The 56,793-nt window shown below is 68.5% G+C and carries 49 protein-coding genes and 1 tRNA gene (2 of these 50 running past the window's edge); 27 read left to right on the top strand and 23 right to left on the bottom strand.

What is annotated here, in order from left to right:
* The 3 genes in view from K344_RS0115165 to K344_RS0115155 are tightly spaced (at most 11 nt apart) and all read right to left on the bottom strand, a layout consistent with a single transcriptional unit that may run on beyond the window.
* A protein-coding gene (locus K344_RS0115165) for a transglutaminase TgpA family protein (RefSeq protein WP_028081377.1) crosses the window boundary here: on the bottom strand, positions 1–1,685 show its 5' portion. Its footprint begins 304 nt before the window's first position; only the first 1,685 of its 1,989 coding nucleotides appear in the window; it begins with the start codon at positions 1,683–1,685; the stop codon falls past the left edge of the window.
* A complete protein-coding gene (locus tag K344_RS0115160; RefSeq protein WP_051362281.1) occupies positions 1,682–2,689 on the bottom strand; it encodes a DUF58 domain-containing protein in 1,008 nt (335 codons plus the stop codon). The genes K344_RS0115165 and K344_RS0115160 overlap by 4 nt, the downstream gene beginning before the upstream one ends.
* Before the next feature lie 11 nt (positions 2,690–2,700).
* Positions 2,701–3,612, bottom strand: a complete 912-nt coding sequence (locus tag K344_RS0115155) for an AAA family ATPase (RefSeq protein ID WP_028081375.1) — start codon at positions 3,610–3,612, stop codon at positions 2,701–2,703.
* A gap of 182 nt (positions 3,613–3,794) precedes the next feature.
* Here K344_RS0115155 and K344_RS0115150 point away from each other — a divergent pair, with 182 nt between their 5' ends.
* Positions 3,795–5,306, top strand: a complete 1,512-nt coding sequence (locus K344_RS0115150) for a DUF3336 domain-containing protein (protein WP_043114675.1) — start codon at positions 3,795–3,797, stop codon at positions 5,304–5,306.
* Positions 5,307–5,387: 81 nt separating this feature from the next.
* On the opposite strand, the gene K344_RS0115145 is transcribed toward K344_RS0115150, so the two are convergent.
* The 5 genes from K344_RS0115145 to K344_RS0115125 form a co-directional block, all read right to left on the bottom strand.
* Positions 5,388–8,213, bottom strand: coding sequence for a valine--tRNA ligase (locus K344_RS0115145; RefSeq protein WP_028081373.1), 2,826 nt, complete (start codon positions 8,211–8,213; stop codon positions 5,388–5,390).
* 114 nt (positions 8,214–8,327) lie between these two features.
* On the bottom strand, positions 8,328–8,696 hold the full coding sequence (locus tag K344_RS0115140) for a hypothetical protein (RefSeq protein WP_028081372.1): 369 nt from the start codon (positions 8,694–8,696) through the stop codon (positions 8,328–8,330).
* A complete protein-coding gene (locus K344_RS0115135; protein WP_028081371.1) occupies positions 8,693–9,130 on the bottom strand; it encodes a DNA polymerase III subunit chi in 438 nt (145 codons plus the stop codon). Before K344_RS0115135 ends, K344_RS0115140 begins: the two co-directional genes overlap by 4 nt.
* A gap of 18 nt (positions 9,131–9,148) precedes the next feature.
* On the bottom strand, positions 9,149–10,777 hold the full coding sequence (locus tag K344_RS21990) for a phosphoethanolamine transferase (RefSeq protein WP_051362280.1): 1,629 nt from the start codon (positions 10,775–10,777) through the stop codon (positions 9,149–9,151).
* 96 nt (positions 10,778–10,873) lie between these two features.
* On the bottom strand, positions 10,874–12,391 hold the full coding sequence (locus K344_RS0115125; RefSeq protein WP_028081370.1) for a leucyl aminopeptidase: 1,518 nt from the start codon (positions 12,389–12,391) through the stop codon (positions 10,874–10,876).
* Positions 12,392–12,683: 292 nt separating this feature from the next.
* Here K344_RS0115125 and lptF point away from each other — a divergent pair, with 292 nt between their 5' ends.
* The 3 genes from lptF to K344_RS0115110 all read left to right on the top strand — a co-directional run bounded on the left by lptF (position 12,684) and on the right by K344_RS0115110 (position 15,499).
* Positions 12,684–13,778, top strand: coding sequence for an LPS export ABC transporter permease LptF (gene lptF / locus K344_RS0115120; RefSeq protein WP_028081369.1), 1,095 nt, complete (start codon positions 12,684–12,686; stop codon positions 13,776–13,778).
* Positions 13,775–14,842: an LPS export ABC transporter permease LptG gene (gene lptG, locus K344_RS0115115; protein WP_028081368.1), complete on the top strand. Its 1,068-nt coding sequence runs from the start codon at positions 13,775–13,777 to the stop codon at positions 14,840–14,842. Before lptF ends, lptG begins: the two co-directional genes overlap by 4 nt.
* Before the next feature lie 132 nt (positions 14,843–14,974).
* Entirely contained in the window at positions 14,975–15,499 is a 525-nt protein-coding gene (locus K344_RS0115110; RefSeq protein ID WP_051362317.1) for a CC0125/CC1285 family lipoprotein, read from the top strand.
* A 6-nt stretch (positions 15,500–15,505) separates the two neighbouring features.
* On the opposite strand, the gene K344_RS21985 is transcribed toward K344_RS0115110, so the two are convergent.
* Both K344_RS21985 and K344_RS21980 read right to left on the bottom strand, forming a co-directional pair.
* The gene (locus K344_RS21985; protein WP_051362279.1) at positions 15,506–16,024 is read right to left on the bottom strand and encodes an RDD family protein; all 519 of its coding nucleotides are present in this window, start codon (positions 16,022–16,024) and stop codon (positions 15,506–15,508) included.
* Positions 16,025–16,114: 90 nt separating this feature from the next.
* Positions 16,115–17,395: an MHYT domain-containing protein gene (locus K344_RS21980; RefSeq protein ID WP_051362278.1), complete on the bottom strand. Its 1,281-nt coding sequence runs from the start codon at positions 17,393–17,395 to the stop codon at positions 16,115–16,117.
* Positions 17,396–17,643: 248 nt separating this feature from the next.
* Here K344_RS21980 and K344_RS0115095 point away from each other — a divergent pair, with 248 nt between their 5' ends.
* A complete protein-coding gene (locus K344_RS0115095; protein ID WP_028081366.1) occupies positions 17,644–18,561 on the top strand; it encodes a recombination-associated protein RdgC in 918 nt (305 codons plus the stop codon).
* 84 nt (positions 18,562–18,645) lie between these two features.
* Here the strand turns inward: K344_RS0115095 and K344_RS0115090 are convergent.
* Positions 18,646–18,721 (bottom strand) — tRNA-Glu (locus K344_RS0115090).
* A gap of 156 nt (positions 18,722–18,877) precedes the next feature.
* Between K344_RS0115090 and pcnB the strand changes: the two genes are divergently transcribed.
* From pcnB to pgi, 7 genes are all read left to right on the top strand, one after another.
* Entirely contained in the window at positions 18,878–20,224 is a 1,347-nt protein-coding gene (pcnB, locus tag K344_RS0115085) for a polynucleotide adenylyltransferase PcnB (RefSeq protein ID WP_043114673.1), read from the top strand.
* Entirely contained in the window at positions 20,221–20,697 is a 477-nt protein-coding gene (gene folK / locus K344_RS0115080; protein WP_028081364.1) for a 2-amino-4-hydroxy-6-hydroxymethyldihydropteridine diphosphokinase, read from the top strand. The genes pcnB and folK overlap by 4 nt, the downstream gene beginning before the upstream one ends.
* A gap of 219 nt (positions 20,698–20,916) precedes the next feature.
* Positions 20,917–21,813, top strand: coding sequence for a 3-methyl-2-oxobutanoate hydroxymethyltransferase (gene panB / locus K344_RS21975; RefSeq protein WP_245586235.1), 897 nt, complete (start codon positions 20,917–20,919; stop codon positions 21,811–21,813).
* 16 nt (positions 21,814–21,829) lie between these two features.
* Complete coding sequence (gene panC, locus K344_RS0115070; RefSeq protein ID WP_028081363.1) at positions 21,830–22,678, top strand: pantoate--beta-alanine ligase; 849 nt, start codon at positions 21,830–21,832, stop codon at positions 22,676–22,678.
* Positions 22,679–22,856: 178 nt separating this feature from the next.
* A complete protein-coding gene (gene panD / locus K344_RS0115065; RefSeq protein WP_028081362.1) occupies positions 22,857–23,246 on the top strand; it encodes an aspartate 1-decarboxylase in 390 nt (129 codons plus the stop codon).
* 67 nt (positions 23,247–23,313) lie between these two features.
* Positions 23,314–23,931 carry a TIGR02466 family protein gene (locus K344_RS0115060; RefSeq protein WP_028081361.1) on the top strand — a complete coding sequence of 206 codons (618 nt, stop codon included), beginning with the start codon at positions 23,314–23,316 and terminating at the stop codon, positions 23,929–23,931.
* 139 nt (positions 23,932–24,070) lie between these two features.
* A complete protein-coding gene (pgi, locus tag K344_RS0115055) occupies positions 24,071–25,639 on the top strand; it encodes a glucose-6-phosphate isomerase (protein ID WP_245586233.1) in 1,569 nt (522 codons plus the stop codon).
* A gap of 10 nt (positions 25,640–25,649) precedes the next feature.
* Here the strand turns inward: pgi and queG are convergent, their stop codons facing one another.
* Positions 25,650–26,750 carry a tRNA epoxyqueuosine(34) reductase QueG gene (gene queG / locus K344_RS21970; protein WP_043114672.1) on the bottom strand — a complete coding sequence of 367 codons (1,101 nt, stop codon included), beginning with the start codon at positions 26,748–26,750 and terminating at the stop codon, positions 25,650–25,652.
* 82 nt (positions 26,751–26,832) lie between these two features.
* Between queG and K344_RS0115045 the strand changes: the two genes are divergently transcribed.
* The 3 genes from K344_RS0115045 to K344_RS21965 all read left to right on the top strand — a co-directional run bounded on the left by K344_RS0115045 (position 26,833) and on the right by K344_RS21965 (position 30,194).
* Entirely contained in the window at positions 26,833–28,320 is a 1,488-nt protein-coding gene (locus tag K344_RS0115045; RefSeq protein ID WP_051362277.1) for a bifunctional ADP-dependent NAD(P)H-hydrate dehydratase/NAD(P)H-hydrate epimerase, read from the top strand.
* A gap of 34 nt (positions 28,321–28,354) precedes the next feature.
* Entirely contained in the window at positions 28,355–28,834 is a 480-nt protein-coding gene (gene tsaE / locus K344_RS0115040; protein ID WP_245586232.1) for a tRNA (adenosine(37)-N6)-threonylcarbamoyltransferase complex ATPase subunit type 1 TsaE, read from the top strand.
* Between the two features lie 94 nt (positions 28,835–28,928).
* Positions 28,929–30,194 carry an N-acetylmuramoyl-L-alanine amidase gene (locus K344_RS21965; protein ID WP_051362276.1) on the top strand — a complete coding sequence of 422 codons (1,266 nt, stop codon included), beginning with the start codon at positions 28,929–28,931 and terminating at the stop codon, positions 30,192–30,194.
* Between the two features lie 59 nt (positions 30,195–30,253).
* Here K344_RS21965 and K344_RS0115030 read toward each other — a convergent pair whose 3' ends face one another.
* From K344_RS0115030 to cysB, 5 genes are all read right to left on the bottom strand, one after another.
* Positions 30,254–30,508, bottom strand: coding sequence for a hypothetical protein (locus K344_RS0115030; RefSeq protein ID WP_028081357.1), 255 nt, complete (start codon positions 30,506–30,508; stop codon positions 30,254–30,256).
* Between the two features lie 14 nt (positions 30,509–30,522).
* Positions 30,523–31,302 (bottom strand): hypothetical protein, encoded by a 780-nt coding sequence (locus K344_RS0115025; RefSeq protein ID WP_245586231.1) that lies wholly within the window; start codon positions 31,300–31,302, stop codon positions 30,523–30,525.
* 215 nt (positions 31,303–31,517) lie between these two features.
* Complete coding sequence (locus tag K344_RS21960) at positions 31,518–32,027, bottom strand: DUF934 domain-containing protein (RefSeq protein WP_051362275.1); 510 nt, start codon at positions 32,025–32,027, stop codon at positions 31,518–31,520.
* Positions 32,024–33,694 (bottom strand): nitrite/sulfite reductase, encoded by a 1,671-nt coding sequence (locus tag K344_RS0115015; RefSeq protein ID WP_028081355.1) that lies wholly within the window; start codon positions 33,692–33,694, stop codon positions 32,024–32,026. Before K344_RS0115015 ends, K344_RS21960 begins: the two co-directional genes overlap by 4 nt.
* A gap of 123 nt (positions 33,695–33,817) precedes the next feature.
* The gene (gene cysB / locus K344_RS0115010) at positions 33,818–34,801 is read right to left on the bottom strand and encodes an HTH-type transcriptional regulator CysB (RefSeq protein WP_028081354.1); all 984 of its coding nucleotides are present in this window, start codon (positions 34,799–34,801) and stop codon (positions 33,818–33,820) included.
* A 90-nt stretch (positions 34,802–34,891) separates the two neighbouring features.
* Between cysB and K344_RS0115005 the strand changes: the two genes are divergently transcribed.
* Complete coding sequence (locus K344_RS0115005; RefSeq protein WP_043114671.1) at positions 34,892–35,689, top strand: sulfite exporter TauE/SafE family protein; 798 nt, start codon at positions 34,892–34,894, stop codon at positions 35,687–35,689.
* Between the two features lie 35 nt (positions 35,690–35,724).
* Positions 35,725–37,140: a siroheme synthase CysG gene (gene cysG, locus K344_RS0115000; protein ID WP_028081352.1), complete on the top strand. Its 1,416-nt coding sequence runs from the start codon at positions 35,725–35,727 to the stop codon at positions 37,138–37,140.
* A 9-nt stretch (positions 37,141–37,149) separates the two neighbouring features.
* On the opposite strand, the gene dxs is transcribed toward cysG, so the two are convergent.
* The 3 genes from dxs to xseB form a co-directional block, all read right to left on the bottom strand.
* Positions 37,150–39,048 carry a 1-deoxy-D-xylulose-5-phosphate synthase gene (gene dxs / locus K344_RS0114995; RefSeq protein WP_028081351.1) on the bottom strand — a complete coding sequence of 633 codons (1,899 nt, stop codon included), beginning with the start codon at positions 39,046–39,048 and terminating at the stop codon, positions 37,150–37,152.
* Between the two features lie 100 nt (positions 39,049–39,148).
* Positions 39,149–40,042, bottom strand: coding sequence for a polyprenyl synthetase family protein (locus K344_RS0114990; RefSeq protein WP_028081350.1), 894 nt, complete (start codon positions 40,040–40,042; stop codon positions 39,149–39,151).
* Positions 40,039–40,305, bottom strand: a complete 267-nt coding sequence (xseB, locus tag K344_RS0114985; protein WP_028081349.1) for an exodeoxyribonuclease VII small subunit — start codon at positions 40,303–40,305, stop codon at positions 40,039–40,041. The genes K344_RS0114990 and xseB overlap by 4 nt, the downstream gene beginning before the upstream one ends.
* Positions 40,306–40,434: 129 nt before the next feature.
* Between xseB and K344_RS24170 the strand changes: the two genes are divergently transcribed.
* The 8 genes from K344_RS24170 to htpX all read left to right on the top strand — a co-directional run bounded on the left by K344_RS24170 (position 40,435) and on the right by htpX (position 50,991).
* Complete coding sequence (locus K344_RS24170; protein WP_028081348.1) at positions 40,435–40,863, top strand: DUF6249 domain-containing protein; 429 nt, start codon at positions 40,435–40,437, stop codon at positions 40,861–40,863.
* A gap of 8 nt (positions 40,864–40,871) precedes the next feature.
* Positions 40,872–41,435 (top strand): RNA polymerase sigma factor, encoded by a 564-nt coding sequence (locus tag K344_RS24165; protein WP_028081347.1) that lies wholly within the window; start codon positions 40,872–40,874, stop codon positions 41,433–41,435.
* A complete protein-coding gene (locus K344_RS0114970; protein ID WP_028081346.1) occupies positions 41,432–41,836 on the top strand; it encodes a hypothetical protein in 405 nt (134 codons plus the stop codon). Before K344_RS24165 ends, K344_RS0114970 begins: the two co-directional genes overlap by 4 nt.
* A gap of 129 nt (positions 41,837–41,965) precedes the next feature.
* Entirely contained in the window at positions 41,966–43,888 is a 1,923-nt protein-coding gene (gene parE, locus K344_RS0114965) for a DNA topoisomerase IV subunit B (RefSeq protein WP_043114668.1), read from the top strand.
* A 171-nt stretch (positions 43,889–44,059) separates the two neighbouring features.
* Positions 44,060–45,757, top strand: coding sequence for a YbaL family putative K(+) efflux transporter (gene ybaL, locus K344_RS0114960; RefSeq protein WP_028081344.1), 1,698 nt, complete (start codon positions 44,060–44,062; stop codon positions 45,755–45,757).
* Positions 45,754–47,658: a DNA helicase RecQ gene (gene recQ, locus K344_RS21955; protein WP_043114666.1), complete on the top strand. Its 1,905-nt coding sequence runs from the start codon at positions 45,754–45,756 to the stop codon at positions 47,656–47,658. Before ybaL ends, recQ begins: the two co-directional genes overlap by 4 nt.
* Before the next feature lie 63 nt (positions 47,659–47,721).
* The gene (parC, locus tag K344_RS0114950) at positions 47,722–49,965 is read left to right on the top strand and encodes a DNA topoisomerase IV subunit A (protein WP_028081343.1); all 2,244 of its coding nucleotides are present in this window, start codon (positions 47,722–47,724) and stop codon (positions 49,963–49,965) included.
* A 147-nt stretch (positions 49,966–50,112) separates the two neighbouring features.
* The gene (gene htpX, locus K344_RS0114945; protein WP_028081342.1) at positions 50,113–50,991 is read left to right on the top strand and encodes a protease HtpX; all 879 of its coding nucleotides are present in this window, start codon (positions 50,113–50,115) and stop codon (positions 50,989–50,991) included.
* A gap of 96 nt (positions 50,992–51,087) precedes the next feature.
* On the opposite strand, the gene K344_RS0114940 is transcribed toward htpX, so the two are convergent.
* Together K344_RS0114940 and epmB are read right to left on the bottom strand one after the other, a co-directional pair.
* Positions 51,088–53,196: an EAL domain-containing response regulator gene (locus K344_RS0114940; protein WP_028081341.1), complete on the bottom strand. Its 2,109-nt coding sequence runs from the start codon at positions 53,194–53,196 to the stop codon at positions 51,088–51,090.
* 215 nt (positions 53,197–53,411) lie between these two features.
* Positions 53,412–54,458 carry an EF-P beta-lysylation protein EpmB gene (gene epmB, locus K344_RS0114935; RefSeq protein WP_028081340.1) on the bottom strand — a complete coding sequence of 349 codons (1,047 nt, stop codon included), beginning with the start codon at positions 54,456–54,458 and terminating at the stop codon, positions 53,412–53,414.
* Positions 54,459–54,549: 91 nt separating this feature from the next.
* Between epmB and efp the strand changes: the two genes are divergently transcribed.
* Together efp and epmA are read left to right on the top strand one after the other, a co-directional pair.
* Positions 54,550–55,119 carry an elongation factor P gene (gene efp / locus K344_RS0114930; protein WP_028081339.1) on the top strand — a complete coding sequence of 190 codons (570 nt, stop codon included), beginning with the start codon at positions 54,550–54,552 and terminating at the stop codon, positions 55,117–55,119.
* 24 nt (positions 55,120–55,143) lie between these two features.
* A complete protein-coding gene (gene epmA / locus K344_RS0114925; protein ID WP_028081338.1) occupies positions 55,144–56,148 on the top strand; it encodes an EF-P lysine aminoacylase EpmA in 1,005 nt (334 codons plus the stop codon).
* Between the two features lie 189 nt (positions 56,149–56,337).
* On the opposite strand, the gene K344_RS0114920 is transcribed toward epmA, so the two are convergent.
* Positions 56,338–56,793, bottom strand: partial view of a sulfite exporter TauE/SafE family protein gene (locus K344_RS0114920; protein ID WP_051362274.1) — the 3' portion only. 327 nt of this gene lie beyond the right edge of the window; only the last 456 of its 783 coding nucleotides appear in the window; its start codon lies beyond the right edge, outside the window; it ends in the stop codon at positions 56,338–56,340.

The raw sequence follows: 56,793 nt of genomic DNA, 5'->3' as shown, positions 1-56,793 counted from the left end.
ACCAGCAGCACGGTCAGCGTCAAAATCATCTTGCGCACGTCGTCGATGCCGAAGCGCTCGAGGAAGCGCTGCTGCAGCTCCGGGCCGTAGCCCAGCACCAGGCCGTTCCACTGCGCGTTGACCCAGTCCCAGCGCGCGCGCAGCAGGTCGCGCCACGGCGCGCGGTCGGCGAGATAGCCGGGCAGGCCTTCGGCGGCGCCGATCGCCGCGCCGAGCCCGCGCTCGACGCGCTCCGGCGCGATCGCCGCGGTCGGATCGACGCGCTGCCAGCGGCCGTCGACCCAGACCTCGCTCCAGGCGTGCGCATCGGCCTGGCTGATGACGTAGTAGCCGCCCGGTTCGTTGAGGGTGCCGCCCTGGTAGCCGGTGACGACGCGCGCCGGGATGCCGGCGGCGCGCATCAGGAAGGTGAAGGCGCTGCTGTAGTGTTCGCAGAAGCCGCGCCGCGTCGTGAACAGGAACTCGTCGATGCTGTCGCGGCCCAGCGTCGGCGGCCGCAGCGTATAGACGAAGTTCTGCTCGCGGATCATGCGCAGCGCGGTCTGCACGATCGCCGCGTCGGACAGGCCCTGCGCCTTCCACTGCCGCGCGAGCGCGAGGCTGCGCGGATCGAAGCCGCGCGGCAGGCGCGTGAGCCGCTCGCGATCGCGCGCATCGAGCGGCGGCGCGAAGCTGAAGCGCGGATTCGACCGCAGCGTGTAGCGCAGGCGCTCGTCGACCGGCTTGGCGGCGAGCAGCTCGCCGTTGAGATTGAAGCTCGCGTCCTTCGGCAGCTCGGCGAGCTGCGGCATTTCGAGCGCGAACAGCCAGGGCTTGCGGTTCGCCTCCAGCGTCAGCTCGTAGCGCAGCGCGGTGCCGTCGTAGTGCAGGGCGTCGGCCGGCAGCGGCGGCGGCTGCGTCCAGTGCCGCGCCCAGGTGCGGCCATCGAAGCGCTCGAACACCGGGCCGCGCCAGTAGCGCGCCGCCGGCGCCGGCGCCGGGCCTTCGAAGCGCACGCGGAAAGCGACTTCGTCGGACGCGATCAGCGAGGCGATGTCGCCCGGCGACATCGAATCGCCGAGCCCGCTGTGCGCCGTCGCGCCGCTGTCCTCGGGCAGGCCCCACAGCGGCCCGGGAATGCGCGGGAACAGCACGAACATCGCCAGCATCAGCGGCAGCGCCTGCGCGATCATCACCGCGCCCTTGCGCAGCGTCTGGCGCGGCGACATCGTGCCGAGGTGCTGGCACTCGATGAGCAGCGCGGTGATCGCCACGCAGCTGAGGAGCAGGTAGGCCGCCGTCCACATTTCCTGCGAGTACAGGAAATGCGTGACCAGCATGAAGTACATCAGGAAGATCATCACCATCACGTCGCGCCGGCCGCGCAGCTCGACGAGCTTCAGCGAGCCCATCAGGCACAGCAGCGTGGTGCCGGCGGTCTGGCCGCTGATGCGGCCGAAGCTGGCGAACACGGCGCCGAGCACGACGAGCACCAGCGCCGCGCGCAGCAGCTTCGACGGCATGCGCCACTGGCGGCGCGTCGCGTAGGCGCGCCACAGCAGCAGCGCGGCGATGGCGACCGAGGCCCACACCGGCAGATGCGCGACGTGCGGGCCGAGCACCAGCGTGAAGACCGCGAGCAGGTGCAGCAGCGTGCGCACCGGCAGGTAGTCGGCGAGGTCGGCCGCTTGCGCCGTCGCGCTCATGATTTCGCCGCGCCGTCGAACAGGGCCAGCGCCTTCAGGCACTGGTAGCGGTGCGCCTCACCCTGGCCCGGCGCGATCACCTTGCCGGGCAGGCGCAGGCCGTAGCGGCGCTGCAGGGCGTCGGCGTCGAGCACCCAGCGCGTCAGCTGCGAGAGACGCGCCTCGCGTTCGAGCTGCGGCAGGCTGGTCCATTCGAGCCAGAGATCCTGATCGAGCGTCTCCTGGAACTGCTTGACCATCGGCTGCGGCGATTTCGGCAGGCTCTTCCAGTGGATCGCGCGCGCGGTGTCGCCGCGCTGGTAAGCGCGCAGTCCGGAGAATTCATCCTGGCCGATGCGGTGGCTCGGTTCGAGGCTGCCCTGGCCGGCGCTGCCCGGCGGCACGAGGCCCGGCGCGGCGGGCGCGGGGAAGACCAGCGTCGCCGTGTCGAGTTCGGCCCAGGTCCAGGCATGGAACAGGCCGAGCGGATATTCGGTGGACACGCTGAATACGCCGGCGCGCAGCCAGCCGCGCCGCGGCGCCGGCTGCGGCAGCTGCAGCAGCACGCTGTCCTGCGCGCGGATGTCGGCGGTCGTCGTCGCCGTGGCCTCGCTGCGCGGCCAGGACAGGCCGATCGACAGCCGCATCTGCGCGGAAGGATTGTCGATGCGCACCTCGACGTGCGCCGTCTCGCCGGCGAACACCGGCCGCGCGACGCCGGCGCGCAGCTGCAGGTTCATCAGGTTGGCGTGCGTGTGGTGCATGCACAGCAGGCCGAGCCCGGCGAGCAGGAAGGTCAGCAGGAAGGCCATGCTGTTGCTGTAGTTCATCGCCCCGAGCAGCATCACCAGCAGCATCAGCGCGAAGCCGTAGCCGAAGCGCGTCGGCACGATGTAGACGCGCGTGCGCGGAATCGCGATCGGTCCGGCCTGGCGCTTGACGCGCGCCAGCACCCAGGCGTCGATGCGCTGCTGCATGAAGCGCAGCGGATGCAGGGCGATCTTGGCGATCAGCCAGAGGCGCATGGCGCGTCCGCTCAGGGAATCGCGACCTGGGCGAGGATTTCCGCGGCGCTGGTCGCGGCGCCGTCGCGTTCGGCGGCGACGATCAGGCGGTGATTGACCACGGCGGCGAACACGGCCTGCACGTCCTCGGGAATCACGCCGCTACGGCCCTCGATGAACGCCCAGGCCTGCGCGGCGCGGCGCAGCGACAGTCCGGCGCGCGGCGAGAGGCCCTGACGCAGGCCCGGCAGTTCGCGCGTGCGCTGCACGAGCGCGAGGATGTAGTCGACCAGGGCCGGTGCCGTGCGCACCGCGCGCACCTGCTCCTGCAGCGCGACGAGCTGCGCCGGCGCCAGCGTCGGCGTCAGCTCGGCGAGCAGATCGCGGCGTTCGCGTTCGAGCAGCAGCTGGCGCTCGGCCTCGGCCGAGGGGTAGCCGAGCGAGATGCGCATGAGGAAGCGGTCCAGCTGCGATTCCGGCAGCGGGAAGGTGCCGAGCTGATAGGCGGGATTCTGCGTGGCGATGACGAAGAAGGGCTCCGGCAGCGGACGCGTCTCGCCCTCGGTGGTGACCTGCCGTTCCTCCATGGCCTCGAGCAGCGCCGACTGCGTCTTCGGGCTCGCGCGGTTCACCTCGTCGGCCAGCACCAGCTGCGCGAAGATCGGGCCCGGCACGAAGCGGAAACCGCCGGTCGCGGTTTCGAAGACCGAGACGCCGAGGATGTCGGCGGGCAGCAGATCGCTGGTGAACTGCACGCGCTGGAAGTGCAGGCCGAGCACGCGCGCCAGGGCCAGCGCCAGCGTGGTCTTGCCCATGCCCGGCACGTCTTCGATGAGCAGGTGGCCGCGCGCCAGCAGGCAGGCGAGCACGAGGCGCAGCGGCGCGTCCTTGCCGAGGATGATCTGGTTGAGGCTCTGCAGCACCGAGGCGACGGATGCACTCATGTCGGGATTCTCGTTGATGTTTTTCCGGCGGGCTGCAAGGAGTGTACCTGCACGACGGCGATCGCTCCGGACGAGCGGTGCAGCGGACCCGCATCGGCGACGGCGGCGCGGCGCGTGTGCGGCTTGCGAGCGCGCAGTCCTGCGCCCACCATACCGCTCATTCGATTGGCACCGGAGCCGCAATGGACTCGAGAAACCGCCAGCTGCTGCACGAGATGCGCGAGGCGACGACGTATGCGCAGTGGCGTCAGGCCGCCGAGGAGCTGGATCGCCGCGAGGGCTGGGACGAGTGGAAGCTCGACGAAGCCTCGGACGACTACGACTGGCGCCTGATCCGCTCGCGCCTGCGCCAGATCCGCCAGTACCGCGAGCAGAACGCGGTCGCCAAGCTCGTCCATCATCTGCGCCAGGGCCTGCACTGGAATCTCGGCAATCTCGGCAATCCGCGCCTTTATGCGCGCGCGAGGGTCGGCACCAAGCAGCTCGTCGCCGAGTACGCCAAGGAAGTCGCCACCGCCCTGCAATGGGTCTGCGACACCGAGCTGCCGGAACTGCCGCACGCGGCCAAGCTGAAATTCTTCAACGACATCGCGCTCAGCTACGGGCGCTCCGCGCTGATGCTGTCGGGCGGCGCGACGCTGGGCCTGTTCCACGTCGGCGTGGTCAAGGCGCTGTATCGCGAAAGCCTCGTGCCGCCGATCATGTCGGGCTCGTCGGCGGGCTCGGTGGTCTGCGCGACGGTCGGTACGCGCGCCGCGCACGAAGTCGAGGAACTGCTCGATCCGGACGCCGCCTACTACCACTTCTGGCGCATCCAGCCGCTGCGCGACGTCATCCGCCGCCGCGCGCTGATGGATCAGGAGCAGCTGCGCAAGGCGATCGCCGCCAACGTGCGCGATCTGACCTTCGAACAGGCGCAGCAGCTGTCCGGCCGCACCATCAACATCACCGTGTCGCCGGCCGGCACCAACCAGCAGCCACGCCTGCTGAACTATCTGACCTTCCCGTATCTCTATGTGCGCGAGGCGGTGCTGGCGTCCTGCGCGGTGCCGCTGCTGTTCCCGCCGGTCATGCTGATGACGCAGGACGAGCGCAACGAGCGCGTGCCGTACATGCCGCTGCTGCGCTGGAACGACGGCTCGCTGAAGTCCGACCTGCCGATCCTGCGCATGCGTCGCCTGCACAACGTCAACCACTTCATCGTCAGCCAGACCAATCCGCACGTGCTGCCCTTCGTCTCGCACCAGCGCGAGCCGGGCGAGCAGGGCCTGCGCAACTCGGCGCGCGACTACATCTATTCGACGCTGCGCGGGCAGAGCAAGAGTCTCGTCGACCTGGTGCGGCAGAACCTGCCGGTCGGCGGCGGCGTGCGCCGCACGTTGGACACCGCCTCGTCGATCCTCGAGCAGGACTATCGCGGCAACATCAACATCCTGCCGGAGGTCAGCCTCTGGCGGTACGTCAACGTCACCGCCAATCCGTCGATGGAATCGGTCAAGCGCTTCATGCTCGAAGGCGAACGCGCGACCTGGCCGCGCATCGAGATGATCCGCAACCAGACCCTGATCAGCCAGACGCTCGATCAGTGCGTGCGCACGCTGGAGCAGCTGCAGCCGCTGCCGGGCAGCGGCGACCGCCTCGTCAAGCGGCCGGAGCTGCGCGTCGTGCGCAGCACGGAGAACGGCAAAAGATGAACCACAGATTGCACAGATGACACGGAAAAGGTCTCCGCCCTTTTGATCGGTGTGCTCTGTGTAATCCGTGGTTGACGCCGCTTACAGCGCGCGGATGCGCGCTTCCTGTTCCTTCAGCGCGGCGATGTCGGCCTGCTGCTTGGCGTTCAGATCGCGCGCCTGCTGCTGCACCGCTTGCGGCGCCTTGCCGAAGCTCGGGTTGGCGATGCGCGCGCTGGTTTTTTCGAGGTCGCTCTCGAGCTTGACGATCTGCTTGGCGAGGCGCGCCAGTTCGGCGTCCTTGTCGATCAGGCCGGCCATCGGCACCAGCAGCTTGGTGGTGCCGAGCAGCGCGGTCGCCGACTGCGGGGCTTCTTCGTTCGCGGCGAGCATGCGCGGCGTCTCGACGCGGGCGAGGAACTCGATGGCCTTCTGCATCTTCGCCAGGCGCGCGCGGTCTTCGTTGCCGGCGTTCTGGACCAGCAGCGGCAGCGGCTTGCCGGGCGCGATATTCATCTCGCCGCGAATCTGCCGCACGCCGAGGATGAAAGCCTTCAGCCACTCGATGTCGGCTTCGGCGGCTTCGTCGATGCGCCCGGCATTGGCGACCGGGTAGGGCTGCAGCATGATGGTCTTGCCCTCGACGCCGGCCAAGGGTGCGACGCGCTGCCAGATTTCCTCGGTGATGAACGGCATCAGCGGATGCAGCAGGCGCAGCCAGGCTTCGAGCACGCGCAGCAGCGTGCGGCGCGTGCCGCGCTGCTGTGCCTCGCTGCCCTGCTGCAGCGCCGGTTTGCTCAGCTCCAGGTACCAGTCGCAGTACTCGTTCCAGATGAACTGGTAGAGCGCCGTGGCGAGCAGGTCGAAGCGATAGCTCGCGAAATGTCCGGCGGCCTCGGCTTCGAGCTTCTGCAGCTTGGAGATGATCCAGCGATCGGCGTCGGACAGCTCGACCGGCAGCGAGGCGTCGAGGCCGACGTCCTGGCCTTCCGCGTTCATCAGCACGTAGCGCGCCGCGTTCCAGATCTTGTTGCAGAAGTTGCGATAGCCGGCGGCGCGGCCGGCGTCGAAACGGATGTCGCGGCCCTGCGTCGCCAGCGCGGCGAAGGTGAAGCGCAGCGCGTCGACGCCGACCGCCTCGATGCCGTTCGGATAATCCTTGCGGGTCTTGGCTTCGATCTTCGGCGCGGTCTCCGGCTTCATCAGGCCGGTCGTGCGCTTCTTCACGAGCTCGTCGAGCGAGATGCCGTCGACCACGTCGAGCGGGTCGAGGACGTTGCCCTTCGACTTCGACATCTTGTTGCCTTCCGGATCGCGCACCAGGCCGGTGATGTAGACCTCGCGGAACGGCACCTCATGCTGGAAGTACTGGCCCATCATCACCATGCGCGCGACCCAGAAGAAGATGATGTCGAAGCCGGTGACCAGCACCGAACTCGGATACCATTTCTTCAGCGCCTCGGTCTGCTCGGGCCAGCCGAGCGTCGCCATCGGCCAGATGTCGGAGCTGAACCAGGTGTCGAAGACGTCTTCGTCCTGCTTCAGCGCGACGTTCGCCGCGAGGCCGTACTTGGCGCGCACCTCGGCTTCGTCGCGCGCAACGTACACCTTGCCGGCGTCGTCGAACCAGGCCGGAATGCGGTGTCCCCACCACAGCTGGCGGCTGATGCACCAGTCCTGGATGTTGTTGAGCCACTGGAAGTACGTGGTCTTCCAGTTGTCGGGCACGAAGCGGATGCGGCCGGATTCGACCGCCTCGATCGCCGGTTTGGTGATCGCGACGAGGCCGCCCGGGCCGGGCTGGCCATCGTGGCGCGTCTCGCGCGTCAGGTCGACGAACCACTGGTCGGTCAGATACGGCTCGACGACCGCACCGCTGCGATCGCCGCGCGGCACCTTGAGCTTGTGATCGTCGATCTTGTCGACGAGGCCGAGCGCCTCGAGATCGGCGACGATCTTCTTGCGCGCGACGTAGCGGTCGAGGCCGCGATAGACCTGCGGCGCTTCGTCGTTGATCGTCGCGGTCGGCGTCAGGATGTTGATCAGCGGCAGCTGGTGACGCTGGCCGAGCGCGTAGTCATTGAAGTCGTGCGCCGGCGTGATCTTCACGCAGCCGGTGCCGAACTCGCGATCGACGTAGTCGTCGGCGACGATCGGAATTTCGCGATCAACCAGCGGCAGCCGCACGGTCTTGCCGACCAGATGCTGATAGCGCTCGTCCTGCGGATGCACGGCGACCGCGGTGTCGCCGAGCATGGTTTCCGGGCGCGTGGTGGCGACGACGATGTAGTCCTTGCCGTCGGCGGTCTTCGCGCCGTGCGCCAGCGGGTAGCGGAAATGCCAGAGCTTGCCGTTCTCCTCCTCGCTGACGACTTCGAGATCGGAGATCGCCGTCAGCAGCACCGGGTCCCAGTTGACGAGGCGCTTGCCGCGGTAGATCAGGCCGGCCTCGTAGAGCTTCACGAAGTGCTCGATGACCGCCTTCGAGTACGCCGGGTCCATGGTGAACGCTTCGCGCGACCAGTCGACGCTCGAACCCATGCGGCGGATCTGGCCGCCGATGGTGCCGGCCGAATATTTCTTCCACTCCCAGACTTTCTCGACGAACTTGTCGCGGCCGAGCTCGAGGCGCGCCGGCTCGCCGGCCAGCTTGAGGTTGCGCTCGACGACCATCTGCGTGGCGATGCCGGCGTGATCGGTGCCCGGCTGCCACAGGGTGTCCTTGCCCGACATGCGCGCGTGCCGGGTCAGCGCGTCCATCACCGTGTGCTGGAAGGCATGGCCCATGTGCAGCGTGCCGGTGACGTTCGGCGGCGGGATCATGATGCTGTACGGCTCGCCGTGGCCGGACGGCGCGTAGCAGCCGTCGCGCTCCCAGGTCTCGCGCCAGCGGGCTTCGATGTCGCGCGGTTCGAAAGTCTTGTCCATGCAGATCTTCTTATGGGGTCGGCGGTACGGCGCGCAGGGCGGGCCGTGCGCAAAGGGCGCTCATTTTAGAGGGTCCGCGGGACGCCGCGCGCGTGGCGCGACGCGGCCAAGGCTTTACGGCTGGCAGTTCGGCCCGCGGATCACGTCGATCGAACCGACCTTGCCGTCCGCCGTCGGCACGATCAGCACCTGATCGCGGTTCTCGCAGGCAAAGCCGATGCGCGAGGGCTTGCGCAGGCACTGCATGTAGCGCGCGTTCTCGTGATCGACGCCGCGCTCGTCGGTGTAGGCGCCATGCTTGAGAACCGGCGAGCAGGCGAAATCCATGGCGCCGAGCTTGATCTCGGCGTCATCGGTACTGACGCCGACCGGGATTTCCTGGTGGACGCGCGTGACGAGCGCCGAATCCGGCGTCTGGCTGAAATAACTGCAGGCGCCGAGGGCGAGCGGCAGCAGGAGCATCGGCAGCAGGGTGCGGTTCATAGATTGTGGGTCGCCAGTTCGTAGCCGCGGTCGCGGTAGTAGCGGTAGCGCTCGCGCGATTTCGCGCGGCCCTGGGCATCGGGCGCGACGATCTCCAGCACGCGCTCGAAGCGGCTGAAGAAGTCGGGAACTTCGAGGCCGAGGTTGAGCATCACGCCGTGATGGCTGTCCGGCGGTTCGACGTGGCCGATGAGCACCGTCGGCAGCGGTTCCGCCAGCGATCCGCCGGCGTAGCGCTCGTGCGCGATGAAGCCGCCCTGGCGGACGGTCCACAGGGCGACGTCGAGGTCTTCGGCGACGGCGGCGTCGGGCACGTTGGCGTAGATGCGATGGCCGGCGGCGATCGCCTTGTCGCAGAGCTTGCAGGCGGTCAGCACCTGCGTGCCGGCGGGCGCCGCGCCCTCCGGCAGGATGTAGAAATCGATCCGCGTCATGGCGGCATTATGCCGCCTTCAATCGTGTCGGCGCTGCGACGGTGTGTAAGGCTTGTCGCCGATCAGGCGGGTCTGCGCAATGAAGCGCGGGCTGAACAGGTCGAGCTGCGGGCGGTCCAGGCGCGTCTGGATGCGCGCCAGATCGAGCAGCGCCCAGTCGAGCACGTCGGTCTGGAAAGGCCGCCGTTCGAGGGCGACCGCCGTGGCGGCGTCCGGGCGCGGCGACATCCACACGAAGAACGGCACCGTCATGCCGGCTTCGCTCAGCGAATGCCCCGCGAAATCGCGGGTATGGCCGACTTCCTGGGCATGGTCGGACGTGAACAGGAAGGCACCGGACTGGGCGCCGACGTCCGCCTTGAAGCTGTGCAGCAGGCGGGCGATGACGGTGTCCTGGTACAGCATGGCGTTGTCGTAGCTGTTGCGCTGCAGGCGCACCCACGGCGAACGGCCGTCCTTGCGCATCTGCTCGATCACCGCATCGTCGCTGCCGGAGAAGCGGTGGAAGTTCGGCGGCGAGCGCATTTCGTAGTGCGGGTGCGCGCCGAGCAGATGCACGAAGATCATCTTGCGCGGCGCCGGGTCGCGCAGTGCCTCGTCCCAGAACGGCAGCACGCCTTCGTCGAGCTTGCGGTCGCCGCGGCCGCCGCCGACATTGACCAGGTGCACGACGTCGGCTTCCGCGGCGAAGCGCGGATTGATGAAGCGATCCTGCTGGTTGGAGATCCAGAAGGTCTTGTAGCCGGCCGCCTTGGCGAGCAGCACGACGCTCGGCTCGGCCTCGTCGTCGAGACGGTTGTCGAGTTCGGCCGGCGTCAGCATCAGGCGGAACGAGGCGACGGTGCCGCTGGCGCCGGAAATCACGTCGCGGAACACCAGCGCATCCCTGGCTTCGCGCATCAGCTGCGGCGTGGTGGCGCGCGGATAACCGTAGAGCTGCCAGTTCCAGCGGTTGGTGCTTTCGCCGAGCACCACGGCGACGGTGTGCTGTTGCGGGCCGACGTAGACCGGCGCCCACTGCGGCAGCTTCTGTTCGGCGATGCGCCGCTTGTCATCGAGCTGCGCGAGCTTGTCCTGGAAGTGCTGGTAGTGCAGCAGCTGGGTCGGCCAGAACACCGCGGGATTGGAACGGCGGAACGTCGGGTTGGCGTGCAGGCCGAGGAACAGCACCAGCACGACGACCGCCCAGCGCGCCTTTTGCCGCAGCATCGGCACGGCATTCGGCCGCAGCCACAGCAGCAAGGCCAGGACCACGGCGGCGGCGAGCACGTACTGCATGAGCAGCGGCGCGTACTGCTGGACGAATTCGACGCTCTCGTCGCTCGTCGTATTGCTGATCGCGTCGATGACCAGCACCGCATCCGGCTCGGTCTGGTAGACCTCGATCAGGAAGGCCTTGATGCCGACGTCGAGCGCGAACAGCGTCGCCCAGATGCTGTAGCTGATGCGCAAGGCGCGGCCTTGCAGCAGGCGGCACAGCGGATAGGCGCCCAGAACGAAAACCAGCGCTGCCTTGAGCGAATCGCGCCAGCCGGCATCGAGGACGGCATAGGCGCCCAGCACCACGCCAGTACTGAAGGCGATGCCAAAACGGCGCAACCAGGCATGCCCACGCGGCAAGGCCGCCACGACCATCGACGCATTCATCTACCGAAGCCCCACACCGGATCGCGCGACAGGTCCCGGACCCCCGCCAGCGCCAAAGCCGCCCCCAATGGCCGGCTGTATCGTCGAGCAGGCTTTTCAATCCTGCTCTTTCTTGGCAGCCATATTAAGCAAATATTGCACGAGCAGGGTTACAGGCCGACCACTGGCTTTCTTGCCAGTCCAGGCGGTGCCGGCGATGTCGAGATGCGCCCACTTCATCTTGCGCGTGAAGCGGTGCAGGAAGGTCGCGCCGATGATCGCGCCGCCGCCATTGCCGCCGCGTGTGGCGATGTTGGCGATGTCGGCGAACTCGCTCTTGATGTTCTCGTCGTAGTCCGGCCACAGCGGCAGTTCCCAGGCGCGGTCGCCGCTCTGTTCGCCGGCGGCGAGCAGCGCACGCGCCAGCGCCGGCGTGTTGCTGAACAGACCCGAGGCGACGCTGCCGAGGGCGACCACGCAGGCGCCGGTCAGCGTCGCCATGTCGATGCAGACGCTCGGCTCGTATTCCTTTTCGGCGTAGCTGAGGGCGTCGCAGAGGATCAGGCGGCCTTCGGCATCGGTGTTGAGGATTTCGATGGTGATGCCGGCCATGCTGGTGACGATGTCGCCCGGCTTGTTGGCCTCGCCGTTGATGAGGTTCTCGGTCGCCGCGACGATGCCGACCACGTTGACCGGCAGCTTCAGCTCGGCGATCGCCGTCAGCGTGCCGAACACCGAGGCGCCGCCGCACATGTCGAACTTCATCTCGTCCATCGCCGCGGCCGGCTTGATCGAAATGCCGCCGGCGTCGAAGGTCAGGCCCTTGCCGACGAGAGCGACCGGCTTCTCGTTCTTCGGGCCCTTGAGATATTCCATGACGATCAGCTTCGGCGGCTGGCTCGAGCCCTTGGCGACCGACAGCAGGGCGCCCATGCCGAGCTTCTCCATCTCGGCCTTGTCGAGAATCTTGGTCTTGATGGCGCTGTGCTGCGCGGCGAGCTGCCGGGCACGTTCGGCGAGGTAGGTCGGCGTGCACAGATTGCCGGGCAGATTGCCGAGGTCCTTGGCCAGCGCCACGCCCTTGGCCATCGCCAGGGCTTCGGCGAGGCCGCGTTCGCCGGCCGGCAGATCGGAGCGGCGCGGCACGTCGAAGGTGTAGCGCTCCAGCTTCGGCGGCTGGATCTCTTCGCGGAACTTGGCGCCGCGGCACTCGTCGAAGCGGTAGAACACCTCTTCGGTCGCGAGCAGCGCCTGGCTCACGTTCCACTGGAAATCGCGGTTCTTGATCGGCAGATGCGTGAGATAGGAGACCGCATCGATGGCGCCGGTCTGGCGCAGTGCGCGCGCCGCGGCGGCATTGGCCTTGCGGAAGGCGGCCTCATCGAAGTTGCGTTCCTTGCCCAGACCAACGAGCATCACGCGATCGGCGAAGGTGCCGGCGACGTTGTGCAGTACCAGCGTCGAACCCAGCTTGCCGTCCATGTCGCCGCGGCGCATGACGGTGGCGATCGCCCCGTCGCTGACGCGGTCGATCGTCTCGGCCGCATCGGTCGGCGAGCGGCGATCGAAGACGCCGACGATCACGCAGGCCACCCGCTGCTTTTCGGGATTTCCACTTTTGACGAAATATTCCATGCGAGGCTCGGTATTGAATGGTTCTTCAGGTTTTCGCCGTCCGTTGGCTGCTGGCCCTGCATGACGCTGTGTCCGGGGCCGCGTGAAAACCTTGAAAAGTGTGCGGCAATCCGCATTCTAGCATCGGACTGAGCGATGCAAACGAGGGGAATCGACCGATCGCCGGTCCGGCGCTCATCTAATTTCGAGATATCCGCAGGGCGCGGACCGTTGCGCCGCCGCGGCTACGCATCGGCGGCAAAAAAAAGCACAATGCGCGCCGGACCGGCCGGCGCATGACACACGGACAACCATGAAGGGCGTACTCGGACGCTACCTGCTGCGCGAAGCCGGCATCGCCTGGTTCGGCGTGACGCTGGTGCTGCTGGCGATCATGCTGTCGACCCGCTTCGCGCGCTTTCTGGCCGACGCCGCCGCCGGCGAACTGCCGCAGAACCTGCTGCTGCAGGTCGCCGCGCTGTCGAGCCTGCAGTATCTGGTGCTGCTGATTCCGGTGTCGCTGCTGCTGGCGGTGATGATGGCGCTCGGCCGCCTGTACCAGGACAACGAGATCGCGGCGATGACCGGCTGCGGCGTCGGTCTCTGGGCCCTGTACCGGCCCTTCCTGTTGCTGGGTACGGCGCTGGCGGTGCTGACCGCCTTGCTCGCCTTCCAGGTCGGCCCCTGGGCCGGACGCACCGGCGAGTATCTCACCAAGAATGCCGCGCGCTTCATCAAGTACAACCCGTTCGAGCCCGGCCGCTTCAAGTCGCTGGGCGACGATCGCGCGGTGGTGTTCACCGAACGCATGAGCACCAACGGCGACACCCTGGAGAACGTCGTGGCGCAGATCGCCGAACCCAAGGCGAGCAGCTTCGTCACGGCGCGGCGCGGCACGCAGGCGGTCAATGCCGACAGCGGCATGCGCAGGATCACGCTGGCGGACGGTTACCGCTACATCGGCGAGCCCGGCACGACGCAGTTCGACGTCGTGCGCTTCGATACGCTGACGACCAACATCCGCCCGCCGGAATTCCTCTACACCGCCTCGAAGCGCAAGATCCAGCCGACCAGCCAGCTGCTCGGCAGCGACGACCCCAGGGATCGTGCCGAACTGCAGTGGCGCATCAGTGCGCCGATCGCGGTGTTCGTGCTGGCGCTGTTCGCCGTGCCGCTGTCCTATGTGCGGCCACGCCAGGGCCGGTACGGCAAGCTGGTGATCGGTATCGTTGCGTATCTCGTCTATTCGCAGCTGCTCGGCATCGCGCAGTCCTGGGTCGCCAAGGACAAGCCGATCGGCGTGCTCGGCTTGTGGTGGGTCCATGTGCTGATGCTGCTGATCGCGCTGCTGCTGATCGGCCGCCAGCAGAACTGGTTCGGCCTGCTGCTGCGGCGGAGGCCGGCGTGAAGCGTCTCGGCCGTCATCTGGTCGCGCACATCGCCGGCTTCTCGGGCGTCGTCGGGCTTGCGCTGGTTGCCATCTACACGTTCGTCAGCTTCGTGTCGGACATCGACAAGACCGGGCAGGGCGGCTTCGGCGTCGCGCAGCTGCTGTACTACACCGCGATGATGATGCCGGCGGGCCTTTACACGCTGATGCCGGTGATCGCCCTGCTCGGCACCCTGATGGGGCTCGGCGCGCTGGCGGCGCAGAACGAGATCACCGCCATGCGCGCGGCCGGCATGACCATCGTCCAGCTCGGCGTCGCGACGCTCTGCGCCGGCCTGTTGCTCGGCACGCTGGAGGTCATGCTCGGCGACGTCTTCGCCCCGGCCGGCACGCAGGCTGCGCGCAGTTTCAAGAGCGAGGCGCGCAACGGCGCGCCGACGGGCATCGCCACCGACAGGCCGCTGTGGCTGCGCGACGGCGACGCCGTCGTGCACATCGGCACGCTGATCTCGGAAAGCGAGGTCGCCAACGTCGACATCTACCAGCTCGACGCCGACCTGGCGCTGCGCACCGTGCTGCGCGCCGAGCGTGGCCGCTACATCGACGGACGCTGGCATCTGAGCGGCATCGCCATGACGCGCTTCGCGGATGGCCGCACGATCGCCGAGCATCGCGACCAGCTCGACGTCGAAGGCCACCTGTCGCCCGACGTGCTGCGCCTGTTCGTGCTCGAGGCGGACAGCCTGACCACGCCCGGCCTGGTGCGCCTGATCGCCTACCTGGACGACAACGGCCTCGATGCGCGCAGCTACCGCCTGTCGCTGTGGCGCAAGCTGGTCGCGCCGCTGACGGTGGTGGCGATGATGCTGTTCGCGGTGCCGTTCGTGCTCGGCTCGCAGCGCGGCGGCGGCGCCGGCCAGCGGCTCCTGATCGGCATCGTCGTCGGTCTGGTGTTCTACGTGATCAACGAGGTCACGGCGAGCGTCGGCCAGCTCTACGGCTGGCCGCCGCTGCTCGCCGCCGGCCTGCCGACGCTGGTGCTGGCCGTGCTCGCCGCGGAGCGTCTGCGGCGGGCGCGCTGAGGCGCTGCGCCCGTCGTGTCCGTGCGATGCATTTCGTTACGAATCATTACGCGCAATCGGCGCGAGTTCATGATGCATTCAGTGCCGCGGCGCATGCTGCCCGCCGTCGCGGTGGTGTCCAGGAGCATGACCATGGTGACTCGCACATTTTCTTCCCGTATTCCGCGGCTGCTGGCGCTTGCCACGGCGGTCGCGCTTGCCGCCTGCGCCACGGCGACCCCCTATCAACCGGCTGATCACGGCTACGGCTACAGCGAGCAGCGCATCGAGCAGAACCGCTATCGCGTGACGTTCGCCGGCAATTCCGACACGCCGAGGCAGACGGTCGAGAATTACCTGCTCTACCGCGCCGCCGAGCTGACGCTGCAGGCCGGCTACGACTACTTCGTGTTCGCCTCGGACAGCACCGAGGCCAGCACGCGCTACCTTCAGAACTTCAGCGGCTACTACGGCTGGGGTCCTTATTACTGGTATCCGCGCGGCATGTACGGCGGTCTCGGCGCGTCGACGTCGACGCCGGTCACCGAGTACGAAGCGCAGGCCAACATCGTGATGTTCGCCGGCAAGAAGAAGGACGAGGACGTCAAGGCCTTCGATGCCCGTCAGGTGCGTAGCAATCTCGAAGCGCTGATCGTGCGGCCGGTGCCGAAGAGCTAGAGCGGCTCAGGTCTTCGGCGGTTTCGGCAGTTCGACGATCGTCGTGCCGCTGAGCCAGTCCTGCGGCGCGCGGCGCCGGCGGTCGGCGTACAGGCCGATCAGCATGAGCGCCGCCAGCAGGGCGCAGACGAGCGCCACGATCCCGGCGTGCGCTCCATCGCGCAGATGCGGCAGCCGCGCGAGCGCCGGCGCCAGCACGACCCCCCACACCGCCAGCATCACCGCACAGCGCGTGGCGGCCGCCGCCCACGACAGGGCGCGGCCGTCGTCGCGCTGCACGCGCAAGCGCCACACGCGCATGCCCAGTGTCTGGCCGCCGTGTGTCCAGAACCAGCCGAAGAAGCCGAGCCAGACCAGGAACACGCACAGCTGCAGGGTGGCCCAGTCGTAGGGAATGCCGGCGAGGTTGCGCAGCACGGCGTCGATCAGCACGGTCGCCATCCACAAGCCGAGCAGCAGCAGGCCGTCGTAGACGGCGGCGATCAGGCGGCGCCACAGCGGCGCCGGCGGCAGGGGTTCGGACATGCGCGGCAGCCGGGCAAAGGGCGCCCAGCATAACGACCGCGTCCGAAAAGAAAAGCCGCGGCGGTCGCGGCTTTTCCTCTCGGCATCTCGTCATGCGGCGGCGACCGGCTTGATCGCCTGTGCGCGCAGGGCCGCGCTGCTCAGCGTCGGCGTGCTGCTGCGCGCCGCCGCCATCAGCAGCTGGCGCGAGGTCTGGCCTTGATCGGGGAAGGTGCCGCAGCCGACGTGCGCCTGAGCGCTGAGGCGTTGCCCGCCGAGTTCGAGCGGCATCGTGCAGGCGGACAGCAGCTGATCCTGCAGCAGTTGCGGAGCGCCCTCCATGGGATCGCGCATGCGCAGCAACGCGAATTCGGTCTTGCCGTAGCGCGCCAGGAAATCGTGCGGACGCGCCAGCGGACGAAGGCGTTCGGCGATGATTTTCATGGCGTCGTTTTCACGTCCGTTCAGATCCGGAAAGCGCAGCGCGCCGTAGAACAGATCGAACTTGGCGTGCGTGCGCGAGCAGCGCTGGATGAAGTTGACCGCTTCCTGCTGGAATGACGCGCGATTGCGCAGCATGGTGTCCGGGTCGTGCAGGGCGAGAATGCGGGCGCGCTCGTCCTGCGCGCGGCGCAGGCGCTCCTCGCGCAGCTGGGCCTGCACGCGCGAATCGTAGGCCGCCAGGCCCATGATCAGCAGCGACATGAGCACGGTGAACGCCGTGACCGGCCCGGCGGTCCAGGCGCCGGTCAGGCTGCCGGTGGCGCGGCAGATCGAGCCGACCGGGAAATGCGCGGCGGCCATGCCGGTGTAGTGCATGCCAACCACGGCCAGGCCCATGATCGCCGCGGCGACGAGGCGTGCCGGGATCTGCCGCCCGTCGGTGATGCGGCGCAGACGGAAGACGATCCACAGTGCCGCGCCGGACGCCGCAACGGCGATCGCCACGGAAGCGACGAACAAGGGCGCGTTCCAGTCGATGCCGGGCTGCATCTTCATTGCGTACATGCCGGTGTAGTGCATGACGCAGATGCCGGAGCCCATCAGCGCCGCGCCGACCACGACGGCCTTGAGGCCCATCTGCCGGCGGCTGCTCACATACAGCGCCAGCGCGGCCACGACGATGGCGGCGATCAGCGACACCAGCGTCGTCGCCAGGTCGTAGCCCAGTTCGATCGGCAGCGAGAAGGCCTGCATGCCGATGAAGTGCATCGACCAGATGCCGGTGCCCATGGCCAGCGCGCCGAGCGCGATCCACAGCCATTCGCGCTCGGGGTTGCGGTGGATGCGATGGGCGATGTCGATCGCCGAGTAGCCGGCGAATGACGCGACGACATAGGACAGCGCGACCAGCCCGAGATCGTAGTGGCCGTCGAGATAGCTCGAATTCAAGGCGTTCCCCTGTTTGCCTGCGGACGGCTCCATAGTGGCCGTAGACAAAAATGCCCAGGCGGCCATTGCTCCGCCCGCGATGGCCGGCCGTCGGTCGGCGCCGGCGGGACCTCCGCTCGTCGGTTTCGGGCCACCGTTCGTTCTTCGTCGGGGTGCGGCGCGGCTGGCGGCGCCGGCTTGCTACACTTGGCCATCCCCGAATGTCACCGCGCGGCGACCGCCGCGCCATCAACCGGTTTTTCATCGCCATGTGGTTCAAGAATCTGCAGACCTATCGTCTGGCAGGCGAGTGGACGCTCGCTCCCGGCAGTCTCGAGGAACGCCTCGCCAAGCATCCTCTGCATCCCTGCATCGGCCTCAATCCGCAGAGCCGCGGCTGGGTGGCGCCGGCGGCGGGCGGCTCGCAGTCCCAGCTCGTGTACGCGCAGGGACGGCAGATGCTCATCGCGCTCGGGGTCGAGCAGAAGCTGCTGCCCTCGTCGGTGGTCAAGCAGACCGTCGACGAGCGCGCCGCGGAGCTGGCGGCGAAGCAGGGCTTCAAGCCGGGCCGCAAGCAGCTGCGCGATCTCAAGGATCAGGTCGTCGCCGAGCTCATGCCGCGCGCCTTCGCCAAGCGGCGCAGCACGCGCGCCTGGATCGATCCGGTCAGCGGCTGGGTCGTGGTCGACGCCGCCTCGCCGGCGCGGGCCGAGGAATTGCTCGAGGTGCTGCGCGATGCCGTGGAAGGGCTCGCGCTCGAGCTGCCCGAGCTGGCGCAGTCGCCGGCGGCGGCGATGACGGCCTGGCTGGCCGGCGGCGATGCGCCCGGCACGTTCGACCTCGACCAGGAGTGCGAGCTGCGCGGCAACGACCAGACCAAGCCGACCGTGCGCTATCTGCGCCACGCGCTCGACGGTGCCGAGGTGCGCAAGCACATCAGCGAAGGCAAGCAGGCGACGCGCCTCGGCCTGCGCTGGAACAATCGCGCCAGCTTCGTGCTGACCGACAAGTTCGAGGTCAGGAAGCTGCGTTTCGAGGACATCGAGCAGGCGCGCGAGGATGCCGCGACGCAGAGTCCCGAGGAGCAGTTCGACGCCGAGTTCGCGCTGATGTCGGGTGAACTCGTCGCCCTGCTGGGCGATCTCGAGAAGGCGCTCGGCGGCAGCGATCTGAAAGCGGCGGCCTGAGCGCGCTGCGGCGTCGGGGCCGGCCCGGCGCCCCCGATCGCGCCGCCAACAAAAATCCCCGCGCGTGGCGGGGCTTTTCGTGTGTGGCGCTCCTACCCGGATTCGAACCGGGGTTTAAGCCTTGAGAGGGCTCCGTCCTAGGCCTCTAGACGATAGGAGCGTTGTCGGGTGCGGCGAAGGGTGCGCATTGTACGCAGGCCGATGCCTTGCCTCAAGGCATGACCGTCACCGCGGCGGGTCGTATCGCATGAAATGGCGTGCCGCGACCTTTTTGCTGCTTTGTGCGGCACCCGGGGCCGCGTATCATACGCGCCGCATGAATTGGCTCAAGACTTTGTTTCCGCGCAACAAGAAGATTCCCGCTCCGAAACGGGTGCCGCGCGCGGAACACCCGATCTCCCGCTCGCAGCTTCCATCCGGCACGCTGAAGGTCCTCTATGGGCTGAAGGACGCCGGCTTCGAGGCATACGTGGTCGGCGGCGGTGTGCGCGACCTGCTGGCGGGCATGGAGCCCAAGGACTTCGACATCGCCACCAACGCGCGGCCCGAGGAAGTGCGGCAGATCTTCCGCTCCTGCCGTCTCGTCGGCCGGCGCTTCGTCATCGCGCACGTGCGCTTCGGCGACGAGATCTCCGAGGTCACCACCTTTCGCGGCCCGATCACCGACAGCCACGAGCGTGACGAGACCGGCCGCATCCTTGCCGACAACGAGTACGGCACGCTGGAGACCGACGCGTTCCGCCGCGACTTTACCGTCAACGCGCTGTACTACGACATCCGCGACTTCTCGATCGTCGACTTCGCCGGCGGCCTCGACGACATCAAGGCCGGCGTCATCCGCCTGATCGGCGATCCAGAGCTGCGCTACCGCGAGGATCCGGTGCGCATGCTGCGCGCGGTGCGCATCGCCAACAAGCTGAAGTTCCACATCGAGAAGAGTACGGCGGCGCCGATCCGCAAGCTGGCGCCGCTGCTGCGCGAGATTCCGCCGGCGCGTCTGTTCGACGAGGTGGTCAAGCTGCTGCAGTGCCGCGATGGCGTGGCCAATCTGCAGGGCTTGCGCGAGTACGGCCTGCTGGCGCACCTGTTGCCGCATACCGACATGGCGATGGCCAAGCCGCAGTCGCGCGATTTCGTCGAGCGCGCGCTGGCCAATACCGCCGAGCGCATCGTCGCCGAGCAGACCGTCAGTCCGGCTTTCCTCTACGCCGCGCTGCTGTGGCCGGCGGTGCAGGCGCGTACGCAGCAGCTCTGCAAGGGCGACAGCGCGCAGGTGAACGTGGCGATCGCCGAAGCATCCGAGGAAGTGCTGGCCAAGGCGCAGCAGCACATCGTCATTCCCAAGCGTTTCTCGGTGCCGATGCGCGAGATCTGGGCGCTGCAGCCGCGCTTCGACATGCGCCGCGGCGGACGCGCGCAGCGCCTGTTGACGCATCCGCGCTTTCGCGCCGCCTACGACTTCCTCCTGCTGCGCGCCGCCTCCGGCGAGGCGCCGCAGGAGCTCGCCGACTGGTGGACGCAGGCGCAGACCGGCAGCGGTCTGCCGCCGGTCACCGCGACCGAAAGCAATGCCGACGGCGAAGGCGCGCCGCGCAAGCGTCGCCGCCGGCGCGGCGGCCGTAACCGCCGTCGCCCGTCCGAGCAGCCGACCGCTGGCGAGTGAGCGCACGGGCGCATATCGGGCTCGGCGCCAATCTCGGCGATCCCGCGGCGCGCCTGCGCTGGGCCGTCGCCGCGCTCGCCGCGCTCGGTGACATCGAAGCGCGCTCGCGGCTCTACCGCAGTGCGCCGATGGGGCCGGCCGGCCAGCCCGACTTCTGCAACGCCGTGGCGATCCTGCGCACGCCGCTGACGCCGGCGGCGCTGATGGAGGCGCTGCTGGCGATCGAGCGCAAGACCGGGCGCATCCGCAGCGTGAAGTGGGGGCCGCGCACGCTCGATCTCGATCTGCTGCATGTCGACGGCGTCACGCTCGATACGCCGGGCCTGCGCCTGCCGCATCCAGGTATCGCCGCGCGCAGCTTCGTGCTGTGGCCGTGGGCGGAAATCGCGCCGGATCTCGTCGTGCCCGGCGTCGGCCGCATCGCCGACGCGGCGGCGGCGCTCGGTGCCGAAGGCCTTGCGCCCTGGGAATGATCCCGGGTTGACCGCTCGGGCGGATTGGCTACACTGCGCCGCGCTCCGCCGGCCGGCCGGCCGCGGCGCCACGGGTGTCTGCCTTTGTGGGCCGCCCGCCACCATCGCCTCTGAATGCCGTGCGTATGTCTTGGTGGGCCGCCGGCGTTCTCCATCGAAAGCGTCCGCTTCCGTTCACTGAGCGTGTCGGCGCAACGGGCGTTTTCGGGGAGCCCTGATATGGAAACTGTAAAGCCGATCAACGTCGCCGAGCTGCGCCGCATGCGTGTGGCCGGCGAGAAGATCGCCAGCCTGACCTGTTACGACGCCAGCTTCGCGCTGGTCGAGGATCGCGCCGGTGTCGACGTCATCCTCGTCGGCGATTCGCTCGGCATGGTCATGCAGGGCGGCAACACCACGACGCCGGTCACGGTCGATCAGGTCGTCTACCACAGCAAGTGCGTGGCGCCGCAGCTCAAGCGCGCCTTCCTCGTCGCCGACCTGCCGTTTCTTTCCTACGCGACGCTGGAGCGCGCGCTCGACGCCTCGCAGCGCCTGATGCAGGAAGGCGGCGCCAAGATGGTCAAGCTTGAAGGCGGCCGCGAGCAGGCCAGCATCGTCGAGTATCTGGCGGTGCGCGGCGTGCCGGTCTGCGCGCATCTCGGCCTGCAGCCGCAGTTCGTGCACAAGATGGGCAACTTCAAGGTGCAGGGCCGCGAGGACGCGGCGGCCGAGGCGATGCTGCATGACGCCAAGGTGCTCGCCGAAGCCGGCGCCGATCTGCTGGTGCTGGAATGCATCCCCTCCGAACTCGGACGGCGCATCACCGAGATTTCGCCGGTGCCGGTGATCGGCATCGGTGCCGGGCCGTCGACCGACGGGCAGATTCTCGTGCTGCAGGACATCCTCGACATCTCGCCGCTGGTCACGCTCGGCCGCAAGCCGCGTTTCGTCAAGAACTACATGGACGGCGCGGCGAGCATCGAAGCGGCGATTCGCGCGTATGTGGCCGAGGTCAAGTCCGGCGCCTATCCGGACGCCGAGCACAGCTTCGATCTGCCGCTGACGCTGCAGTCGCCGGAACCCAAGGCCATGAAGCTGCCGACGGCGAAGGTCGCCGCGCGGCGCAAGAAGTGAGGCGCATGCCGGCGCGATGAAGACCGTCCACAGCATCGCCGAGCTGCGCGCGCAGCTCGACGCCTGGCGCCGCGAGGGCGCGCGCATCGCGCTGACGCCGACCATGGGCAATCTGCACCGCGGGCATCTGCGGCTGGTCGAAGCGGCACGCGCGCGCGCCGAGCGCGTCGTCGCCAGCGTGTTCGTCAATCCGCTGCAGTTCGGTCCGAACGAGGATTTCGACCGCTATCCGCGCACCCTGGCCGCCGACGCCGCACATCTCGCGTCGGCCGGCTGCGACCTGCTGTTCGCGCCGAGCGTCGCCGAGATGTACCCGCGCGGCCGCGACGGCTTCACCACCATCAGCGTGCCGCGCTATGCCGACGTGCTCGAAGGTCATTTCCGGCCCGGGCATTTCGACGGCGTGGCGACGGTCGTCAACATCCTGCTCAATCTGGTCACGCCGGACGTGGCGCTGTTCGGCGAGAAGGATTACCAGCAGCTGCTGGTGATCCGGCAGATGGTCGAGGATCTGCATCTGCCGATCGAGATCGTCGGCGTGCCGACCGAGCGCGAGCCGGACGGCCTCGCGCTGTCGTCGCGCAACCAGTACCTGCAGCCGCAGGAGCGTGCGCAGGCGGCGCAGCTGTATGCCGGCCTGCGCCGCATCGCCGACGCCCTGCGGCGCGGCGAGCGCGATTTCGCGGCGCTGTGCGCGCGCGAGACGGCCGCGCTGGAAGCGGCCGGCTTTCGTCCGCAGTATGTGACCGTCCGGCGTCCGGACCTGAGCGAGCCCGTCGCTGCAGACCGGGACTTTCGCATCCTGTTGGCGGCTTTTCTCGGCAATACGCGGCTGATCGACAATATCGGCCTGCTCGAGCTATAGCCAAACGAGTTGACCATAGAACGAAATGGGCTAGAATCGCGGCCTCCAGCTCTGTGACCTGGGTCACGGGCGCCGGGCGTATGTCTTAGTGGGCCGCCCGCCTTTGTTAATACTTGCAATCGTCGCGCGTATGTCTTTTTGGGCCGCCGGCGGTTCACCATCTCCAAAGAGGCCCTCCATGCAATTGCACATGCTGAAATGCAAGCTGCATCGTGCTTGTGTGACCCACGCTGAGCTGGATTACGACGGCTCCTGCGCCATCGACTCGAAGCTGCTCGAACTCGCCGGCATCCTCGAATTCGAGCAGATCCAGATCTACAACATCACCAATGGCGAGCGCTTCACGACCTACGCCATCAAGGCCGAGCCGGGCTCGGGCATCATCTCGGTCAACGGTGCCGCGGCGCACAAGGCCGGCGTCGGTGACCGCGTCATCATCTGCGCGTATGCCGACATGGACGCCGCCGCCGCGCGCGTCTACCAGCCGCGCCTGGTCTATCTCGACGAGAAGAACCGCGTGGTGCGCACGGCGAATACGATTCCGGTCCAGCTCGCCGCGTCGTCCTGACGCGGGACGGGGCATTTTCAGGAGGGGGCAGCTTGCTGCCCCCTTTTTCGTAGGGGGCGAAGCGGTGATGGCGAGCGTGCAGGCCTGGTTTCCCACGCTGATCTACAGCGAGCGGCTGCAGGCCGAAGGCCTGCGCGCCTTCAACGCCGAGCTGCGCGACGAGTGCTACCGCATCCGCGACCACGATGCCGCCGGGCGCAAATGGTCGCAGCCCAACTATCCGTTCGGCTACACGAGCTACGGTTCGCTCGATCGCCTGCACGGCTTCTCGTCGACCTTCGTGACCCTGCAGGAGCGCCTCGACGGCCACGTCAAGCGCTATGCCCGCGCCCTGCAGTGGAACCTCCGCGGCGGCCGCCTGCAGATGACCGATTGCTGGATCAACATCATGCCGCGCGGCTGCGCGCACAGCTTCCACCTGCACCCGCAGGCCGTGGTCAGTGGAACCTATTACGTGCAGACGCCGAAGGGCTGCAGCGGTCTGAAGTTCGAGGACCCGCGCCTGGCGCAGCTGATGGCGGCGCCGCCGCGCAAGCCGGGTGCGGCGGCACAGCAGCCGCATATCGTCTATCCGGCGAAGGCGGGGCAGGTGATCCTCTTCGAGAGCTGGCTGCGCCACGAGGTGCCGGCGAGCCGCGTCGACGAGGACCGCATCAGCATCAGCTTCAACTATCACTGGTATTGAGCGCCGCGCCGCAACGCGGCGGCGGCGGTTTTTTTCGGCGCCGGGAGCGGCTAGTCTTGTGTTCTCCATGAACGCTCCTTTCCCAGCATCCCTGAGCGCGACGCCGGCCTGGCGGGCGCTCGCGGCGCACGCGGCGGCCATGTCCGCCACCCGGATCGTCGATCTGTTCGCGCGGGATCCGCTGCGCCAGCAGCGCTTCGTTTGCGAGGATGTCGGCTTCTATCTCGACTATTCCAAGCAGCGCGTCGGCGCCGACACCCTGGATCTGCTGCTGGCGCTCGCTCGCCAGCAGCAGCTCGAGCGCTGGCGCGAGCGTCTGTTCGCCGGCGAGCACATCAACAACACCGAGGACCGTGCCGTGCTGCACGTCGCCCTGCGCGCGCCGCGCGGTGCGCTGTTCCGCGACTCCGGCCGCCGCGTCAGCGACGAGGTCCAGCAGGTGCTGCAGCGCATGCAGGCCTTCGCCGAGCGCGTGCGCGACGGCGAATGGCGAGGCGCGACGGGCAAGCGCATCACCGACATCGTCAACATCGGCATCGGCGGTTCCGATCTCGGGCCGCGCCTGGTGTGCAACGCGCTCGCGCCGCAGATCGACGGGCCGCGCGCGCATTTCGTCGCCAACGTCGATGGCGCCGAGCTGCACCAGGTGCTGTCGCGACTGCGTCCTGAAACGACGCTGTTCGTCGTCGTCAGCAAGACCTTCAACACGCAGGAGACGCTCTCCAACGCGCTGCACGCGCGCGCCTGGCTGGTGTCCTCACTCGACATCTCGGCGGTCGACAAGCACTTCGTTGCGGTGTCGACCAACCGCGTGGCGGTCGAGGCCTTCGGCATCGACGTCGACAATATGTTCGGCTTCTGGGACTGGGTCGGCGGGCGCTACTCGGTGTGGAGCGCCGTCGGCCTCGTCGCCATGGTCACCCTCGGTCCGGTGCGTTTCGCCGAGCTGCTGCGCGGCGCGCATGCGATGGACACGCATTTCCGGCGCGCGCCGCTCGATCACAATCTGCCGGTGCTGATGGCGCTGCTCGGTGTCTGGAACAGCAATTTCCTCGGCAGCGCGAGCCACGTGCTGGCGCCTTATGCGCAGCGCCTGGCGCTGTTCCCGGCCTGGGCGCAGCAGCTGGAGATGGAGTCGAACGGCAAGCGCGTGACGCGCGACGGTGTGCCGGTCGATTACGCGACGACGCCGGTGCTGTGGGGCAGCGTCGGCAGCAACGCCCAGCACGCCTATTTCCAGATGCTGCACCAGGGGCCGGCGATCCATCCGATCGACTTCATCCTGCCGGTGTTCGCCGATCATCCGTTCCGCGAGATGCACCGCAAGCTGCAGGCGAACTGCCTGGCGCAGGCCTCGGCGCTGATGCGCGGCAAGAACGCCGACGAGGTGCGGGCCGAGCTCGAAGCGAAAGGCCTCGGCGGCGCGGCGCTCGAAGCGGCGATTCCGCATCGCGTGTTTCCCGGCAATCGGCCGAGCAGCACGCTGCTGCTGCCGCGCGTCGACGCCTTTCATCTCGGCGCGCTGCTGGCGCTCTACGAGCACCGCACCTTCGTGCAGAGCGTGCTGTGGGGCATCAATGCCTTCGACCAGTGGGGTGTCGAGCTCGGCAAGCAGCTGGCGAACCGCATTCTCGACAGCGGCGAGGAGGTCTCGCTCGACCCTTCGACCGACGAGCTGATGCGCAAGCTGCGCCTCAACGCGCGCTGAGCATCGCCGCTCAGCCGGCCGCGGCGCGCGGGTCGGCGGGCGCTGCGGCCCGCGCTTGCTGTTGCGCGAGCGCCCAGGCGACGTGTTCGCGCACCTGTTCCTCGGCGTCGTCGCGGCGCCGGCGCAGGGCGTCGATCACCGCCGGCGAATGCGGCGCATTGCCGAGCGCGATGGCGAGATTGCGCAGCCAGCGCGCATAGCCGGCGCGGCGCAGGGCCATGCCTTCGCTGCGGCGCAGCCATTCGGCTTCGTCCCAGGCGAACAGCTCGACGAGCTGCGGCGCGTCGAGCCCGTGACGCGGCGCGAAGTCGGCTTCGGCGCTGCGCTTCGCGTAGCGATTCCACGGACAGATGAGCTGGCAGTCGTCGCAGCCGAAGATGCGGTTGCCGATCAGCGGCCGCAGCTCGACGGGAATGCTGCCGTGGTGCTCGATGGTCAGGTAGGAAATGCAGCGGCGCGCGTCGAGTCGGTAGGGCGCGACGATGGCGCGCGTCGGACAGATGTCGATGCAGGCGGAGCAGCTGCCGCAAAGATTGGCCGGCGGCGACGACGCGGCGGGCGGCAGCAGGAGGTCGGTATAGATCTCGCCGAGGAAGAACCAGGAGCCGGCGTCGCGGCGCAGCAGCAGGGTGTTCTTGCCGATCCAGCCGAGGCCGGCGTTGCGCGCGTAGGCTTTCTCCAGCGCCGGCGCGCTGTCGGTGAGCACGCGATGGCCATGCGGGCCGACGACCTGCTCGATGCGCTGCGCAAGCTTGAGCAGGCGCGCGCGCATCAGCCGGTGATAGTCGCGGCCGAGCGCGTAGCGCGAGATGTAGGCCATGTTGCCGTCGGCCAGCACGTCGGCGGCGGCGACATCGCCGTAGTAGTCCATGCGCGCCGAAATCACGCTGAGCGTGCCGGGCCGCAGACGGGCAGGGTGGTCGCGCAGGGGCAGATCGCGTTCCATCCATTGCATGCCGCCGTGGAAGCCCTCGGCCAGCCAGCGGCGCAGGTGCGCCATGTCCTCGGCGAGTTCGAGATGCGCGACGCCGGCGCCGGCGAAGCCGTAGTCGCGTGCCCAGGCCGGGATGGCGGCGGCGAGCTGCTGGGGATCGAGACGGATCGCGGACACGGCTGCGGCATCGGAAGCAAGGGCGCCATTGTAAGGATCATCCGCATGCGGTGCGGCGGGGCCGCGCTTTTATACTGTGAGCATGGCAACCTCCGCACTGCCGCTTTACGGCGCCGAACAGGTACGCGAACTCGATCGCCGCGCGATCGAGGATCGCGGCATGGCGGGCTATGCGCTGATGCAGCGTGCGGCGCGCGCCTGCTGGGAGCAGATCCGCGCGCGCTGGCCCGCAGCCGACGCGCTCGGCGTGGTTTGCGGCCGCGGCAACAACGGCGGTGACGGTTATGAGATCGCGCGCCTCGCGCGCGCCGCGGGCTGGTCGGTATGGATCGTCGCGCCGTATGGCGCGCCGGAAGGCACCGGCGATGCGCATCGCGCCTGCGAGGCCTGGGGCGCGACGGCGGGCGCCGCGGCGCCGCTGCCGTTCGAGGGCGCCTTGCCGCCGTGCGCGGTGCTGGTCGATGCCCTGTTCGGCACCGGCCTGAAGCGCCGCCTGGACGCGCGGGCGCAGGCCGTCGTGGCAGCGATCAACGCGCTGCGCAACACCGGCACCAAGGTCGTCGCCGCCGACATCCCGTCCGGTCTCGACGCGAGCAGCGGCGCCGTCTTCGACGCGGCCTGCGTGCAGGCCGATCTCACCGTGACTTTCATCGGCCGCAAGCTCGGCCTGTACACCGGCGAAGGCCCGCAGCGTGCCGGCGAGGTCTGCTTCGCCGATCTCGACGTTCCCGCGGAGATCGGTGCCGGCCTGATGCCGCTGGCCTCGTTGCAGGCGCGCGCGCAGCTCGCCGCCGTCCTGCCGCGGCGTTCGCGTACCGCGCACAAGGGCGACCACGGGCACGTCGCCGTCATCGGCGGCAATCGCGGCATGGCCGGCGCAGCGCTGCTCGCCGGGCGCGCCGCGCTGCGGGCCGGTGCCGGCCTGGTCAGCCTGCTGACGTGCAGCGAGCACACCGCCGCACTGACGGCCGCGCAACCGGAGCTGATGTGCCATGCCGGCGACGACCTCGCCGCCGCGCGCGCGCTGCTGCGCCGCGCCGATGTCATCGCGCTCGGCCCGGGCCTCGGCACCGACGACTGGGCGCGGGCGCTGTGGTCGGTCGCGCTCGACGCCGGCAAGCCGCTGGTGCTCGACGCCGACGCGCTCAATCTCCTGGCGCTCGAACCGCTGCCCGTTGCGGATGCGGTGCTTACCCCGCATCCCGGCGAGGCCGCGCGCCTGCTCGGCTGCCGCGCGGCCGACGTGCAGGCCGACCGTCTCGCGGCGCTGCGCGCGCTGGAGCAGCGCTACGCGGCGAGCATCGTGCTCAAGGGCGCCGGCACGCTGGTCAGCGGCGCGCCGCCCCAGCTCTGCCCCTTCGGCAATCCGGGCATGGCGGTCGGCGGCATGGGCGATGCGCTCACCGGCATCGTCGCCGCGCTTCGCGCGCAGGGTCTGGACGGCGCGGCGGCGGCGCAGCACGGCGTGCTCGTTCATGCCCTGGCCGGCGACTCGGCGGCCGCGAGCGGCGAGCGCGGCCTGCTGCCGGGCGATCTGATCAATGCACTGCGCGGCATCGTCAATCCATGATCGGCGGGCGGCTTCGCGCGAGGACGATGGCGCAATGAGCCTCACGACGATGAGTGCCGAAGCGGGGCAGGAGATCGCCCTGGCCGACGCGGAAGCGACCGAGCGGCTTGGTGCCGCGCTCGCGCAATGGCTGCGCGCGCGCGCCGGTGCGGTGCTGTTCCTGCGCGGCGATCTGGGCGCCGGCAAGACCACGCTGGCGCGCGGGCTGCTGCGGGCGCTCGGCGTCACCGGCGCGATCCGCAGTCCGACCTACACGCTGATCGAGCCCTACGAGCTTGCCGACCGTCACGTCGTGCACATGGATCTCTACCGCCTGCGTGACCCGGAAGAACTGGCGGCGCTCGGCGTGCGCGACTACGACCCGCGCCAGCATGTCTGGATCGTCGAGTGGCCGGAGCATGGCGCCGGCTTTCTGCCGCCGCCTTCGCTCGAGATCGAACTGCGGCTCGCGGCGCCGGGCCGGCTTGCCCATCTGCGCCCGGCGGTCCTGTCCGGTTCCCAGAGTCAACTTTAGGAAGGCTGGCCATCCTCCTGTAGTGAATAGGGAAATTTGATTTTTTCTTTGCGGTGGCTTACTTTCGCCGCAAACTGTTTTGGATAAGCGTTTGATGCATTGGGGGACTGCCCTGCTTTTCGCGCTCGTTTCGTCGCTTGCACAGGCGGCGGAACTGCGCGATCTGCGCGTCTGGGAAAGCCCTGAATCGACGCGCGTCGTGTTCGACATGAACGGCGCCGCCAGGGCCTCGGTGTTCACGCTCGCCAATCCGGATCGCGTCGTCGTCGATCTGGACGGACTGGACGGCGCCAGCATCAAGCGCGCCGCCGCCGCCGCACCCAAGGGCCTGGTCCGCCAGATCCGCAGCGCTCCGCGCGAGGGCGGCATTCGCGTCGTGCTCGACGTCACCGGCGCGGTCAGCACCCGGAAGCTCGATCTGACGCCGAACGACGAGTACGGCCATCGCGTGATCGTCGATCTGGCGCGCGATGCGGCGGCGCTGTCCGATGCCGACGCCGGCGATGCGCCGGCCGTGCGTTCGCCGGCGCCTGCCGGCCAGATCGCGAGCGCCCCGCTGCCCGGCACCACGCGCTTGCAGGACAAGCCCATCGTCATCGCCGTCGATGCCGGTCATGGCGGCGAGGATCCCGGCGCGCGCGGCACTTCGGGCCTGCTCGAAAAGAGCGTCTCGCTGTCGATCGCGCGAAAGCTCGCGCTGCTGATCAACACGCAGCCGAACATGCGCGCCGTGCTGACGCGCGACGGCGACTATTACGTCGGGCTGCGCCAGCGCGTCGAGATCGCGCGCAAGCATCAGGCCGACATGTTCGTGTCGATCCATTGCAATGCCTTCACCCGGCGCGACATGCAGGGTACCGCCGTCTACGTGCTCAGCGACCGGGGCGTCACCAGCGAACAGGCGCGCTGGCTCGCCAACAAGGAGAACGCCGCCGATCTCGTCGGCGGCGTCGAATTGCATGGCAAGGACAACGATCTGGCCGCGGTGCTGATCGATCTTTCGCAGAGCGCGACGATGGAGGCGAGCTTCGACGTCGGCTCGCGCATCCTGCGCGCCATGGGCCAGATCAACTCGCTGCAGAAGCAGGACGTGCAACAGGCGGCCTTCGTCGTGCTGAAGGCGCCGGACATCCCGTCGGTGCTGGTCGAGACGGCCTTCATCACCAATCCGCGCGAGGAGAAACTGCTCGCCGACGACGATTACCAGGGCAAGCTGGCCGCCAGCATTCTCAGTGGCGTGAAAGGTTACTTCCAGGCGTACCGGCCGAAGCAGCAGATGGTCGAGGCGGCGCCGCGCCTGACCAAGGTCAGCGCCGCCAGTGCCAGCGGTGCGCGCAACCGGCCACTGGCCGACGACTGAGCGGCCGCATGACATGAAAAAACCCCGCCGCGGCGGGGTTTTTTCATGCTGCGCGCCGCTTACTTCGGACGCTTGGCTCTGGCGAAGTGGCGGGCGATGCCGGCAATCGGGCTGCGCACGGTATTGGCCGACGACGAGCCCGGCAGCGCAAGCCCCGGATTGCCGGTGCCGCCTGCCGACACGAGTGCGGTGTAGTCGACGCCGAGACCCGCGCTGCTGCTGCTCGTGCTGCCCGAGTCGGCGTGTGCCGCCATCGGCAGTGCGGCGCCGACGACCAGGGTGAAGACCCACCGGGCGAAAAGTTGCTTGCGCATTGCATGCCTCCTGATCAATCGAAGACGAAGCCCATGCCGACCGAGCCGGCGAACTCGACGTCACCACCATAGCGTTCGCCGAGATTGGTGGCGCCGAGCGTGATCGTCAGCGGGAAGGTGGCGAAGGGCGCGACCGACAGCGCCGCGTTGGTGAAGCGGCCGGTGTACTCGGCGAGCACCGAGATCTGCTGCGTGAAATAGAAAGCCGCCGAGCCGATCACGCCGACGCCGCCCTTGCCGGGCTCGTTGTACAGCTCGTCGCCGACGCCGAGAGTGAGGATCGTCGCGAAGGGGCCGACCGGCAGCATCTTCGAAGCGACGGCGTAAGTGCTCGAGCGGTTGGCATCCCTGAACGCATCGCCGCCCCAGCGGCCGGTGCCGTTCACGCCGACGGCGAACGACGCGTAGCCGGGCAGGTTGGTGTGCAGCTTGAGGCCGATGGATCCGGCTTCGCCGAAGCCGTCGCCGCTGCCCTTGTCGCCGAACAGCGACGAAGCAGCGACCGTGACCTCGAGCGCCGCGTACTTGTCCGGATCGCCGAGGCCGAAGGCCACACCCAGCGAACCGTCCGCGTTGTCCTGGTTGCAGTCACAGGTCTGGCCGTACACGCCGACACCGGCGGTTCCCCAGCGTGCGCCGAAGGCGACCGGCGCCTGCAGGGCCGGGGCCGCGAAACCCTTGAGCTCGCTGGCCGCGGCGCTCGCGGCATCCGTGCCGACCTGCGCCCAGGCCGAAGCGCTTGCGAACATCAACGCGCCGGTCAGCGGAACCGCATTCTTATGGTTGCTTTTCATGCCGTGATTTCCCTGTCGCTGACTCATGGCCGCGGCATCGCAATGCCAGGCGATACGCCGAACCACTCTAGTGAGCCGTACCTGCGAAGACAAGCCAAGCTCCGCGGGGGACAACCCGTTCGGGGCGCCCGTCGCCCGCAGACATCGGGCGAATGCGGCGCTGCCGTCGTTCAGGTTCCAAACGGGGCGCCCGTTTGACGCGGGCTTGACGCGCCTCAGCCTGCCGCGTGCTGGCTGGCGCGCAGGCGGCGCACGAGCGGCAGATCGTCGCTGCTTTCCTGGTACGCGAGGTCGAAGTCGGCCAGCGCGCGCAGGCAGGTCTGCGGATCCTGGTCGGCGCGCAGCACGAAGCTGTTGATGCCGACGCGATGCATGCCGAGCAACTGGTCGCGCACCACGGCCTGGCCGGTGGCGCGGATTTCGCCGGCATAGCCGAAGCGCCCGCGCAACACGCGCGCCTGGCTGTAGGCGCGGCCGTCGCCGAAGCTCGGGAACTCGAGGACGATCAGCGCACAGTCCTTGAGCAGGGGCCAGGCGTCGTCGATGGCGACGGTGTTCGGCACGCGGACCGCGACCTGCCGCTGCGGGCCGGCGAGCGTTTCGCGCTCGCGCGTCCAGCGCGCCAGGCTGACGATGATCTTCTGCTGGCCCTGGTCACTGGCGTCGTCGGCCAGTTCGAGAGCGTCGTTCGCCTGGATCTGGCCGTTGCGGATCAGCGTGCTCACGCGGCCACTCCGTCTTCGGCGTAGATACGGGCCTTGAACGGCGCCATGCCGACGCGGCGATAGCACTGCAGGAAGGATTCATCCTCCGACTGCCGCTGCTCCATGTACACGCTGATGATGCGTTCGACCGCTTCGGCGATGTCGGCGCGGCTGATCGCCGGGCCGGTGCGATCGCCGAGACTGGCGTCGTTGCCGGACGAGCCGCCGAGCGTGACCTGGTACCACTCCTCGCCATGCTTGTCGACGCCGAGGATGCCGATGTGGCCGATCGTGTGATGGCCGCAGCCGTTCATGCAGCCCGACATCTTGATCTGGATGTCGCCGATGTCGTAGAGGTAGTCGAGCGAATCGAAGCGGTCGTTGATGTCCTGCGAGACGCCGATCGAGCCGGCATTGGCCAGCGAGCAGTAGTCGAGCCCCGGGCAGCAGATCAGGTCGGTCAGCAGGCCGATGTTCGGCGTCGCCAGATCGTACTGGCGCAGCGCCTGCCAGACCGTGTAGACGTCCTTCTGTTCGACTTCGCCCAGCACGAGGTTCTGGTCGTGCGTGGCGCGCGCCTCGCCGAAGCTGTAGCGCTCGGCGAGATCGGCGACGATCTCCAGCTGCTCGGCCGTGATGTCGCCCGGCACGCCGCCGGCCGGCTTCAGCGAGACGAAGACGATCTTGTAGCCGTCGGCGCGATGCTCCTTGACGTTGCGCTTGACGAAGGCGGCGAAGGCGCTGTCGCTGGCGACGTGCGCGGCGAAGCTCGTGTCCCGCGCGGCGTCGCTGCGGTAGGCGTGCTCGTCGAAGCGTGACTTGATGAAGTCGATGTCCTGCGGCTTGAGCTTCAGCTCGCCGTCGCGGATCTGCGCCCATTCGGCCTCGACCATTTCGGCGAACCTGGCCGGGCCGGTTTCCTTGACGAGGATCTTGATGCGCGCGCGATGGATGTTGTCGCGGCGGCCGAGACGGTTGTACACGCGCAGCACCGCTTCCAGATACGAGAGCAGATCGAGCTCCGGCAGGAACTCGCGGATCAGGTGGCCGATCATCGGCATGCGGCCGAGGCCGCCGCCGACGTAGATGGCATAACCCAGCTCGCCCTGCGCATTGCGCACGATGTGCACGCCGATGTCATGCACCTTGGTGGCGGCGCGGTCGGTGGTGGTCGCCGAGAAGGCGATCTTGAACTTGCGCGGCAGCCAGTTGAACTCGGGGTGGAAGGTCGCCCACTGCCGCGTCAGCTCGCAGTACGGGCGCGGATCGACGAGCTCGTCGCGGGCGACGCCGGCGAGAGGGTCCGAAGTGATGTTGCGAATGCAGTTGCCGGAGGTCTGGATCGCGTGCATCTGCACGCTGGCCAGGTCGGCGAGGATGTCCGGCACGCGCTCGAGCTGCGGCCAGTTGTACTGGATGTTCTGGCGCGTCGTGAAGTGTCCGAAGCCCTTGTCGTATTCGCGGGCGACATGCGCCAGCATGCGCAGCTGGCGGCTGGCCAGCAGGCCATACGGAATCGCCACGCGCAGCATCGGCGCGAAGCGCTGGATATAGAGCCCGTTGCGCAGGCGCAGCGCGCGGAATTCGTCGTCCGGAATCTGGCCGGCGAGGAAGCGCTGGGTCTGGTCGCGAAACTGGGCGACGCGTTCGTCGACCAGCTTCTGATCATAGACATCGTATCGGTACATGAACGGACTCGGTGAGCGCGGGGCGACTCGGCGGCGGAATGGGCGGCGGGTCGCGCATTATCCGGACTTTTCCTCAGGCAATGAAGCCCTGCGCGCGTCCGGTTATGAGCTAATGCCGAATGGTTATTTGGCCTCGGGCAGGGTCTTGATCAAGGCTAGCGCCCTTTTTTGCCGTTCCTCGGGCTCGGCGATGGCGCTGATTTCGTCGACGATCTCGTGGCTGAGGTGCGGCGCGAACAGCTGCAGGAACTCGTACATGTAGCCGCGCAGGAAAAGACCGCGCCGGAAACCGATGTGCGTCACGCTGTCCTCGAACAGATGATCCGCGGGCAGGTGCACGAGATCGTGGTCGGCCACCGGGTCGTAGGCCATGCTGGCGATGATGCCGACGCCCAGGCCGAGGCGCACGTAGGTCTTGATGACGTCGGCATCGACGGCGGTCAGCACCACGTCCGGCTTGAGCCCGCGCGCGGCGAAGGCCTGGTCGAGCTTCGAGCGGCCGGTGAAGCCGAAGGTGTAGGTGATGATCGGGTGCGCGGCGATGTCCTGCAGGGTCAGCTTCGACTTGCCGGCCAGGGGATGATCGGGCCGCACCAGCACCGAGCGGTTCCAGTTGTAGCAAGGCAGCATCACCAGCGTCTCGAAGTGATGCATGGCTTCGGTGGCAATGGCGAAGTCGGCCTGGCCTTCAGCGGCCATGCGCGCGATCTGCGGCGGCGTACCCTGGTGCAGATGCAGGCTGACGCGCGGGTAGCGCTTGCGGAACGGCTGGATCACCGGCGGCAATGCATAGCGCGCTTGCGTGTGCGTGGTCGCGATCGACAGATCGCCGCGGTCGGCATCGTGAAAGTCCTCGGCGACGCGCTTGATGTTCTCGACCTCGTCGAGCAGCCGCTGCGTGCAGTCGAGGATGCGCTGCCCGGCCGGCGTGATTTCCGAGAGGTGCTTGCCGTTGCGCACGAAGATATCGACGCCGAGTTCATCCTCGAGCATGCGGATCTGTTTGCTGACGCCGGGCTGCGAGGTGAACAAGGCCTCGGACGCGGCCGTGACGTTCAGTCCGCGCCGGGCCACTTCGTGGATGTAATGCAGTTGTCGTAGCTTCATGGCTGAGGCTTATTCGGAAACCGTATAAAAGTATAGTGCGCTATTCCGTTTGATCCGATATCTTTCGCCCCCTTATATCCAAATAATCAAATGCAAGAACTCGGCTTCATATTGGCCGGACTGGTCGTCGGCACCGCCGTCGGCGCCACCGGAGTCGGCGGCGGCTCGCTGATGACGCCGATCCTCATCCTGTTCTGCGGCATCAAGCCGGCGATCGCCGTCGGCACCGACCTGCTCTACGCCAGCATCAGCAAGGCCTTCGGCGTCGCGCTGCACGGCCGCAACGGTTCGGTCAACTGGAAGATCGTCGCCTGGATGTCGGCGGGCAGCGTGCCGGCAACCCTGCTCACCCTGCTGGTGCTGCATCTGGTCGGCGCCGGGCCGGGGCTCGATCGTCTCATCAAGCTGGTGCTGGCGGCGGCCATCATCACTACGGCGACGTTCACCCTGCTGCAGGACCCGATCCTGCGCTTGATGAAGAACTGCGGCATCGCCTTCGACGCGCAGGCGCTGCTGCGCTGGCAGCGACCGCTGACCCTGCTGTCCGGCCTGCTGATCGGCACGCTGGTGACCATCTCCTCGGTCGGCGCCGGCGTGATCGGCATGATGCTCCTGCTGCTGCTCTATCCGAAGGAACGCCCGATCGCCCTGGTCGGCTCCGATCTCGCGCACGCCGTGCTGATCACCGGCATCGCCGGTCTCGGTCACGCCGGCATCGGCTCGGTCGATTGCCGCATGCTGGTTCTGCTGCTGACCGGCGCCCTGCCGGGCATCTGGCTGGGCACGCGCATCGGCTTTCGGCTGTCGCCGCGGCTGCTGCGGCGCGGCGTCGCCGGCTTCCTGATCTTCATCGGCGTGACGATGGTGACGAGCGTGCTGGCCCGCTGAGCGGTGCCGGCGGTGCGGAACGCTATGCTGCGCACATGAACTCCGATCAGCCCGCCGGCGCGGCCGGCTACTTCCCGATCTTCCTGCGCCTGCACGGCGAAGCGGTGCTGCTGGTCGGCGGCGGCGAGGTGGCGGCGCGCAAGCTGGACTTGCTGCTGCGCGCCGGGGCCCGGGTGCAGATTGTCGCGCGCGCGCTCGGTGCCGAGGTGCGCGCCGTCGTCGATGCGGGGCGCGCCGAGCACATCGGCGCCGCCTTCGAGCCGGCTCTGCTGCAGGGCCGGCGGCTGGCGATCGCCGCCACCGACGATCACGCGCTCAATGCCGCCGTTGCGGCCGCGGCCGAGCGCGCCGGCGTGCCGGTCAACGTCGTCGACGACATCGCGCTGAGCCGCTTCATCGTGCCGGCGATCGTCGACCGCAGTCCGCTGCAGATCGCGATCTCCAGCGGCGGCGCGGCGCCGGTGCTGGCGCGGCGCCTGCGCGAACGCGTCGAGAGCTGGCTGCCGCAGGGCTACGGGCGGCTGGCGGCCTTCATGCACGCGCGTCGCGCCAAGGTGAAGTCACGCGAAACCGGCGGCCTGCCGCGCCGCATCTGGGAGCAGTTCCTCGACAGCCCCGGCGCCGAGGCGGCGCTGCGCGGCGAGGACCAGGCCGCCGAGCGCGTGCTCGACGGTCTGCTGGCCGGCGAAGCGATGCGCGGCGAGGTGTATCTGGTCGGTGCCGGGCCGGGCGATCCCGATCTGCTGACGTTCCGCGCGCTGCGCCTGATGCAGCAGTGCGACGTCGTGCTCTACGACCGCCTGGTCTCGCCCGGCGTGATGGAGCTGGTGCGCCGCGACGCCGAGCGCATCTTCGTCGGCAAGGCGCGCAACCAGCACACCGTGCCGCAGGAGGAGATCAACGCCGAGCTGGTGCGGCAGGCGCAACGCGGCCGGCGCGTGCTGCGCCTCAAGGGCGGCGACCCCTTCATCTTCGGACGCGGCGGCGAGGAAATCGAGACGCTGATGACGCACGGCGTTGCCTTCCAGGTCGTGCCCGGCGTCACCGCCGCCGCCGGCTGCGCCGCCTACGCCGGCATTCCGCTGACGCATCGCGACTACGCGCAGGCCTGCATCTTCGTCACCGGCCACGCGCGCAAGGACGGCAAGCTCGAACTGCACTGGGACCAGCTGGCGCGGCGCGGCCAGACCGTGGTGTTCTACATGGGCCTGCAGACGCTGCCGCAGATCTGCGCCGCGCTGATCGAACACGGCCTGCCGCGCGACTGGCCGGCGGCGATCGTGGTCGACGGCACGGCGCCGACGCAGCAGGTCTTCACCGGCACGCTCGATGATCTGCCGGCGCGCATCGCCGGCGCCGACATCCGTCGCCCGAGCCTGCTGATGGTCGGCGAGGTGGTGAAGCTGCGCGACAAGCTCGACTGGTTCCGCGCCGGCGCGGCGGCGCGCTGAATTCGGGAATCAGGCGGCGCCGCCGGCGCCGCGCTTCGCCTCGTCGAGATCGCGCGAACGCAGGCGTTTCTGGATCGCGCGCAACACGCCGGCGGCGTCGAGCCCGACCTGCGCCAGCAATTCCTCGCGCGTGCCGTGCTCGACGAAATGGTCGGGCAGGCCGAGATTGAGCACCGGCACCAGATGATGCTGTGCGAGCAGCACTTCATTGACGCCGGAGCCGGCGCCGCCGAGGCGGGCGTTGTCCTCCAGCGTGACCAGCAGGTCGTTCTCGTTCGCGAGTTCGAGAATGAGCTCGGCGTCGAGCGGCTTGACGAAGCGCATGTCGGCGACCACGGCGTCGAGGATGTCCGCCGCTTCGAGCGCCGGCTGCACCATCGCGCCGAAGGCCAGGATGGCGACGCGCGGCCGCCGGCGGCCATGCGCCTCGCGCACGATGCGGCCCTTGCCGACGCTGAGCGGCCGGGCGTCGTGCTCGGCCTTCAGGCCGATGCCGTTGCCGCGCGGATAGCGCACGGCGCTCGGCTGCTTCAGCTCGAGGCCGGTCGCCAGCATGCGCCGCGTCTCGTTTTCGTCCGACGGCGCCATCACCACCATGTTCGGAATGCAGCGCAGGTAGGACAGATCGAAGCTGCCGTGATGCGTCGCGCCGTCGGCGCCGACCAGGCCGCCGCGGTCGATGGCGAACACGACCGGCAGATTCTGGATCGCCACGTCGTGGATCAGCTGGTCGTAACCGCGCTGCAGGAAGGTCGAGTAGATCGCGCAGACCGGCTTGAGACCCTCGCAGGCGAGGCCGGCGGCGAGCGTCACCGCGTGCTGCTCGGCGATGCCGACGTCGAAATAACGCTCGGGGAAGCGCCTGGCGAACTCGACGAGGCCCGAGCCCTCGCGCATCGCCGGCGTGATGCCGACGACCAGCGGATCGCGCTCGGCGGCGCGGCACAGCCAGTCGCCGAACACCTGCGTGTAGGTCGGCGCGTTGTCGGCCTTCTTCGGGGGGAAGGCGCCGGTCACCGGGTCGAACTGCGTGATGCCGTGATACTTGATCGGATCGGCTTCGGCCGGCTCGAAGCCCTTGCCCTTGACCGTGACGATGTGCAGCAGCTGCGGGCCGCGCGCGTCCTTGAGGCGATCCAGCGTCGCCATCAGCGCCGGCAGATCGTGGCCGTCGATCGGACCGGAGTAGGTGAAGCCGAAGGTTTCGAACATCGCGCCGGGATGATCGAGATGCGCCTCGTTGCCGCTCTCGTCGTGGAGGGGCGCCCGCGGCGCCCGCGCGGCGTGCGGCGCGGCGAGGCCGAGCTTCTGCATCACGCGCGCCGAGTGGTCGCGCAGGGCGCCGACGTTCTCGGAGATCGACATGTCGTTGTCGTTGTAGATCACCAGCAGGTCGAGGCCGAGATGGCCGGCGTGATTGAGCGCCTCGAAGGCCATGCCGGCGGTCATGCCGCCGTCGCCGATCACGGCGACCACGCGGCGCTTTTCGCCTTTGACGCGCGCGCCCGCGGCCATGCCGGCGGCGGCCGAGATCGAGGTCGAGGAATGGCCGACGCCGAAGCTGTCGTACTCGCTTTCGCTGCGCGCGCAGAACGGCGCCAGGCCGCCGAGACGGCGGATCGTCTCCAGCCGCGCGCGGCGGCCGGTGAGCATCTTGTGCGGGTAGGCCTGATGGCCGACGTCCCAGACGATGCGGTCGTGCGGCGTGTCGAGGCAAACGTGCAGGGCCAGCGACAGCTCCACCGTGCCGAGATTGGCGGCGAAATGGCCGCCGATGCGGCCGAGGGTCTCGATCAGGTAGCGCCGCATCTCGACGGCCAGCGCCGGCAACTCGTCCGGCGCCAGCTTGCGCAAGTCGTCGGGCGTCTGGATGCGCCCGAGCAGGGCGTATCCGGGTATCTCGGTCATGCAGGTCTCGTGCCTTGCGGCACCCTATCGATACGAAACGGGATTATCGGCGAAAGGCACTGCCCCGGACCAGTGCAAGCGGCAAGGCCGGCACTGTGGCTCAGTGATCGCGGCTCTCGATATGGCGCGCGAGCCACAGCAGGGGCTCCGCAGCGTCATTGAACGGCGCCAGCGCTTCGCGGGCGGTGGCGAACAGTTCGGCGGCGCGCGCCTTGGCGGCCGGCAGGCCCATGACCGAGGGATAGGTCGATTTCAGATGCGCTTCGTCCTTGCCGGCGGTCTTGCCGAGCAGGGCCGAGCTGCTCTCGATGTCGAGCACGTCGTCCTGGATCTGGAAGGCGAGGCCGATGGCCTTGCCGTAGCGGTCGAGCGCGTCGCGCTGCACGGCCGGCAGCTCGCGCGCCGCGGTCGCGGCGAGCAGCAGACAGGCGCGGATCATCGCCCCGGTCTTGTGGATATGCAGCGCCTCCAGCTCGGCGAGCGTCAGCTCGCGGCCTTCGGACTGCAGGTCGACGGCCTGGCCGCCGACCATGCCGCGCGAACCGGCGGCATCGGCCAGGATCTCGACCATGCGCAGGCGCTGTGCGGCGCCGAGCCCCGCATCGCGATCGCAGGCGAGCACGTGGAAGGCCAGGGCCTGCAGGCCGTCGCCGACCAGGATCGCGGTTGCTTCGTCGTAGGCCTTGTGCGTGGTCGGCCGGCCGCGGCGCAGATCGTCGTCGTCCATCGCCGGCAGGTCGTCGTGCACCAGCGAATAGACGTGGATCATTTCGACCGCGCAGGCGGGCGCGTCGAGCGCGCGCGCCGGCAAGCCGAGCGTTTCGCCGGCCGCGTAGATCAGCAGCGGCCGCAGGCGCTTGCCGCCGTCGCTCGCGTAGCGCATGGCCTCGTGCAGGCGCGCCGGATAGCAGCCGGCCGGCGGCAGCCAGCGTTCGAAGCCGTCGCGCAGACGCTGCTGATAGGCGGCGACGCGGCTGGCGAACGGTTCGCTCACGACGGTTCGTCGCCGTCGGCTTGGCGGTCGCCGTCGGCCAGCAGTTCGTGGACCTTGAGCTCGGCGTTCTCCAGCGAGCCGCGGCACTGGCGGGCCAGGACGACGCCGCGTTCGAACAGGCGCAGCGACTCGTCGAGCCGCAGATCGCCGCGCTCGAGCGACTGGACGATGCCTTCCAGCTCTTTCATCGCGTCCTCGAACTGGCCGACCGGATCGGCGGCGGAGGGCGAGGCGGGCGGCGGCGCGGTTGTCTTGGTCGGCATGGGCGGAGGGCCGGAGAAGGGGTGCTAGTGTAAACGCCGTCGCCTGCATCCAAAACGCCGCGTCGCCGCATCTATATCGCCGAACGCCACCATCCGGACCGGCGCCGCGACATCCAGAGGACCGCCGTCATGATCAACATGCTTTCCAGCGCCGCCGCCACCTTGCAGGTCGAGGGGCTCGACGGCATCGATTTCGGCGCCGGCCACGGCACCGACGTGACCGGCATCATCGCCGTCGTCATGGCCTTCGCGCTGCCGGCCGTCATCGTCATCGCCGTGCTGCTGTACCGCCTGCGTCAGCAACGCCTGCAGAACGAGATCATCGCCAAGCTGGCCGCCAGCGGGCAGTCCATTCCGCCCGAGCTGCTGGTGACACGCTGCGCGCGTTCGAACCTCAGCCGCGGCCTGACCCTGCTCGCGGTCGGCATGGCGCTGGCGCTGGCCTTCTACCTGACCGGCCAGCATCACGCCTGGCCGTGGGCGCTGATCCCGGTGTTCATCGGCATCGCCCGCCTGCTGTCGTGGGCGATCGAGGAGCGCGCGCAGGGCAGCCGCTGAGCGCTGCCTTGCCAGCCCGTGCCGAACCGGCCGACGCGGCGCTGATCGCCCGCGTCGTCGCCGGCGACGATCGCCTCGCCTATGGCCTGCTGGTGCGCCGCCACCAGTCGGCCGTGCGCAACCTGCTGCGTCGTCTGACGGCGGGCGACGCGGCGCTGGCGGACGATCTGGCGCAGGAGACCTTTCTGCAGGTCTACCGCAAGCTCGCGCAGTTCCGCGCCGACGCGGCGTTCCCGACCTGGCTGCACCGCATTGCCACCAATGTGTTCCTGCAGCACCTGCGGGCACGGCACGTCGAACTGTCGCTCGACGACATGCCGGAGCCCGCCACTGCCGGCAGCGTCGCCGCCGACGAGGCGCCGCGGGCCGAGCTGCAGCTCGACATGGCGCGCGCCTTCGCCGTGCTGTCGCCGGCGGAAAGAGCGGCCCTGGTGCAGTGCTACCATCTCGACATGAGTCACGAGGAAGCCGCGGCTGCGCTCGGCTGTCCGCTGGGCACGCTGAAATCGCACCTGGCACGTGGCAAGCAGAAGCTCAAGGCCCGTCTGCAGGCCTGGGAGACGAGGACATGAACCGCCATCCGCCCATTCCCGCTCGCGACGATGACGACGGCGCGGCGTGGCTGCGCGCCGCGCTGCGCGACGATCTGGCGCAGGCGCCGTATCTCGATGACGCCGGCTTCAGCGCGCGCGTCGTGCGGCAGCTGCCGGCGCCGCGCCGGCGCTTGCCATGGCTCGACGGCATCGGCCTCCTGTTCGCGATCGCCGCCCTGGCCGTCGGTCTCGGTCCCTTGCTCGGCGAGTGGATGCATGCCGCCGGCGCGTCGATCGACGCTCTTGCGCGGACGGCGCCGGCGCTGCTGACCGTGCCGCGCGAAGCGCTGGACGGATCGCTGTCGCTGCATGCCGCGCTGAACGTGCTGGCGCCGCTGGCGGCGCTGGCGCTGGCCGCCGTATTGCTCGCGGAAATCTGATCGATATCCGAGGGGCCGCCGCGCCGCGCGCCCGCGTGCCCGAGAAAAGCGGCGTTCGCCATCTTGCCGGCGCGTGGCGCATTGGCTACCTTCGCGCGTCCGCAAGCGACCCCATTCCTCTGGCTGGCCATGGCCGCAAACTCCAATAACAGTTCTTACAGCGCTGAAGCGATTGAAGTTCTTCAGGGCCTCGACCCGGTGCGCAAGCGCCCGGGCATGTACACCGACACGACCCGTCCGAACCATCTGGCGCAGGAAGTGATCGACAACGCGGTCGACGAGGCCCTCGCCGGCTACTGCAAGAACATCATCGTCACCGTCTTTGATGACGGTTCGCTCGAAGTGGCCGACGACGGCCGCGGCATGCCGGTCGACATCCATCCGGTACACAAGGTCACCGGCGTCGAGCTGATCCTGACCAAGTTGCATTCGGGCGCCAAGTTCTCGAACAAGCAGTACCAGTTCTCCGGCGGCCTGCACGGCGTCGGCGTGTCCGTGGTCAATGCGCTGTCGAACAAGCTCGACGTGCGCGTGTTCCGCGAGGGCACCGAATACCTCATCGAGTTCGCCGACGGCGAAGTCTCCAGGAAGCTCAAGCCGGTCGGCAGCGTCGCCAGGAACAAGCGCGGCACCACGGTGCGCTTCTGGGCCGATCCGAAGTACTTCGACTCGCCGAAGTTCTCGATGCCGCGCCTCAAGCAGGTGCTGCGCGCCAAGGCCGTGCTGTGCCCGAACCTGCGCGTGACACTGATCGACAAGACGCACAACGAAGAAATCACCTGGCAGTACGAGAACGGCCTGCCGGATTACCTGAAGGACGCGCTGCAGGGCGCCGAGACCCTGCCGAACGAGCCCTTCATCGGCCAGTTCAAGGCGGCGCGCGAAGAAGCGGAGTGGGCTCTGGTCTGGTTGAACCAGGAAGGCGCGCGCGCCGAGCCGGTCGCCGAGAGCTACGTCAACCTGATTCCGACGCCGCAGGGCGGCACCCACGTCAATGGCCTGCGCACCGGCCTCACCGAGGCAATCCGCGAGTTCTGCGAATTCCGCAACCTCCTGCCGCGCGGCCTCAAGCTGACGCCGGAGGACGTCTGGAACGGCTGCGCCTACGTGCTCAGCGTGAAGATGCAGGACCCGCAGTTCGCCGGCCAGACCAAGGAGCGCCTGTCGTCGCGCGAGACGGCGGCCTTCGTGCAGGGCGTCGTCCACGACTCCTTCAGCCTCTGGCTGAACCAGCACACCGAGGCCGGCGAGCAGATCGCCCAGCTGGTCATCGCCAACGCCAATGCGCGCCTCAAGCTGTCGAAGCAGGTCGTGCGCAAGAAGATCACCAGCGGTCCGGCGCTGCCGGGCAAGCTGGCCGACTGCGTGTCGAGCGATCCAGCGCTGACCGAGCTGTTCCTCGTCGAAGGCGATTCGGCCGGCGGCTCGGCGAAGCAGGCGCGTGATCGCGAATACCAGGCGGTGATGCCGCTGCGCGGCAAGATCCTCAACAGCTGGGAAGTCGACGCCAACGAGGCGCTCGGCTCCCAGGAAATCCACGACATCTCGGTGGCGATCGGCGTCGATCCGGGCAGCGCCGACATCAACGGCCTGCGCTACGGCAAGATCTGCGTGCTGGCCGATGCCGACTCCGACGGCCTGCACATCGCGACCCTGCTCTGTGCGCTGTTCCTCAAGCATTTCCGTCCGCTGGTCGCGGCCGGCAACATCTTCATCGCGATGCCGCCGCTGTTCCGCATCGACGCCGGCAAGCAGGTCTTCTACGCCCTCGACGAAGCCGAGAAGAATGGCGTGCTCGATCGCCTGGTCGCCGAAGGCAGCCGCGCCAAGCCGCAGGTGACGCGCTTCAAGGGCCTCGGCGAGATGAACCCGCTGCAGCTGCGCGAAACGACGATGGCACGCGACACGCGCCGCCTCGTGCAGCTGACGCTCGACGACGATGCGGACGGCGCACTGTCGGCCGACAAGGTGATGGACATGCTGCTCGCCAAGAAGCGCGCGTCGGACCGCAAGGATTGGCTCGAACGCGAAGGCAATCGCGCCGAGGTTTGAGACGCTGCTGCGCTCGGCATCTCGCGCGCGGGCGGTGCTCCCGGCCCGCGCTCGCGACGCGCCTCAGAACCTTTCGGATCGACGCGCACCTATCGAAACGGTCAGACATTCGTACTCTCGATTGCGTATGCTGAACCGCCAGCTCCGGCTATCCATTGCACGGTCTGACGCATGCCGCATTCGACTCCGCTGATCGCCACCATCGTCGGTGGTCTCGTCCTGGCGTTCATCTTCGGCGCCGTCGCGCAGCGTCTGCGCCTGCCGCCGCTGGTCGGCTATCTCGTCGCCGGCGTCGCCATGGGGCCGAACACACCGGGCTTCGTCGCCGACCAGAACCTCGCCGGCGAGCTGGCCGAGATCGGCGTGATCCTGCTGATGTTCGGCGTCGGCCTGCATTTCTCGCTCAAGGAGTTGCTCGCCGTGCGCAGGATCGCGGTGCCGGGCGCGATCGTGCAGATCGCCGCGGCGACCGCGCTCGGGGCGGGCCTCGCGCTGCTGCTCGGCTGGCCGCTCGGCGCGGGCCTCGTGTTCGGTCTCGCGCTGTCGGTGGCCAGCACCGTGGTGCTGCTGCGGGCGCTGCAGGACCGGCGCCTGCTCGACACCGATCGCGGCCGCATCGCCGTCGGCTGGCTGATCGTCGAGGACCTGGCGATGGTGCTCGCGCTGGTGCTGATTCCGGCGCTCGCCGCGGCATTCGGCGACGGTGGCGCTCCGGGCGCGGCGTCGATCGCCGCGACGCTCGCCGTCACCATCGGCAAGGTCATCGCCTTCGTCGCCGTGATGCTGATCGTCGGCCGCCGCGTCATTCCGCGCATTCTCGACTGGGTGGCGCGCACCGGCTCGCGCGAGCTGTTCACGCTGGCGGTGCTCGCGGTCGCGCTCGGCGTCGCGCTCGGCGCGGCGTATCTGTTCGACGTGTCGTTCGCGCTCGGCGCCTTCTTCGCCGGCATGATCCTCGCCGAGTCGCCGCTCTCGCACCGCGCCGCCGAGGAATCGCTGCCGCTGCGCGACGCTTTCGCGGTGCTGTTCTTCGTCTCGGTCGGCATGCTGTTCGATCCGCGCATCGTGCTGCGCGCGCCGCTGCAGCTTCTCGCGACGCTAGCCATCATCATCATCGGCAAGTCGATCGCCGCGTTCGCGATCGTGCGCGCCTTCGGCTACACGCGCGCCACCGCGATGACGATCGCCGCCAGCCTGTCGCAGATCGGCGAATTCTCGTTCATCCTCGCCGGGCTCGGCCTGTCGCTGCACCTGCTGCCGCAGCAGGCGCAGGACCTGATCCTCGCCGGCGCCATCCTGTCGATCCTCTTCAATCCGCTCGCCTTCGCGATCGCCGAGCGCCGCCAGCGCAAGGCCGAGCCGCTGCTGTTGCCGGCGGCGCCGCCGGACGCGCCGCCGTCCGCGGCGCAGCCGAGCCTGAAGACCACGGCGCTGCAGGCGCACGCGATCGTCGTCGGCTATGGCCGCGTCGGCAGCATCGTCGCCGCCGGCCTGAAGGCGGCCGGCGCGCCGTTTCTCGTCATCGAGGATCGCGAGAAGCCCGGCGCCGCCGCGCATGCCGACGGCGCGGAGCTCCTCATCGGCAACGGCGCCGAGCCGCGCGTGCTCAAGGCCGCCAATGTCGCCGGCGCCAGCCATCTGTTCGTCGCCATCCCGCAGAGCTTCGAGGCCGGGCAGGTCGTCAAGCAGGCGCGCCAGGCCAATCCGCAACTCGTCATCGTCGCACGCGCACACTCCGATGCCGAAGTCAGCTACCTCCAGCAGTGCGGCGCCAACATGACGATCATGGGCGAGCGCGAGATCGCGCAGGCGATGCTGGAAATGGCGGTGGTTCCGGCATCGCGGCCGGCGGACGCGCAGTTCGCATGAGCGCGGCCGGAACAGATCTGGCTCGCGACGTCGCCGATCCGCTCGGCGCGGCCCTCAAGCGCTGGTTCGGCTTCGACCACTTTCGGCCGGGCCAGGAAGCGGTGGTGCGCGACGCGCTGGCCGGTCGTGATCTTCTGGCGATCATGCCGACCGGCGGCGGCAAGTCGCTGTGCTTCCAGTTGCCGGCGCTGCTCAAGCCGGGCGTGATGCTGGTGGTCTCGCCGCTGATCGCGCTGATGCAGGACCAGGTGCGGCTGCTGTCGGAGATGGGCATCGCCGCCACGTTCCTCAATTCGACGCTGGGCGGCGCCGACGCCGCGAACCGCATGGCCGGTCTGCTGCGCGGCGATTACAGGCTGCTGTATCTCGCGCCCGAGCGCCTGCTGCTGCCGGAGTTCCGCGAGGGCTTTCTCGCGCGGCTGACGCAGGCGCAGGGCATTTCGGCGATCACCATCGACGAAGCGCATTGCGTCTCCGAATGGGGCCACGACTTCCGCCCCGAGTATCGCCAGCTCGGCAGCCTGCGCGCGCAGTTTCCGGACGTGCCGATGTTCGCGTTCACCGCGACCGCCACGCAGCGCGTGCGCGGCGACATCGTCGCGCAGCTGCACCTGCGCGAGCCGGCGATTCACGTCGCCAGCTTCAACCGGCCGAACCTGTATTACGCGGTGCGGCCGAAGACGCAGCAGACCTATCAGCAGCTGCTGGCCCTGGCGCGCGACGGCGGCTCGGGCATCGTCTACTGCCTGTCACGGCGCCGCGTCGACGAGCTGACGGTACGCTTGCGCGCCGACCGCATCCGCGTCGTGGCCTATCACGCCGGCCTCGACGCCGACGAGCGCCGCGACAACCAGGAGCGCTTCATCCGCGACGACGCGCAGGTCGTCGTGGCGACGGTCGCGTTCGGCATGGGCATCAACAAGCCGGACGTGCGCTGGGTCGCGCACTACGATCTGCCGCGCACGATGGAAGGCTATTACCAGGAGGCCGGCCGCGCCGGCCGCGACGGCGAGCCTTCGCGCTGCATCCTGTTCTTCGGCATCGGCGATATCCGCACCGCGGAGTTCCTGATCGCGCAGAAGACGCATCCGGAGACGAGCCTGCCGCTCGAACAGGAGCAGCGCGTCGCGCGCCAGCAACTGCGCCAGGTGCTCGATTACGCCGAGTCGCACGAGTGCCGCCGCGCGATCCAGCTGCGCTACTTCGGCGAAACCTTCACCGGCAACTGCGGTGCCTGCGACAACTGCCTCGAAGCCAAGGTCACCGAGGACTGGACGCTCGAGGCGCAGCAGCTGCTGTCCTGCGTCGCGCGCCTCGCGCAGCGCGGCGAGCGCTACGGCGGCGCGCACGTGATCGACATCCTGCGCGGCTCGGAGAACCAGAAGCTCGTCGATCGCGGCCACCAGCAGCTCAGCACCTACGGCATCGGCAAGGCGCGCTCGCAGGACGAATGGCGCGCGCTGCTGCGCACGCTGCTGCACCAGGGGTTGCTCGACGAGACGACCGACGGGTATCCGGTGCTCAGGCTCGCCGCGGCGAGCCGCGAGGTGCTGAAGGGCGAGCGCCGCGTGCTGGTCGTGCCGCCGCCGGCGCGCGAGACGGCGGCGAGCCGCAAAGCGAAGGCGAAGAAGTCGGCGGCCGCGGCGTCGCTGCCGCCGGACGAGCAATCGCTGTTCGAGCAGCTGCGCGCGCTGCGCAAGCAGCTCGCCGACGCGCAGAACGTGCCGCCCTACGTGGTCTTCAACGACGCGACCTTGCGCGAAATGGCCGAAAGCCAGCCGACCGATCTCGACGCTTTCGCCGACATCAACGGCGTCGGCAGCCGCAAGCTCGAACAGTATGGCGAGGCGTTCGTCAAGACCATTCGCAGCTTTCGCGAACGCGGCGGCGCCAGGCCTTAGAATCCGACCCGACCGCTGAACCCGCGGGCCGCGGCCCGCCACGATCCTCAGACTTTTCATTCCATGAGCACGACCCCGAACGATACCGGCCTCGACACCGAACGCCTGCCGCTGCGCGTCTTTGCCGAGAAGGCCTACCTCGATTACTCGATGTACGTGGTTCTCGACCGCGCGCTGCCGAACGTCGCCGACGGCTTGAAGCCGGTGCAGCGGCGCATCGTCTATGCGATGTCGGAGCTCGGCATCAACGCCACGTCGAAGCCGCGCAAGTCGGCGCTGACGGTCGGCGACGTCATCGGCAAATACCATCCGCACGGCGACAGCGCCTGCTACGAGGCGATGGTGACGATGGCGCAGCCGTTCTCCTACCGCTATCCGCTGGTCGACGGCCAGGGCAACTGGGGCTCGCAGGACGATCCGAAGTCGTTCGCCGCCTACCGCTACACCGAATCGCGGCTGACGCCTTACGCGCAGACGCTGCTCGCCGAAACCGACCAGGGCACGGTCGACTGGCTGCCGACCTTCGACGGCTCGCGCGAGGAGCCGCGCCTGTTGCCGGCGCGTCTGCCGAACATCCTCGTCAACGGCACGACCGGCATCGCCGTCGGCATGGCCACCGATATCCCGCCGCACAACATCCGCGAACTGGTCGCCGCCTGCCTGCATCTGCTCAAGCATCCGAACGCGCACATCGAGAAGCTCTGCGAGTTCGTGCCGGCGCCGGATTTTCCGACCGGCTGCGAGATCGTCTCCGAGCCGCACGATCTGCTGAAGGTCTACCAGACCGGCAACGGCCAGATTCGCGCGCGCGCGCGCTGGGAGCGCGACGAGGACGGCAACATCATCGTCACGCATCTCGGCCACCAGGTGTCGCCGGCGAAGATCCTCGAGCAGATCGCCGAGCAGATGCGCGCCAAGAAGCTGCCGCTGGTCGAGGATCTGCGCGACGAGTCGGACCACGAGAATCCGACGCGGCTGGTCATCGTGCCGCGCAGCAACCGCGTCGACGCCGAGCAGTTGATGGCGCATCTGTTCGCCACCACCGATCTCGAGAGAAGCTATCGCGTCAATCTCAACATGATCGGCCTCGACGGCCGGCCGCGCGTCAAGAATCTCAAGGAAATCCTCTCGGAGTGGCTGGACTACCGCTTCGCGACGGTGACCAGGCGACTCAACCATCGCCTCAACAAGCTCAACGAGCGCCTGCACATCCTCGAAGGCTTGCTGATCGCGTATCTGAACATCGACGAGGTGATCCGCATCATCCGCTTCGAGGACGATCCGAAGGCCAGGCTGATCAGCACTTTCGCGCTGTCCGACGCGCAGGCCGAATGGATCCTCGACCTCAAGCTGCGCCATCTGCAGAAGCTCGAGGAGATGAAGATCAAGGGCGAGCAGGAGGAGCTTGCCGCCGAGCGCGCGCGTCTCGAAGAGTTGCTCGGCGACGACGACAGGCTGAAGAAGCTGATCGGCGAGGAGCTGAAGGAAGACGCCAAGAAGTACGGCGACGAACGCCGATGTCCGATCAACGCCAGGCCGCCGGCGGCGGCGCTGGAAGCGGCCGAGATCATTCCGGCCGAGCCGGTCACCGTGGTGCTGTCGAAGGCCGGCTGGATCCGCGCCGGCAAGGGCCACGATCTCGATCCGACCGCGCTCAGTTACAAGGCCGGCGACGAGTTCGCCTACGCCGCGCAGGGCAGGACCAACCAGCTGCTGGTGCTGCTCGACCACAAGGGCCGCAGCTACACGCTCAATCCGCGCGAACTGCCGAGCGCGCGCTCGCAGGGCGAGCCGGTGACGACGCGCCTCGACATCCAGGACGGCGGCCGCATCATGGGCCTGATGATGGGCGAGGCGGGCGAGCGTCTGGTGCTCGGCAGCGACGAGGGCTATGGCTTCATCGCCAGGCTCGGCGATCTCGAATCGCGCCTCAAGGCCGGCAAGGCCGTCATTAACCTGTCGGCGACGGCCAGCGTGCTGCCGCCGCTGCGCGTCGGCGACGTCGGCCAGGATCGCTATGCCCTGGCGACGGCCGAAGGCCGCCTGCTGGTATTCCCGCTCGCCGAGCTGCCGGAACTCGCGAAGGGCAAGGGCAACAAGCTGGTGGCGCTGAAGGGCGAAGACCGCATCCTGGCCGCCTGCGTGCTGCCGCCTGACGCGAGCCTGACGCTGATCTGTGGCAAGCGTACCCTGACCTTGAAGCCGTCCGATCTGACCCACTACAGTGGATCGCGCGCCAGCCGCGGCAATCATCTGCCGCGCGGCTTCCAGCGCGTCGACAGCATGCAGGCCGAACCGAAATCCTGAATCCGCGCTTTTGAACCACTGCCTTGAAATCGGGGTCCATGGCCCGACTTTAAGCGGGGACGGGTCCGTTAACAGATGCTTTCGCGAAAGGCGCGAAGGCATCTGACAACCGATCCCGGGCCCTTTGACTGAGAAGGCTTTCCATCCATGAAAAGAGTGTTGCTGTTCCTGGCGACCAACCTCGCCATCGTCCTCGTCCTGAGCGTCGTCACCTCGCTGCTCGGCGTGAACCGCTGGTTCGCCGCCAACGGTCTGAACTACCAGGCGCTGCTGGTGTTCTGCGCGGTATTCGGCTTCGGCGGTGCGTTCATCTCGCTGGCGCTGTCGAAGACCATCGCCAAGTGGTCGACCGGCGCGCAGGTGCTGACCGAACCGCGCAACTCTTCCGAGATGTGGCTGCTGCAGACCGTCGAGCGCCAGGCGCGCGCCGCCGGCATCGGCATGCCGGAAGTCGCCATCTACGAAGCGCCGGAACCGAACGCTTTCGCGACCGGCATGAGCAAGAACAGCGCGCTGGTCGCCGTGTCGACCGGCCTGCTGCGCTCGATGAGCCAGGACGAGGTCGAAGCCGTGCTCGGCCACGAGATCAGCCACGTCGCCAACGGCGACATGGTGACGCTGACCCTGATCCAGGGCGTGGTGAATACCTTCGTGATGTTCCTCGCGCGCGTGGTCGGCTATGTGATCGACCAGGCCCTGTTCCGTCGCGGCGAGGACGAGCGCGGTCCGGGAATTGGCTACTTCGTCACGGTGATGGTCCTCGAACTGCTGTTCGGCATCCTCGCCAGCATGATTGTCGCCTGGTTCTCGCGGCAGCGCGAGTTCCGCGCCGACGCCGGCGGTGCGCATCTGGCCGGCAAGCGCAAGATGATCGCCGCACTGGAGCGTCTCAAGCTCGGCCACGAGCAGTCCTCGCTGCCGGCCAACATGACGGCGATGGGCATCAGCGGCGGCCAGCTCGCCAAGCTGTTCGCGACGCATCCGCCGCTCGACGTGCGCATCGCCGCCCTGCAGAAGGCAGCTTGATGCACATCCGGCGCAAGCCGGGGCCATCCAAGGCGCCGACTTTCAAACCGGCATAAAAAGGCGGCCCAAGGGCCGCCTTTTTCGTCGCCGCGCGTTTTACCGCGCGGTGCCGACTTCGGCCGACAGCAGCACGACCTCGGGCTCCTGCACGTGGTAGCCCTGGATGAAGTTGACGCCCATCTGCCAGAGGCGCGCCATGACGTTGGCATCCTCGATATGGCTGACGATGGTTTTAATCTGTTTCTGCTTGGCCAGATCCATCAGCGCCGACATGCGCTTGTGCGTTTCCTTGTCGCCGAAGTTCTTGGCGTACGACTGGTGGAACTTGAGGAAGCGCACGGGCAGGTGCTCGATCATCTGCGCGGAGTTCGAACCGACGCCGAAATGCTCGATGGCGAACTGCGCGCCGAGATCGCCCAGCGCCTTGGCCAGCAGCTTGGCCTTGCGGATATGGTTCTGCAGCACCAGCTCCTGCAGTTCGAAGACCATCTCGCCGGGACGCAGCGGCCGCGCCTTGAGCTGCTCCTGCAGCCAGGCGATGAAGGCCTCGCTGTCCTTCAAGGTGTCTTCCGACAGCTTCACGAACAGGCTCGAGGCTTCCTGCGCACCGTCGCGCTTGGCCTGCATCTTCAGCGCGCGCAGCACGACCCAGCGATCGATCGCCGCCATCTGCGCCGAGCGTTCCGCGGCCTTGATGAATTCGGAGGCGTGCACCTCGCGGCCTTCCTCGTCGATGACGCGGACCAGCACGTCGAAGTGCTGGCGGGTGTCGCCCTCGAGGCTGGCGATCGACTGGTAGGCGAGTTTCAGGCGGTTGTCGGCGAGCGCCTTGCGCACCATCTCCGCCTTGCGTTCGAGCTCGCGTTCCTGCAGCGAATGCTGCGCGGTGGCGCCGAGATTGGCGAACTGGCGGCCGCCCTTGGCCGACAGCGCGCGCGCCGCGCGTACCAGCTCGGCGGCGATGGCGCTGGCCTGCTCGCTGCCGCTGAAGGGATAGGCGACGACCGTCAGCGCCAGATGCGCTTCGTGGCCGGCGGTGTTGAAGATCTGCTTGCCGGTCTCGCGGATCAGCGCTTCGCCCCACTGCTGGATCACCCCCGCATCCCTCTGCGTCACCAGCGCGGCGAGTTCGTGCGTGGAGAAACGGAAAACCTGGTCGCCGGCGCCCAGCTTGCCCTTGATCCAGTCGAGCAGCTGCAGCACCGCCTGTTCGGCGTCGTGCAGGCCCAGCTGCTCCTCGAGCGCGGCGTAATGGTCGATGGCGATCAGCACCGCGGCGCGCTGCTGCTTCTGCTGGGCGGCGCCGGCGATCGCCGCGCCGAGATTCTCGAAGAAGGGCAGGCGGCCGGTCGGCGCCACGGCCGCGGTGTCGGGCGTGAGCTGCGCGGCTTCGGCGCGGATCAGCATTTCGATCAGCTGCTCGCCCTCGCTTTCGCTGACGGTGAGACGGGCATTGATGGCGACGCGGCGGCCGTCCGCGTGCAGCAGGCAGCAATCGAGCGTGCGGTTGTCGGTCTTGCCGCGCAGCAGCAGCTTGATCTGCTCCTTGACCTTGGGCACGAAGTCCGGCGCGACCAGGTCCATGAGCGGCGTGCCGATCAAGGCCTCGCCGTCGTCGTGGCCGAGCAGGTGCGCGAAAGCGGGGTTGGCGTGCGCGAGGATGCCTTCCTGGATGTGCGCGACGGCGTCGTTGGTGCCGCTGAGCAGTTCGTGGTGGCGCGATTCGAAGATTTGCAGGCGCTTCTGCGTGGCGCGCAGCTCGCGCAGATGCTGATGCGCGGCGATTTCGCGCAGCGTGACCAGCTCCAGATGACGCAGGTGGCGCAGGTCGTCGTAGGCGACGTGGTCGCGTGCGCCGGTCGCCATCGCGGCGACGGTGTCTTCGGGCGCGAATTGCGGCGTCAGGAGCACGACCGGCAGATCGGGCGCGAGGCGCCGGCACAGATCGACGACGTCGCGCAGCGGCGCATCGGCGAGGCCGTCGGCGCACAGCACCAGGTCCGGCGCGCCGCGGCGCAGCGCTTCCTCGACGTCCTCGAGATCGGTGACCCAGGCGGTGCGCAAGGGGTGGCCGGCATTGCGCAGATAGCTCTCGATGCGCTTGGCGATGCTTTCGGAATCGCTGATCACCAGCGCGACGTGCCCGCTGGCCTGGTTGGCGGCGGGCGGCGTGGCGGTGATCAGGGAGACGGCGGAAGTCGGCATCAGGGGGCTCAGCGCTTCGAGGGCCACGGGCAGGCTCTCTTCATAAGGCCGGAAGCGCGTGCGCCGTAAGGGGTGCGCGACGAGCGGCGGCGCCCGGCGCCCGAGCGGCGCCCGGCGCCCAGGGCGGACCGTTTCTCGCGCTGCGGTGATGAAGGCGTCATGCCGATTCCCCGTATTGTCGTTCTGGGCCGGTCACAGCCGTCGGGGCCCGGTGTTCAGGGCGAAGGCGCGGACCGTTCCCAATCGATCCAGGTCTTCGACGGACGGCCGGCGATTTCGCGGACCAGTCTGGGCAGCAGATAGCCCGGTAGCCGCGACGATAACACGCGCATCAGTTCCTGCGCGCGCTGCACGGGCAGGTCGAAATGCGCGGCGCCCTGCACGCGATCGAGCAGGTGCAGGTAGTACGGCAGCACGCCGCAGGCGAACAGGCGCTCGGACAGCGCGGCGAGCGTGTCGGCGTCATCGTTGACGCCGGCCAGCAGCACCGACTGGTTCAGCAGCGCGATGCCGCGCTGGCGCAGCGGCGCGAGCGCGGCACGCACGGCGTCGTCGAGCTCGCTGGCATGGTTGGCGTGCAGCACGAACACCGTCTGCAGGCGCGTGCGGTCGAGCCAGGCGAGCAGGCGGCCGTCGATGCGCTCCGGCAGCACGATCGGCTGGCGCGTGTGCACACGCAGGCGCTTGAGCTGCGGGATCGCACCGAGCGCCTCGACCAGTTCGCCGAGCCGCTCGTCGGACAGCGACAGCGGATCGCCGCCGGAGAGGATCACCTCTTCGATGCTGGCGTCGCCGGCGATCTCGTCGAGCACGGCGGACCATTGCCCGCGCGCGGCGAGCTGCTCGGCATACGGAAAGTGGCGGCGGAAACAGTAGCGGCAGTGCACCGCGCAGGCGCCGGTCGCGACCAGCAGCACGCGGCCCCGGTACTTGTGGATGAGGCCGTCGCGACGCACGCGGTGCAGATCGCCGACCGCATCGATCGCGTAGCCGGGCGTTTCGTCGGCCTCGCGGGTCTGCGGCCAGACCTGCAGCAGCAGCGGATCGCGCGCGTCGCCCTTGCGCATGCGCGCCGCGTAGCCGCGCGGCACGCGCAGCGGAAAATCGCGCAGCAGGGCCGACGCCAGATGCGGCGTCGCCGGATCGAGTTGCAGGTAATCGAGCAGGTCGCGGGGACGGCTGAAAGCCTCGCGCAACGCGCGCTGCCAGGCCGGCGCGCGCGGCTCCGCAGGCTGGTTGTTTGGGGGGGGCGACGGTATCATTCAGCGATTATGCCGTCCCCGGCAAGGCCGCAGCCATCCGTGGCTGCGATCTTCAGCGCAAGAGCCACTCCACTCCATTCGCAGCAATCCTATGGCAACCGTCAGCACCAATGAAATGAAGGCCGGCACCAAAGTCCTGATCGACGGCGATCCGTACTCGGTCATCGACAACGAGTACCGCAAGCCGGGCAAGGGCCAGGCCACCAACACGCTGAAGATCCGCAACCTGAAGACGGGTCGCGTGCTGGAGAAGACGCTGAAGTCGGGCGACAGCTGGGAAGTCGCCGATGTCGAAGACATGGACATGCAGTATCTGTACAACGACGGCGAGTTCTGGACTTTCATGGACCCGAAGACCTTCGACCAGATCCAGGCCGGCAAGGCGGCGATGGCGGAGGCCGCGCAGTGGTTGAAGGGCGAGGAGACCGTGCGCGTCACGCTGTGGAACGAGGTGCCGCTGATCGTCTACGCGCCGAACACCGTCGAGCTGGTCGTCACCGAAACCGACCCGGGCCTGCGCGGCGACACCGCGACCGGCGGCACCAAGCCGGCCAAGCTCGAGACCGGCGCCGTGGTCAAGGTGCCGCTGTTCATCAACGAAGGCGAGAAGATCAAGGTCGACACGCGCACCGGCGAATACCTGAGCCGCGTCGGCAAGTAATTCCTTCGTGAGCGGTGATTCGTGATTCGTGAAACGGCGGACTGGCGTCCGTCGGCGAGCATCGAAACCCTGAGAGCGCGGGCGCAGCTGCTGGCTGCGATCCGCGCTTTTTTCCGGGAGCGCGAAATTCTCGAGGTCCAGACGCCCGTGCTGTCGCGCCACGCGACGGTCGACAGGCACATCGAAAGCTTCGTCGTTTCTTCGCCGGATCACGAAGCGCGAATCACGGATCACGGCTTTTTGCAGACCTCGCCCGAGTTCGCGATGAAGCGCCTGCTCGCCGCCGGCAGCGGGCCGATCTGGCAGATCGCGCCGGTGTTCCGCTGCGAGGAGCAGGGCCGCCATCACAATCCCGAGTTCACGATGCTGGAGTGGTACCGCCCCGGCTTCGATCATCATCGCCTCATGAACGAGGTCGAGGCCCTGCTGCGCCGCTGCGGCGCGCCGCAGGCGATGCCCGAATTCGGCTGGCGCCGCTACAGCTACCGCGAGGCGTTCGAGACCTTCGCCGGCTTCGATCCGTTTGCGCTCGACGCGGCGGCGCTGCGCGAGCGGCTTGCGGCGCGTGGCATCGCCGAGCCAGAGAGTCTCGCGGCCGACGAGATCGCCAGCCGCGATTTCTGGCTCGACCTGTGGATGTCGCATGTCGTCGCTGCGCAGCTCGGCGCCGACGCGCCGGCCTTCGTCTACGACTTTCCCGCCTCGCAGGCCGCGCTGGCGCGCGTGCGTGACGAAGAGCCGCCGGTCGCCGAGCGTTTCGAGCTGTTCTGGCGCGGCCTCGAACTCGCCAACGGCTTTCACGAGCTGACCGATGCCGCCGAGCAGCAGCGCCGTTTCGAGGCCGACCGCCAGTGGCGGCGCACGCATGGCCGCGCCGTGCCGCCTTACGACGCCACGCTGATCGCCGCCCTGCAGGCCGGCCTGCCGTCCTGCGCCGGCGTCGCGCTCGGCATCGATCGCCTGCTCATGCTGCTGAGCGGCGCCGAACGGCTGGCCGACGTGCTCGCCTTCGCCGCCGATCGCGCGTGATTCGGCGCTGCGCGAAGCCTGAAGAAGCGTAGTGAGCGAAGAAGGTCGCGGCAGGACGGAGCAGGGTTCGCCTGCAGAACCGGACTGACTCAATGTCAGTCCGGCTCAAGCCGAACAAAAGCGGAACGTACATCAGCACCGGGGCATTCCGAGCATCGCCCGCGCGCGATGCCGAGCGCAGCAGCTTCTTCAGGCTTTCCAGATGTCCCAGGCATAGCGCGCGATGAGCACGGCGACGATGACGATGAACAGGCCGCGCACGAAACCGCTGCCGCGGCGGATCGCCATGCGCGAGCCGAGCATGCTGCCGGCGATGTTGAACGCCGCCATCGGCACGGCGATCCCGTAGCGCACGTGACCGTGCGTGACGAAGAAGGCGAGGGCGGCGAGATTGGTGGCGACGTTGACCAGCTTGGCCGAGGCCGAGGCTTTGATGAAGCTGAAGCCGAACAGGCCGACGAAGGCGAAAATCAGGAACGAGCCGGTGCCGGGGCCGAGGAAGCCGTCGTAGAAGCCGATCGCCGCGCCGGTCGCCAGGCCGAACCAGACCGTGTGCGTGCGGCTCAGGCGCGGCGCGTGCAGCGCGCCGAGATCCTTGCGCCACAGGGTGTAGGCGAGCACGGCGAGCAGCAGCAGCAGCACCAG

Source organism: Solimonas soli DSM 21787 (assembly GCF_000474945.1).
GTDB lineage: Bacteria > Pseudomonadota > Gammaproteobacteria > Nevskiales > Nevskiaceae > Solimonas > Solimonas soli.
Note: the sequence above shows the minus strand (reverse complement) of the source record. Positions and strands in the feature narration are given on the sequence as shown.

Coding starts and splice junctions, on each gene's coding strand:
- cysG (WP_028081352.1), top strand. CDS start 35,725: ATGAACTCCGATCAGCCCGCCGGCGCGGCCGGCTACTTCCCGATCTTC.
- panB (WP_245586235.1), top strand. CDS start 20,917: ATGGAAACTGTAAAGCCGATCAACGTCGCCGAGCTGCGCCGCATGCGT.
- K344_RS0115125 (WP_028081370.1), bottom strand. CDS start 12,391: ATGGAATATTTCGTCAAAAGTGGAAATCCCGAAAAGCAGCGGGTGGCC.
- pcnB (WP_043114673.1), top strand. CDS start 18,878: ATGAATTGGCTCAAGACTTTGTTTCCGCGCAACAAGAAGATTCCCGCT.
- K344_RS0115150 (WP_043114675.1), top strand. CDS start 3,795: ATGGACTCGAGAAACCGCCAGCTGCTGCACGAGATGCGCGAGGCGACG.
- K344_RS0115060 (WP_028081361.1), top strand. CDS start 23,314: ATGGCGAGCGTGCAGGCCTGGTTTCCCACGCTGATCTACAGCGAGCGG.
- parE (WP_043114668.1), top strand. CDS start 41,966: ATGGCCGCAAACTCCAATAACAGTTCTTACAGCGCTGAAGCGATTGAA.
- epmB (WP_028081340.1), bottom strand. CDS start 54,458: ATGATACCGTCGCCCCCCCCAAACAACCAGCCTGCGGAGCCGCGCGCG.
- K344_RS0114940 (WP_028081341.1), bottom strand. CDS start 53,196: ATGCCGACTTCCGCCGTCTCCCTGATCACCGCCACGCCGCCCGCCGCC.
- K344_RS0115155 (WP_028081375.1), bottom strand. CDS start 3,612: ATGAGTGCATCCGTCGCCTCGGTGCTGCAGAGCCTCAACCAGATCATC.
- K344_RS0115025 (WP_245586231.1), bottom strand. CDS start 31,302: ATGAAAAGCAACCATAAGAATGCGGTTCCGCTGACCGGCGCGTTGATG.
- panD (WP_028081362.1), top strand. CDS start 22,857: ATGCAATTGCACATGCTGAAATGCAAGCTGCATCGTGCTTGTGTGACC.
- K344_RS21965 (WP_051362276.1), top strand. CDS start 28,929: ATGCATTGGGGGACTGCCCTGCTTTTCGCGCTCGTTTCGTCGCTTGCA.
- K344_RS0115145 (WP_028081373.1), bottom strand. CDS start 8,213: ATGGACAAGACTTTCGAACCGCGCGACATCGAAGCCCGCTGGCGCGAG.
- pgi (WP_245586233.1), top strand. CDS start 24,071: ATGTCCGCCACCCGGATCGTCGATCTGTTCGCGCGGGATCCGCTGCGC.
- ybaL (WP_028081344.1), top strand. CDS start 44,060: ATGCCGCATTCGACTCCGCTGATCGCCACCATCGTCGGTGGTCTCGTC.
- K344_RS0114970 (WP_028081346.1), top strand. CDS start 41,432: ATGAACCGCCATCCGCCCATTCCCGCTCGCGACGATGACGACGGCGCG.
- K344_RS24170 (WP_028081348.1), top strand. CDS start 40,435: ATGATCAACATGCTTTCCAGCGCCGCCGCCACCTTGCAGGTCGAGGGG.
- K344_RS0115095 (WP_028081366.1), top strand. CDS start 17,644: ATGTGGTTCAAGAATCTGCAGACCTATCGTCTGGCAGGCGAGTGGACG.
- K344_RS0115160 (WP_051362281.1), bottom strand. CDS start 2,689: ATGCGCCTCTGGCTGATCGCCAAGATCGCCCTGCATCCGCTGCGCTTC.
- cysB (WP_028081354.1), bottom strand. CDS start 34,801: ATGAAGCTACGACAACTGCATTACATCCACGAAGTGGCCCGGCGCGGA.
- K344_RS0115135 (WP_028081371.1), bottom strand. CDS start 9,130: ATGACGCGGATCGATTTCTACATCCTGCCGGAGGGCGCGGCGCCCGCC.
- parC (WP_028081343.1), top strand. CDS start 47,722: ATGAGCACGACCCCGAACGATACCGGCCTCGACACCGAACGCCTGCCG.
- efp (WP_028081339.1), top strand. CDS start 54,550: ATGGCAACCGTCAGCACCAATGAAATGAAGGCCGGCACCAAAGTCCTG.
- htpX (WP_028081342.1), top strand. CDS start 50,113: ATGAAAAGAGTGTTGCTGTTCCTGGCGACCAACCTCGCCATCGTCCTC.
- K344_RS0115030 (WP_028081357.1), bottom strand. CDS start 30,508: ATGCGCAAGCAACTTTTCGCCCGGTGGGTCTTCACCCTGGTCGTCGGC.
- recQ (WP_043114666.1), top strand. CDS start 45,754: ATGAGCGCGGCCGGAACAGATCTGGCTCGCGACGTCGCCGATCCGCTC.
- K344_RS21990 (WP_051362280.1), bottom strand. CDS start 10,777: ATGAATGCGTCGATGGTCGTGGCGGCCTTGCCGCGTGGGCATGCCTGG.
- xseB (WP_028081349.1), bottom strand. CDS start 40,305: ATGCCGACCAAGACAACCGCGCCGCCGCCCGCCTCGCCCTCCGCCGCC.
- dxs (WP_028081351.1), bottom strand. CDS start 39,048: ATGACCGAGATACCCGGATACGCCCTGCTCGGGCGCATCCAGACGCCC.
- tsaE (WP_245586232.1), top strand. CDS start 28,355: ATGAGCCTCACGACGATGAGTGCCGAAGCGGGGCAGGAGATCGCCCTG.
- panC (WP_028081363.1), top strand. CDS start 21,830: ATGAAGACCGTCCACAGCATCGCCGAGCTGCGCGCGCAGCTCGACGCC.
- lptF (WP_028081369.1), top strand. CDS start 12,684: ATGAAGGGCGTACTCGGACGCTACCTGCTGCGCGAAGCCGGCATCGCC.
- K344_RS0115110 (WP_051362317.1), top strand. CDS start 14,975: ATGGTGACTCGCACATTTTCTTCCCGTATTCCGCGGCTGCTGGCGCTT.
- K344_RS0115140 (WP_028081372.1), bottom strand. CDS start 8,696: ATGAACCGCACCCTGCTGCCGATGCTCCTGCTGCCGCTCGCCCTCGGC.
- K344_RS21985 (WP_051362279.1), bottom strand. CDS start 16,024: ATGTCCGAACCCCTGCCGCCGGCGCCGCTGTGGCGCCGCCTGATCGCC.
- K344_RS0115015 (WP_028081355.1), bottom strand. CDS start 33,694: ATGTACCGATACGATGTCTATGATCAGAAGCTGGTCGACGAACGCGTC.
- K344_RS0115045 (WP_051362277.1), top strand. CDS start 26,833: ATGGCAACCTCCGCACTGCCGCTTTACGGCGCCGAACAGGTACGCGAA.
- K344_RS0115005 (WP_043114671.1), top strand. CDS start 34,892: ATGCAAGAACTCGGCTTCATATTGGCCGGACTGGTCGTCGGCACCGCC.